The following is a 55,479-nucleotide window of genomic DNA, read 5'->3' as shown; positions in this document are numbered from 1 at the left end:
TTTGGCTGGCGTGATACATAATGAGACACCCGTCATCATCAATAATAAAATCTTTCTCATGGCAGCAAAGTTAGCACGCTCTTCTTATGGTCTGTCCATTGCCGACTGTTTTCTCTCCAAATATAACTATTTAATCAATTTTGAATATGATTATTTGCGAAAAATCATATTCAAAACATTAAAAATACCACTTTATAATCACTTATAAAGAAATGTTTTAGTCATCAGATAAGAAATCACTCTATATTTGCTGAGTATAATTTTATAACATCGTTCAGAATATGAAAAAAGAACAATTTGAGTTCAACGAACTGCCTTATCCGACATTGGCCCGCTTTGGACTTACCCAAGAAATGATTGAAGATTTGCCCCTGTGTATCCTGAAAGAAATCGGGAAAGGCGGCTACTCGCCGGTACTGCCCATGCGTGTCACTAACGAGAATGGCGAAGTAATCGAGAGTCGCAGTCGGTTTGCCTTTATCCGTATGGATAGCGGCGAGGTGGATGTGGTTTTTTATCCCACACTGAAGTCGTCACCACTGGAATGCTACAACGAGGAGCAGCAAAAACAGTTGCTTGACGGCAAATCCATCATTGCAGACGTGGCTATGGCGGACGGACGACGCAGTAAAGCTTTCGTGCAAATCGACGAGGAAACAAAACAGGTGATGTATGTTCCGACACCCATCATCGCCCGTAACCTGAAAGTGCTGGCAGAGGTAATGTACTTAGGTACAGTAGAAGTAAACGGAATGCAGCATGGTGAGCCTCTGACGGTGGCAGTGGATGGCGAACCTGTCACGGTAGGCATCGACCTTCACAACAAGACGGGCATCCGTTTCTGCGCAGGTGACGCGCAGAAATGGAAAGAGCAACCCAAGCGTGAATGGGATAAGTACACCTTCGGTTGCTACGGTTGCTGGGTGATGGATGATGACGGCAATCTCGACTACGTTCCAGAGGAGGAATACACCGAAGAACTGTGGAACGAACAGAAGAAAAGCGGTGAGCGTAACCGAATGGCAGGTATTCACAAATAAAACCTATTTAATATAAGCGTATGGCACAACAGATATATTATCCCGAAGAGATTCTCGTCGAGAAGATGCAGAGCGGCGAATACGGCTGGCTCGATTACATCAACCATTTTTCTGCCGAGTGGCAGGAGGAGTACGCCCATTACTGTGAGGCAAAAGGACTCACGGTCTGCGAAGATTCTGCCGCCGGGTTTGTCCGTTTCAAAGACGAACAATTGGAAGCGGCTATGAAATACGGCAACGCATAACAAGTAACCATCATAACATCAGACTATGACGATACGAACAAATACTAATCCTCGGCAGATGGACTTGCAACCCGAAATGCGCAATCTACTGATGCGTAACGGACTTCAAGCCCATGTCGCATTTGACGGAGGCGGCTACCGGCTGATTGTGCAAGGGCATGATTCACCGTTATTGGTCTATCCTATAACAGAACGACAGATGTTGGCTCTGACGGACTGGGGAACGAATACGGCCAACAAGAAAGCCTACAACATACTCACGAGTATCATAGGAAAAGATTTCTATATGCCGAAAAATTTCGTCCATGCCCGCAATGCCAACGGTCGCGTGGCGATGGGGCTACATGGCTACCGCATCGGTATCGGTGAGTACGGACACATGGGGCGACTGGGTATGCCCCCTCCATTCCTTGGTTGGACACCACGCGAACAGTGGGGTTTCCACCTACGCAGAGTTGGTGGGCAGCTTTTCTTTCCGGGGCCATCCATCGTACCCGAACGCCCAGACGGGCGCATGAAGCCCGGCGAACTGCAATCGGGTGGCTACGGCTTTTACTACAAAGGCGGTCAACAGGAGCAACCCATTGTACAGCAAGATGTATTGAAGAACTTGCAGGAGGTCATTACACCGCTTGTCAGCCGTCCGCGCAGCAAGGAACCGGCACAAGCATACAAGGAGTTGATTGCTTCACCAGTCTATTTTTCCAACGAGAAATGGTCGGAGTGCCTTACTTCGCACGGTCTTATCGTGGATATGGAACGGAGGACACTGACCGTACAATCGGAAAGTGTCAATGCCGATATGGTCTATGACCTGACGGAAGAAGAAGTGAAAAAACTGGCTACCGCATCCATCGAGGAACAACCTGTGGAGAAACGGCTGGATCTGCTGAACGGCATTATCGGAGCGGACTTTGCCGATAAAGTAACGATGGAACAGCTCAACAGCGAACAACGCATCAGTATCGGCCTGCATCCCGAAGTGCGGCATGAACTGGAAGAACGGCAGCGGCAGGAACAAGAATTATTCATGCAGCAAGAAACTCCGATGCGGCAGGAATACATACAGGGCAGTATCGGTGCAGCCGTGGACGGTCGTGACCTGCAACTACTCAACGAAAGCAAAGGCTGGTATCGTGAGGAGAAACATGGCCGGGAAGTAGAGGTCAGTGACATTGCCGTGCAACCGGCACAGACGGAGGGTAAATACAAGATGTCCGCTGTTATTGACGGACAGGTCATCAGCCACGAAATCAGCCAGAAAGACTACGACAAGTTTCTTGCTGTGGATGATTACCACCGGATGAAACTTTTTTCGAAGATTTTCAACGAGGTGGATATGAAGACACGTCCTGAAGCGAACAAGGGGCTTGGCGTGAAGATATTCGCTGCCCTTACCGCCGGTGCTGTGGTGGCATCGGAAGTCGCACATGGCTTCCATCACCACCACTCTCCGGAGTTCTATGGCGAACGTTTCAGCGGACCGCCACATCCATACTTCAAGCCCGGTGTAGATACACCGAGAGATGTGGCCATCCGTAATTTCGAGGCACAGATGAATCAAGATATTAATGAAATGAGAAGAGGGAGGTAAACCTATGAGAGACGGAGACCTTACATACGATGACTTTCTGCAACGACTAAACATCCAGGACGTATTGATTGACGCAGGGTATCACCTGAACCGTCGTGACGGTCTGCGCTATCCCTCGTATGTTCGTTTGGACAGCGACGGCAGACGTATCCGTGGTGACAAATTTATTGTGACACAACAAGGAAAATGCTGTTTCCACGCACAACAACAGAAAGTTTATAACATCATTTCCTTCATCAAGGAGCATCCGCACTTTTTCACGGAGTACCATGCGGGTATGTCTCCGGACAGACTGGTGAATCTTGTCTGTAACAGATTACTGAACATTCCTGTCACTGAACGGAAAACCCGAATAGTGAACCCTAAACGAGATGTAAAGCCATTTGACATAGCGGATTACGACATTCATAAGTTCAATCCGCAGAATCGGGAAACGCAGAAAAAATTTTATCCTTATTTTAAAAGCCGAGGTATCGACCTTTATACACAATATGCCTTCCATCGGCATTTTTATCTGGCTACGAAACATCGGGAGGACGGTGCGACCTACACGAACCTGTCCTTTCCACTAACCCTGCCCAAAGGCGACGGAGCGATTGTGGGACTTGAAGAACGAGGACGTGCCCGTATGGACGGGAGCGGCAGCTACAAAGGCAAAGCCGCAGGGAGCAATTCAAGCGAGGGACTGTGGATTGCCAGCCCTGCCCGCACTTCTCTCATCTCCGCCAAACATATCTATTGGTTCGAAAGTGCTTATGATGCGATGGCATATTACCAACTTCATCAGGCACAGAACAAGGATCTGCGAAAGGCGGTATTCATCTCTACCGGAGGGGCACCGAGCCAGCAGCAATTCATAGGAGCGATAAAAGCAACTCCCCATGCCTCACATCATCTTTGCTTCGATCATGACCGTGCCGGACAAGTCTATGCTATCCACTTTGCTCTCACTCATGCAGGCTGGAACTTCTCCACCTGTCTGTCACAAACCGGCAGACTGATTGTACAGAACAACAGCGAAGACTATTCACAGTATGAAATAGAACTTGAACCATTCAATTTTGAAAAGATTACAGCCATTCTGGGTATAAATGATGCAAAACAAAATTTGAAGAATGGGGAGCGTGACGACATGGGAATTGGTGACGGCTATCTACAGGAAATGAGAATGGTTTGTATGGATGAGTACGACATGGCTCGTGACGAAGGTTCTGCCAGTGAGGAAGAATTAGAGAAAATGAGAAGCAATCTGGAAGCCATCGAAAAAGCGATTGATGCTTCCATTTCCGGTCCGGAAGCTACAGGATGCATCTTGTATGAATCTGCCGCAGAGGGTTATAAGGATTGGAACGACCAGCTACTCGGCAAACGGATAAAACCAGAGAAGGACAACCTTGACGATTGGGAGATCAGCGGTAAAGCCACGCTGAATCATGCCTTGTCCGATTTGCCCGAAGTCAATCCGGAACATATCCGAAACGGATTATACGACGAAGCAGACCATGAGGCTGTGCGAAAGCGTCTTGAACGTGCGGACAGAGTAATATTCTCCTTTGAAACCAATGACCAAGGAATGTCAGATAAGGGTTTTCAGGAAATGTACAAGATACGGGAAGAACTTGCCCGGTTGGAAGTGGATATAACCAATTCTCTTTCCGGAATGAGAGAAGACTTTCATTCCCGTTTTCACCGATAATCCATAAAACCTATGCAGAGAACTTGTCACAAAACCATTGTCATCCATCCACATACCGGGCAATTTGTCATCAACGAGCTGCCCACTCTCGTGCTGTGCGGCACTGTATGGGTGTACGGAGGCATGGAAGGGCTGCCATTGACAGCTATTGCCACAGTAATTGCCTTGATACTCTCGTTACTGTTACTCTACCGTTATCTCTACCTGCGGCGAATCCGTTATTGCATCGGCACGGAACAACTTGTCAGTGAATACGGTATTATCCGTCGCAAAGTGGATTATATGGAGCTATATCGTATCGTGGATTTTCAAGAGCACCAAAGCCTGCTGCAACAATTTTGTGGGCTGAAAACCGTACGTATCCTTTCAATGGACAGAAACACGCCCCGTCTTGACCTGATCGGTATCTTCCATAGGGACGACCTCGTGTCAATTATCCGTGAACGGGTAGAAACTAACAAACGAAAAAAGGGAATATATGAAATCACGAATCATTAGTCTGGGGCTGGTTGCCTCGCTGGTATGCCTGCTTCCACAGGTGGCAGAAGCCCAAATTGCGGCTTCCAATCCGTTGGAATGGACTGCATTGGCCGAAGGTAACGAACTGATAAACGGGCAGATTGAAAAACAAATAAAGGGACAGACACAAACAGCCTTGCTCCAAAACAGCATCGCTACCGAGTTCAACCAAATCCACAAGTGGGAGAAGCAGTACAACAGTTACCTCAAGACAGCAAGCGGTTACGCTTCATCACTGAAAGCCTGTACGCATCTCTACAATGACGGTGTGCGGATTTTCCTCACGCTGGGGAAATTAGGCAAGGCCATCCAAAACAATCCGCAGGGCATTGTGGCCAGTATGAACATGAACAACCTCTATATAGAAACAGCAACGGAACTTGTCTCTGTTTTTACATTGCTGAATGACGCTGTGGCCAAAGGTAGCAACGAAAACATGCTTACGGGGGCAGAACGCAGCAAGACGCTATGGGCGTTGAACGACCAACTATCGGATTTTAGCCGGAAGTTACATCTGCTCTATTTGAGCATACGGTACTATACTTTCAATGATGTGTGGAACAACGTAACGGCAGGAATGCTTGACCGTGACAACGGTGAGGCAGCTCGTATGGCTCTGTCCCATTGGCACAGGGCGGCAGCTCTCGTCCGATAAAATATATCAGTTATGAAATGGACAATTTGGATAAGTATATTACTGCTGTGTCTTACCGGTATCGGTGAGGTACAAGCGCAGAATGACCCTGTACTGGCCGGAATGATTGCAGTATATACCGAAAAGGCAGAGAAGGAGCTGAAGAATCAGGAAAAGGTCATGCTGATGCAGACCACCGGACATATTTGGACAAAAGAAGAAGTGCAGGCGACAACAGACCTGCAACGAGAGTTTAATAACTATCTAAACTCTTTCCGGTCAATAGTCTGCTATGCGGCGCAAACTTATGGGTTCTATTATGAGGTATCGAGGCTGACAGACAATATGGGCGACTTCACCAAACAATTGAAGCGAAGTCCAGCCAATACGCTTGCCGTAGCCCTATCCACACAGCGCAACAAGATTTATAGGGAACTGATGATGAACAGCGTGGAAATAGTGAACGATATACGCACAGCGTGCCTTTCGGAGAACAAGATGACGGAAAAAGAGCGTATGGAAATTGTCTTTGGCATCCGTCCAAAGCTCAAAACTATGAACACAAAGCTGCAACGACTGACCAAAGCGGTAAAGTACACGACAATGGGCGACATTTGGCGGGAAATCGACGAGGGTGCACGTCCCGAAGCTGATAAACGTAGTATCGTGGACGCAGCCAAGCGACGTTGGCGACAGATTGGAAAGAATGTAAGACCTTAAAAATGTAATGATATGGGAATTTGGGATTCAATATTAAAATATGGCGGCAAAGCAGCAAAAGCTACCGGAAGAAGTATGGGACATGCTGCACTGCATCCTTCACAAACCTTACGGGGCACAGGACAAGCCGTCAAGACCGCAGCCATCGGCGGTGCAGTCGGTTATGTGGGTTGGGAGAAACTAACCACAGATAAGAGCGTGGTACATATCGTAAGCGATGCGGTCATAGGGAAATCGGCTACGGATACCCTTGCAGATGCAGCGGACGGTGTGCGAGAACTGACAAGCAAAGCCGGAGAAGCAGTCGGTTCCGTCAGCGGTACGGTAGCCGGCATAGACTCAAAACTGGGTGGAGTATCGAATTTTCTACGGCAAGTCTCCAATGGCGGAGTTTCCGATATGTTCGGTAACATTTTCCGTAATCTCGGACAGGGTAACGTGTCGGGATTGAGTATAGCGGGACTGGTCGCAGCAGCATTTCTTATATTCGGACGCTTCGGCTGGCTGGGCAAGATTGCCGGTGCATTTCTCGGCATGATGCTTATCGGTAACAATGCCGGTATTTTCCGCACACCTGATACGAGAAGCATACAACGAATACAGACACCCGCTCTTCCCGTTGAAGAACAGACGAATAGCGGGGGGATGAAAAGATAAGAATAAGAATCAAATATAATCACATAATGAAATATACAGAAGAAATGATCCTGCAATCCGAAAGTGGATACTGTATGCCTTTTGAAGAACGGAAGGGCAAGGATGTGAAACTATCGCTCGGCTATGGCGAACAAACCGATCCGACAACGGGCAAAACATATTTTCATCATGGCATCGACTTCGATGTACGGTGTTACACACTGGCGGCTGTCGCCAGCGGTATCGTGTCAGGTATAGGCAATGACCCTATACTCGGCATCTGCCAAACTATACGCTATGGGGAGTATGAAGTGACCTATGGGCATTTGTCAAATGTCTTCGCCCAGTTCGGACAGCGTGTCAAGGCCGGACAGACTGTAGCTTTAAGCGGTGACAAGCTGCATATCGGGATACGCTTCAAGGGTGAGGAACTGAATCCGCTGGAATTTCTAACCATGCTGTATGGGAATATCCAAGCATTGTGTCATGCTGATGGAGGCGAAGCGGCAACATCTCCCAACATGGAGATGGCACTGACCACCGATTACGAGCAGGACAGACAGGAAATAGAGGAATTGATGCTACGTTTCCTGCCCTACTACATGGAAGACTTACAGCGTGGTGCATACCGACTTCCTCCACATACGGAGCAGTCACTCCGCCATGTCTTTACAATGGGAGCAGTCAAAGAATATTTCTATGAAAATATGCCAAGTATATCCAACCCACTCGGACTGGGACATAAAGCAATGCCGCTTGCTTGTAAGGTGCAGAACCTACTCATTGCGGACTTCCTGCATTACCTTGCCCTACGGCATGGCGTGTACTTATCGACGATGGGCGATGATGTAAAAAAAAACTCTACGACGAAGCCCTGACCCATAGTGGTATCATTGACCCACTGGCAGAATTAGACATAGACATCCAGAGCTTTGACATACCGAGAGCAGTCACGGTATATCCTGACCGGGCCGGTGTGCGCTGGTGGACGAAAGCATGGTTCAATAACCGGGAAGAGGGCGAAGCATCGGTGGAGATTGAGCGAGAACAAGCGATACGCTTCATTCACGACAACATCGAGAAGGATGTATGGCTGGAAGAGTTTTATCCCAAACAGATGGAAATTTACCACAACGCCATCGAGCAGACAAAAGAGCAATTATTAATGAATAGAATAGGATAAACATATAATACACTATGGACGGAATCAAGCATAGCGGACGGTTTGCAGAAATGGAACGCCTCGTGAACGACTATTTCAACTGCCATATCGCACCCATCATGTCAAAAACGCGGACTGACCTCATACGGAATCAGGGAGAGGAAATGAAAGAATATTCCACCTCTTTAGGTGGTATTCTCAGTATGATGGCATCTTCGGCACAACCAATGAGCGACCCCTATCAAGCACTCAAGGTCACAGGCGAATGGAACTCCAAAACAACAGAGGACTATATCGAGATGTGCAAGACGGAGATTACCGGTTCCGAGGAAATGCAGCAAGACCTTGCGTATATGGCCGGGCAGTGGCGGGATACCGTCGTGCAGGAAATCGGAAGGGCACGTTACAATGAGTTGTCAGAACAGCTCGGTTGTGACCTCGCCTATGCCTATATGGACCACCGAATAGAGGAACTGATGATTGACCGGTTGGTGAAAGAACGTATGCCCAAGTCTTCCGCTGACTACATCATCCGAAAGGCTGCCGAATCGAGTCTGCTGGGATTATCGCAGACGTTAAGCCGTTCACCGCTGACCGATGAAATAGAGGCACGAGGCGAAGCAGCTTACCGCCCGAACAGATGGGAAAAAGGTACGGGATGGATGTTGGGCACAGCCGCAGATACCCTGATGATGGGTGGTACTGGTTCATGGACGACACTGGCAAAGTTTACCGGTGCAGATGTGGCTATTGCAGCCATCACCAATCGTTTTGAAGGCAAGAAGCCTGATACCCTTTCAGTAGAACAGTGCATCAGTAAAGGAGTGTTCGGCAGAGACAGAAACGTATTCGACGATTTTCGCAAAGAGGCAGCCCAAATACAAATCAAAGAGAACACGGCGATTGGTACAGACAACAAGCAACTGAAAAAGAAAATCCCTGTCATGGACTTTGGCTTCATGGAATGGACACAAAACCAGAATAGCGGTTTATTGTGGCCGAATGTACAGAGCAAGGAAGAACAGAAATATGAGGAACGGTACAAGGATGTGCCGATTGTTGTTGCTCCCGGACAGGAAGAAGCCTACTTGCAGTCTTTGGAACAATGTGACAAAGCGAAAATGGTCAGGACAGAACAGGATGAAATTATGAAAGAAGAGAAGTATGAAACTGTTGTTCCTGCCAATGATGCGGAACAACATGTACAAACGATACAAAGTGCGCAAGTAGCACAGGGAAACGGTTGGGGCGGACTGCTTGGTATGCTGGGACTGGATGGCATAGGTAATATCACAGGCAATCTCGGTTATGTAATGGCCATGCTCCCTGATGTTCTACTGGGAATATTCACAGGCAAGACAGAATCATTGCATTTGGAAGACAATATGTTACCGATAGCGAGCATTGTGGCGGGTATGTTTGTGCGTAACCCGTTGCTGAAAATGCTCCTGATAGGCCTGGGAGGTATGAACTTGTTGAATAAGGCAGGACACGAAGCCTTGAAAGAACGAACAGAGGGAAAACTGAACGTAACAAATGAGAACAATGTGCAGTACCGACGCTATACAAATGAAACTCTGAACCCACGTATAGTAAACCCTGTATTGCAAGATAGTACGTTGATTGCCACGATAGACCGAGTACCGTGTACCATCCAGTTGTCACCGATTGTAGCAGAAGCCTACCGTACCGGGGCATTGCCTTTGAACACGCTGGCAAATGCTGTCCTTGCCAAGAACGACCAGCTTCGCCAGGCTGCCGCACGGAATTATGAGGACGGAAAACTGGAAACCATCGTGCGCCCACGGGGTATTCAATAATCCTATAATCAAATAAACGATGAAAGAAAAATCGCAAATCGAAAAGAAAGCCGAGGAAAAACAAATCACCTTGCTTTCTACGGCTTTGAGTGAAGCCTCGAATGCCGGTGGACACTGGCTCAACGCATCAGGAAAGGGATACCCGCGCTTCTATCCAAAGGGTGTTTCTGTCAGCGCATTCAATGCACTATTCATGACGCTGCATTCTGATAAAAATGGATGCAAAACCAACCAGTTCACGCTATTCAGCGATGCCAAGGCACAAGGAGCCTCGGTGCGTGAGAATGAGCAAGGCGTTCCATTTTTGTTTTATAATTGGAACAAGTACGTTCACCGCAATAATCCAGAACAGGTTATCAGTCGTGATGACTACATGAAACTGTATGAAGAGGAACAAAAATTATATAAAGGTGTACATAACCGTGAAATTCGCACTTTGTTCAACATTGACCAGACGACACTACCCTACGTGGATAAGGAGCGATACGAAACGACGTTGCGGCGGTATGGAAGTGCAGTGGAAAGAGGATATACGGAAGCTGACAACCGACGGTTGCATATTCAATTCAACGACTTCCTACTGAGGATGCGAGACAACCTTGTGCCTGTTCGTTTGGATGGAAGCGGTGTACCCCACTACGAAACAGATAAGGATGCGGTCTATATGCCGCGACAAAGAGAGTTCAGACATTATCACGACTATATACAGGAAGCCTTGCGGCAAATCGTGAGTGCTACCGGACACCAACAACGATTAGCGCGTGAAGGTATGGTGATGAAGAACGGTGTGGCTCCTTCGGAGGATGCTGTCAGACAGGAACGGTTGGTAGTGGAACTGGCTTCAGGGATTAAAATGTTGGAACTGGGGTTGCCAGCACGGTTGTCTGAAGAAAGTCTGAAGACAGTGGAATACTGGTGCCGGGAGCTAAAAGAGAACCCGAACTTGATGGACGCTCTCGAAAGTGACGTAAACAATGCCATCGAAGTAATCAATAAAGCGGAACGGGGCGAGAAAATCGAATACGCCACCATGCGCAACCGGCGAGACACTTCAACCATGCAGGAGCAAATGCCCAAACATTATTTTGTGTCGAACGAGATTCGGCAGCATCCGGATAAAGAAACGAAAAAAATTGTGCTTGTTATTGACCCACAGGCAAAAACCGCAGATGTAATTCTTCCAGCAGGGGCTTCTACAGAGGCAGATAACGAGATACCGGGAATGAACAAGGGACGTATCATGCGAGCGTTGCAGAAAGATGGAATCGAGCAGGTACGCTTCTACAATACGGATGGTGCATTAGGTTATCGACCCGATGACAGTTATTTTGCCGAGAAGATAATTATGCTGGCCCGGCTGAAGAATTGGGCAATGGAGAAGCTCTCCACACTGGACGTGGCGTCAGCGGTCAAACAGGCGAATGAGATCGGATTTGACCACGTAGAGATGATTCAAGATGATAAGAAACGATGGGCACTTTATATCAAACCCGAAAATAAGAGCGGATATAGCATCTATCCTGATAAAGAAGATATAAACCGCTTCTTTTCAACACTCAAGCAAGCAATGGATAACATCGGTAAGGTTCGGATGGAACTGGCGCACAAGTATTATGCGCTGGCCGAGGTCAAACCTGACCTGAAGGTGGATTTGTTCAGCAGCGAAATGCCGGAAATAGACTTGAACCGTATCCAGCGTGTTTCGGTTTTCAAAACCAAACAAGACGGCATACAATGCGTCGCAACTATTGATGGGCAGAAACAGCCTGCCCGAAGTGTCACTCCGCAACAGTGGCAGCGGATGTGGATAGCGGAAGAGCGTGACAGCTACAAACGTCATTTGGCAGCTACCTTATTCGCAGACGTACTACAAAAAGGACAATCGCAGGAGGCACACACCGGAGAGAAACAACAGAAAGAAGCAGAGTTGTGGCCGATAGAAACGGTAGCGCAGGAACGGACGGAATCAGACAACAAGGGTATTTCACCGGAACGGCAGTTGTGGGACAAACTTAAAGCGAATCATCCCGATGCCTTGCAACTGCTTCGCACGAAAGATGGTTATCGGCTCTATAACGAAGATGCGGTACAGGGTGCAAAGATATTGGGCATAACCCTAAAAGAGTATCCGGAAGGGGACATTACGGCTTCAACGGAATTTTCAACGGAGCAGCTCGACAACTATCTGTCTAAGCTCGTCCGTGCCGGGGCACGGGTTGCTATAAGTGACATGGAGGAACAAGAAACACACAGAGGTTTTCATAGATAAGGAGTAAGGAAATGAGCAAGAACCAACAATACGCAATGAAATATGCAGAGTATGCTATGGAGCAGATGCGCCGGTACGGAATCCCCGCATCCGTGACGTTGGCACAAGGCATACTGGAAAGTTCCAACGGGCAAAGCCGTTTGGCGCAAAACGAGAACAATCATTTTGGCATCAAGGCTACGCCTGCATGGATTGCCGAAGGAGGAAGGTATGGTATATATACTGACGATAAGCCGAATGAGAAGTTTTGCAGTTATGACAGTGTGGGTGATTCATACGAACACCACTCCCGTTTTTTAAAAGAAAACAGCCGCTATGCCCAATGTTTTGCACTTTCGCCCGACGATTACAAGGGTTGGACACAAAATATCGAACAGGCCGGTTATGCCACAGGCGGAGAATATGCCGAGAGTCTGCAACGGATTATAGAGCAAAATGGCTTACAGCAGTATGACAAACTGGTGATGCAGGAAATGGAGACACAGGGTAAGCGGTTCGGTACGGAACATAATCCTCTCCGAACGTCTGAAAATTCAGAGTATGGTGCGAAGTACTCATTCCCGGTAGAGCGTGAAGAGTTTCTTTTTGTTACCTCGCCTTTCGGTATGCGGCAAGATCCGATGGACAACACGAAACAACAGATGCACAAGGGAATTGATATCCGTTGCAATGGCGATGCGGTACTGGCTACTGAGAACAACGGGAAGGTGGTGGCTGTGAATCAGAATAAGAACACGCCCGGTGGAAAATCGCTGACTGTGGAATATACCAGAACGGATGGCAGCAAGGTACAATGTACTTATATGCACCTTAAGGAGGTTACTGTAAAGGTCGGTGATGTAGTACAAGCCGGTGGGAAGCTCGGCACATCGGGCAACACAGGTACACGTACAACGGGCGAACATCTACATTTCGGCGTGACAAACTTCTATGCAGACGGAACAAAGCGTGACATCGACCCTGCGGCTTATCTGACTGAAATCGCACAGAAAGGTAATATCAAATTGGAAGTGTTGCACAACGGGAACAGCCTGCTCACCCGATATAAAGGAACAGAAGAGAATGCCGCCGGCAAAAACCTTTCGCCCGACGGATGGATGAAGAAGTTGCTTTCGTCAGAGGATAGCGGTGTGGGAATGTCAGGATGCAATGACCCTATAGTAGAGATGGCGATGACAGCCTTTAGTTCCCTTATGCTATTGGCCGTACAAATCGACAACAAGAACGAGGAGGAGCAAAAGACTGCCATATCCAAACAAATGGATAGTGGACGCATCAATCTGAAATCATTATTACCGGGCATGAAAAACTGCGAACTGGCAATCAGTGAAAATGGAAAGGCTATTCTGCGAGTGAACAATGGAGAACTGCGCATGTCACGTGAGTTGACTACTGCGGAGTTAAGCCGTCTGTCGGCAACACTGAATAACAATACTCTCACAGAAGAAGCCAAAAGGATACGTGTAACCGGTATGCTGAATACGGTTATCCTCTCGGAAGCGGCTTCACAGAATTTTGAACAAGGGATGTCCCAACAGCAGGGACAGACAGAGAACCTAAAAAGATAGAAGCGTGGCGATATGGTAAAATGCGTGATGATACAGCTATGCAGATGTCTGTTCGGACTGTCCTACCTTGCCTTGTATGTCCTGCTCTGCTACCAACTCTTCGGCTGGGTAGCAACGCTCATTATCGTGAGCGTTCAACTGTTCCTTGCCGGATGGCTGATCTGGGCAATGATACGAGCACCCGATTAAGAGCAATGATTTAGCAGTTCAACAACAAATCATGGCAACACAGTTGTCGGGTGATTATGTATCACATTAAAAGACAATAGAAATGATAAAATGTAATGTTACGGTATGTGGCGTTATCGGACGTGATGCGTCGATACGCACCAATAAGGAAGGGAAAACGTTCCTGGTTTTTCCTCTTCGAGTAATGATCCCTGACACTGACGGGAAGACTATGCCTATTGAGGTGGATGTCAGCAAAGATACTGCCGGAAAGGAGGTTTCCAAATATCGAAATGGTTCCCGCATCGAGGTTTCGGGGACAATGTATCTCAAACACCGTGGTGACAAACTTTATTTCAATCTTTTTATTAACGAAATTCGTACAGCTACGGCAGATGCGAAAGATACGGTCAAGGGCGAATTAGTATTTCGAGGTAAGGTCGGGCAGCATATCGAGGAAAAAAGGGATAAGAAAGACCAGCCTTACACAATGTTTTCGGCATTCAGTACGGAGAAAGTAGAGGATGGCTTTGAATACCAATGGGTACGTTTTTTCTGTTTTGGCAAAGAACGCGAAGCATGGTTACAGCCGGGCGTGCGAGTGGATGCCAAAGGTGAAATATCCCTTTCGGCATATAACGGAAAGCTGAATGTTTCATGCAAGGTGGAAGAACTTGTACAGTATGTAGCAGATTCGTCTAATTCCAATCAGTAAAGGATATGGCCGGATATAAAAAACAGCACACGGACGGGCCGAACAGCGAAGATAAAGCATTAGACCTCTTCGCTGAAATGATGATTGAGAAAATCGAGAGTATCCGTAAGGATTGGAGAAAGCCATGGTTCACAGAAGAAGCGTTACAATGGCCCTGCAATCTTTCCGGACGCGAGTATAATGGCATGAATGCCATTATGTTGCTTATACATTGTGAAAAGGAAGGTTACAAGATTCCGCGCTTCTGCACTTTTGAGTGTGTACAACGGCTCAACAAATCCGATAAGGACAATCAGGAGAAACCTCGTGTTTCTGTACTTCGTGGAGAGAAATCATTCCCAATCATGCTGACTACATTCACCTGCATACACAAGGATTCTGGTGAGAAGATTAAGTATGATGACTACAAAAAACTATCTGATAACGAGAAGAAGGAATACAATGTTTATCCTAAGATGCAGGTATTCCGAGTCTTTAACGTGGCACAGACCAACTTGCAGGAGGCAAGACCGGAGCTGTGGCAAAAACTCGAAAAGGAGTATTCGCTACCGAAGATTGAGAACGGAGAGTATTTCAGCTTCGCTCCCGTCGATGCGCTGATAAAGGACAATCTGTGGATTTGTCCGATCAAACCACAGCATCAGGATAACGCTTACTACTCTATATCGAGAAATGAAATCGTTGTGCCGGAAAAGGAACAGTTCAAATCTGGAGAGGCGTTCTATGGAACACTATTCCATGAGATGACACACTCGACCGGTGCGGAAGGAGTTCTCGACCGTATCAAGCCGACAACTTTCGGCTCGGCAGAGTATGCGCGCGAAGAATTGGTAGCCGAGTTAGGCAGCGCATTGGTTGCCCAACGTTACGGCATGACGAAACATATAAAAGAGGACAGTTGTGCCTACCTCAAAGGATGGCTCGACGAATTGAAGGAATCGCCACAATTCATCAAGACAACTCTGTTGGATGTGAAAAGAGCGGCTTCTCTGATTACCCAAAAGGTGGATAAGATTGCACTGGAATTGGAGCAGAACATTGATGAAGAGCAAACAGTAGCACCGAAAGAAAAAGTGTATTATTCTTCCGTGGCCTATCTTCAGCTTACCGATGACACGATGCGGTTGGACGCATTCAAGGATAAGGGGGACTACGAAGGACTGCTGACTCTCGCCAAGGAGTATTATGACGGTAACGGCATTAACGAAGAATATACTTATTCTTCTCCCATACAGAACCGAGGAGACAATCTTTTGATTGAGGACAAGGATTTTGCTGTGGTGTACAATGGGAGTGTCGGGGGAACTTATGAAGTGATGCTGAAATTCACGGAAAAGGAAGTACGCGACCATATCAGGCGTTATGGTATCGAACATGCTGGAGATACATTAAAAGGGGTAGCCAAGGAGATGGCTGCGGAACAATTCGCTATCATGACACAACAAAAGATTCCTGCATTTGAAATGCCGAATGGTGATGTGCTGTATGTCAGCTATAATAAAGAATCCGACATGATAGATATCGGGCCGGTTACTAATGCGGGACTTGTCGCACAACATCGTTTCCCATACGACCATAATGCTTCGTTGGATGCCAACCTGCAAACCGTGAACGAAAAGCTGAATAATATGGAGGAATACCGGGAAGAGCTACAAGAAGCAGAGTACAGCGGCGGAATGCGCCGATAAAACGGAAAAAGATGCGGAGCTGTTTGCTCCGTACCTTTTCTTGAATTTATTTTATTACTCTAACAAATTATCTATCATAGACTGTAAATTTGTTATATCGCAATACTGATTATGTCCCCCTCTGTAATCTTTCGCGTGTTGGGCTGTCCGGATTAAGAAAGAATCGAGTTCTATTTTTACACCGCTACCCATTCGGGACAAACCGGAAGAGTGACTGATGTAAACGAATTTACCGTTACGTTCTATGAAACAAGAGGTATTATAATGCCCCTTTAAGTTGAATGTTACTTTTGCGCCAACGGCTGTTGCGTACTTGGAAATCTCACGTACTAAGGCCGTTTGGAAACTGCGGTATTTTTTTGAAACATAGACTCCTGCATCTGCAAGGATTGCGTTCTGCCATTTGGTATAAAAATTCTGTGCCATATTTTTAATATTAATTCTGTAAATAATTCTCCCAATTCTTTTTGTCAATAGTTAATTTGTTCATTTCCCAATCGTATTCCACTTCCGGCATATCAGAATAAGGGAAATACACAGTGTAGCCTATCTGTCCATAAGAACAATGTAGCGGTATAACGCAAATCTCCTGACCACAATAAGGCTGTGGCGTACAATATTTCTTCCAATCAAAACGACCTGCTGCTATATTGCAGCAAAGTAATTTTAGAGTTACTATACCTTTCCAACTCTGAAAATCTTTTTTATAACCTTTTTTCATACTACTAATGTGCTATATTATAATAAACTTCGGGTTCACTTGACACGTTGTAAATCCAGCTTCCGCAACGTACCAATAGAGCATTCTTGCCATAATAGAGTTTCTTCATTCCGGTTATACTTCCTGTTATGTGAAAGTTAGGGAAACGACTGATGTCTATTTTCTGTGCATCGCATCTGTAGAGTGTTTTAGTTCTCATTGCATTTATTTTTTTAAGTTGTTTTTTATTTCCCTCTTCTTGAAGCCTTCCGACTTTACCCAAGAGGTTGTTTCATGTGCATTTTCAACGGTGGATGCAAGAACTATGAGCAAGTAACCGGAATGAAATTTTATGAATACCGGAATCTGTGATTGCGGAAGGTTACGTCAAATTTCATTTCAGGTAGCAACAGCGGTACTTGAACATCGTTTGCCACCGTACCTTTGCGCACGAAACAAACAATGGTGCATGTCGGGACTGTGAGAATGTAATACAATTAGAACAGGTAATATAGAATCGGTAAAAGAGGCTGTGAATTGGTAACAGAGGTTCGGCAGAACATGGTCTATAAAAGTAACCGGACTGTTATATAGGAAGATGATAACCACCCGCTTGAGTTGCGGGTGGCTTTAAAAAAATTATATGGAGTATCAGAAGTGATAGTCGATGACTCCTCCGATATAGAGTATCGTTCCCGGTTCAAGCGTACAGACAAACTCCATAAATGCAAAAGATTTTTCGGCAAATGACTGGTATCCCTCTCCGTCCAAATAGAAATGATACGCAATATCCAATGGATTTTCCAATGCCTTTTCAAGTTGATAAACAGGGCCTACAAACTCCAACATATTTTCCGTCGTAATAGCTTCAGCTTTCTTACGGATGTTAGTCACAAAGTTCTCTTTCCATTGTTCCACACCACCAATGTAGCGTATGGTGTCATCACCTACAAGTTCGAACATATCTTTTGGTAGAGCAGTATTGACCAAATAACGAATATCCTCCTTACGTTCTTCGTCATCTATCTCCGCACAATAGTCATAGAAACTGCCATCTCCTTGATGGAGAGTGTCTTCATTCAGATAGTTTTCTTTTTCTATCCACATTTTAGAAATCTGAAAAATTCGGCTGTGCATAATTTTGAAATTTAAATGATTAAACTTTATTCCCTTTACTTGAAGCTCTTTCGGCTTCTTGTCAGGAATGATTTTTATGCGAAATTGACAGCAAGGAAAGGATGGATAAGGCAAGTAAACAGTGAATGGAATGAAGTGGAATACCCAAATCTTCGATATGCGGAAGGCTGCCACAAGTATCCGGGAACTGTTAGCGCAGCGTTACTTGACGACCATTCTAAAGCTGTATCTTTGCATACAAAATCTCTCAGATAAGAACTGCCGATATGCGATATAAAGAATATCTATAAAAGACTGGAGAAGCACTCTGAGACTGTATAAAAGGACTGAAGGCGACAAAGTCTCCAATCTGCATGAAATCAGAGAAGCTTATCGGATAATGATAGTTCGCTGCACGCTGTCAGCATACCGTCATTTCGTTTTCTGCATCGGATTAGTCTTAGCCTGCGGCATATTCATAGATGTTACAGAAAGAATTGTCGTTTTCATCTTTCCGTTGTTCGGCAATAGCAAGAATTTCTGTTATTGATTCGACAGACTGACCGCTTATCACCTCAAACCACTTGAATACTTCTGTCTGGTTGACAAAATATTCCTTGTACCATTTGTCGTCTGGAGTACATAGGTCTGCAATGTACTTTTCGGGAAAGTATTTACTCTCTTGGTCATTTGTCCAGTACTCCGCCAGACCCGACTCTTCCGATTGATAGAAATAACATAGTGTTGGGAATTTCTCACATACCAGTTCAAGTGTTTCATCACACGGAAACCAAGCCGTTTCCGTTGTGAATTTCAAGAATGTCAGGCCAATAAATGTGTTATACTGTTTAGAAACGGAGTACGACGAGTAAAAAAGGAATAGGACCGGTTGTGGGAGTTCGGTGGAGCATGGCTATAAGAGTAATCGGGCTGAATATACAATACAAGGAAATGCTATCCACCCGCTTTGGCTACAGGTGGATATGTTATTGTCATTCCGCACCTCTCATGATGGTGAGTTGGTCGGGACGGTTAGGAAACCAATAAGAATCACTGTCAATATATACACATCTGCCACTATTACAGAGATTCCCAAAAGCTAAGACCTCACAAGGTCCAAATATCACTCCATAATCGTTTGTAAACGCCACCATATCTCCCACACTCAAGTCGTTTTCCGTATCCATCACCTTGGAAAGGTGGTCGTAAAACTCAATACCTTCAGCTTCACGTTCTGTTTTCCAACGCAAAAAGTCTTCTTTATGACTTCTACCGGTATGTATCGGTGATAATTCAGAAGGAAAAACCTCCGCTTCCGAAGTATCAGATGCAATCAAAATAACGCTATCCTCTTCAATGTTTTCCGGAATAGAAGCCACTTGGTAAACCCCATTAGACAGACCACTATCTGGGTCATGCCAATAAAGAAGATTACCCAACTTGATAAAATCGTATTTTCCCATATTCTTTGATTTATTATTTCCCTTTGCTTGAAGCTCTTTCGGCTTCTTGCCGGGGATTGATTTTTATGCAGGATTAACAGTGGAATAAGGGCGATAAGACAAGTAAACAGTAAATGGAATGGAACGGAATACCCAACCTTCGAATGTAAGAGCAGAAGCAGGCTTGTCCTTTTATACCTTGCAATGAGAAGGGGACTGAAAGTCAATCTTTGATTTGAGGAAGGCTGCCGTAAAATATCCAGGAACCGTTAGCATAGCGGTGCTTGACAATCGTCCGGACACTGTACCTTTGCATATAAAATCTCTTCGGCCAGATTTGCCGATGGTGCGATAAGGGAATACTCAGAATGGAAAAACATAAAAAGGGGTATCATATTATAGGCGAAATATATAACAGAGCTAATATAAGTCCTAAAAAAATATTTTTGCTATCTTTGCCAGCGTATTATATAATATTAAGAACATAACAATGGAAAAAACATTTACACAAATCTGTGAATTGTTCGATCAATTCTCAAAAGATGCCAACCTCCAGATGGAGAAAGGCAACAAAGCTGCCGGAACTCGTGCCCGCAAAGTATCACTTGAACTTGAAAAACTTCTCAAACAGTTCAGAAAAGAGTCACTTGAAGCATCGAAATAATTTTCATTCTGGTTCTGACAGTAGGAAAATGGCGAACTTCACGTGTACCATATCGAAAAAGCCTCTTCGCTTCACAGCGGAGAGGCTTCATTGATTATGACAAAGTTAAACATCAATTATGCGAAATTTCTATTTCGCTTTTGGAAAAAACAACTCCACTTTCGTATGTCTGTTGGCTTCCACGGGCGTATAGTCGGCAATTCCACCTTTGCTAACTCTGATAATCCGCTTGGCTGGTATTCCACGTTGTTCCAGTTCTGCGGTAATAAAACCTGCTCTCGATATACTCAAAGAATCATTGATACTTGATGTTCCTGTAGAACTGTCAGCAGCACCAGTTACCCTCACGGATAAACTGTATTTCTTAGCTACACGAGCCAGTTCGTCAAGATTAAGCCTCTGTGAGGTATCCGTCAGATGTGTCGTATTGAGAGCAAAAAAGAAATAGATGGGTGTACCGATGCACTCTCCATCAGCGTATGAAAGAACCGTGGAATCCATAGCGAGGGTGTCCTGATGGGCGGACTGCACATTTCGGGAAGCCGTGTAATTATATGATGGCTTTCCATTCTCTGTCTGAAGAATAGTCGTGTCAAGAGGTGACGACCCGTCCCAATAGCTATGCTTCAATCTTGCACGAAGCGAGTTCAAACCGCTATAATTATTTATAGGATATCTGCATCCGGTTATATCGTCGTTGTCAAAGATATGGCTATATGTATCGAGTAGTCCTTCGATTTCCAGAATTTTCTTTAATTCCACGAGTGTTCGCTTATCTTGATTGTGACGTCCCACATAACGCCTGTTCTCCTCCGAAAGGAAGTTGCCATAATCGACAAGCAGTTCGTTCCGATGGATGTATGGTGCCGTATCCACCGCGCGCTTCCAGCCGACCTTACCGAGATGAAAGGTGAATCCGGCAGTCAGCGAAAGCATGTGATCGCCCAGACGGTTTGGATAGCCATATCCGTCGAAATCCTGGAATGTAGTTGTGTTAGAGAGTTCCAGCATAGCACTAACCCGTTTGGAAATACGGTATTGTGTTAGTATGCCGTAAGAAAGCGCAAAGGGATTGTTCCCGTTGGTGGCGTTATGTAGCAGACCGACACCCATAAAGGGTGCAAGCCTCCAACGTACCTGTTCCTGTCGGGCATATCTGCGTCCAAGGAGATTCCACAGGAGATCTGCATGGATATAATGGTAGTCCTGCGTAGATAATTGTGCATCCTTAAACTGCAAGCCACTATAATTTACCCTTGCGCCGACCAAAGGAGTAAACCATTTGCCGACGGCGAGGCTGTACGAAGGTTTCACTCGTCCAAAAAGGTCTTCACAACCGAGAGGTGTACCAAGAAAAACTGTCGCACCTCCGGATATGCTAACAAACCAGTTGCCGGTTCGAGATGCCGGAAGTAGCACCCCGTTGAGATAGACGGGCTGCATCGGTTGAAGCAATTCCGCTACTTCATAATGAATAGTGTGTCGTACAGTGTCCTTCTGTACGGGTTGTACACTTGCTTGTGCCTGCAACGTGCAGAGCAAAGCGAAGATGAAAATAATTTGTTTCGTCATATTCCAATGATTTCATTAGTTATACTTTTAATCTGGTGTAAGGCGTATGCCATTTACCGTTTAGATTTCTTGCCGATAGTCGAGCGCATCATGCGGCTCGCCATCCTCATACAGCGAAGTGCCCATGCTCGATTGTCCTCGTCCTCGTCGCGTCCCCATTTGAGGTCACTCCCTCCGCCTCCACCACCATGTGATTCGGCAAATGTAGTGGCATCATCTACCATTCCGAGAAATAGCATTGTCGCACAGTGCATGATTTCCGTACCCCGCTCGGCGATAGACTGTACCAGTGAACCGTCAAAGAGCTGCCGTTCTGAAACATTCATTTGTGCCGATGCGTTACGATACTCGCTGATTACACTCTCCAGTAGGACGTCTTTAAACAAGCTATCCACTTTGGAGTGTACATCACGGGAATATTGATAGGCCTCCTCTTTGAGTTCTTCGGTACGTTCTTCAATGGCTCCCATATCCTTTTTCAGTTCGATGAGTTGCCGGTCAGCCGTCTGCAACTTTTCCTGCTTGTCTGCCAGTTGCCTGATGATTCCTTGCAGCTCTTTTTCCAACATTTGTATTTGGATTGCCAATTCTGCCGCATTGCCTTTGTTTTCTTTTAAATTGTACTCGGCTGCCGATAACAAGGTTTCTTTTTCAGTTTTCTGCTTTTCAAGATTGCTAACCATTGTCGTAAGCCCTTTGACTCTGCGTTCTGCCAACCGGATGTCTGATTGAAGTTCACCCAATACCTGTTGATGGAGTTTGATATTATCCTCGATTGTTGTACACTCTTCAGACAACATTCGGCGGTATTCCTCAGTCGTTCTGTGCCGTGCACCCGTTTCGGATATGCTTGTTCCTCTTGACATTCCCCACTTTGTATTGACTTCTGCGAAAAAGTCCGTATGAAGTTGTTTCATTCTTGCACTATATTCAAACTTATCCTTACCGGCGAAGATTTCCTTGTACGCAAAGCGACTATCCTTGATTGGCAGAAGCGTACAGTGGATATGCGGGTTCAATTCATCCAGATGTACAATGAATGCAGCGATGTTCTGCTCACCATATCTGCCACAAACGAATGAATAAACATCCTTGGCCCAGCGTTCAATGTCACGCTTCCGTTCGATGCGGGTATTGTCCGCACCTTTTTCAAAGTCCACCTGTTGCGTACCGAAAGCAAGTTCCTGCATTCGCTGCCGTGAACCGCCGAAGATGATATTTACCACCGTGCGGTATTTTGGTTCGAGCAGCCCCTCATTAGGATCTTTGATTCCACGGTGACTTAATATGTCCGCCATCCGTTTGGGAATGCTACGGCTTGTGTCGATGGGATGTATTTTACCTCCGGGCGCAATCTCGAAGTTCAGCCGTTTACGCGTAGGATCATAATTTCCCTTACTCATAGCGTACTTCTCTGCCTTTTCACTACGGTCACGCAGATGTTCATTACTTTGGGCGGTGGTAATCCCTTTCGACACCTGCACGTCGAGTACCTGTTTTTGATTTGCCATACGTTTTTCATATTGTTTCGGACAATCTACCGTGTCCCAGCTTGCTGCTTGTTCGGACACCCTTCCCACCAACGTCAGGCAGGTGGGGTATTAGGCTCCCCCTTCCCTTTGTTCGTGGCAGGCGGGCAAGCCCGGATGCCTTCTATAACTGGCAGGGGGGCTTCACTGGATACAAAAGTGGATTGTTGCGGTTATACATTCTGTTTTCAACCTCCAATCTGATACGTTGCCTCCTGTGCCTTTGCCGCAAATGCCAGAAAAGGCTTAAAAAGCGTTTTAAGGAACTCCCTGTCATCTTCATCATAATCGGAATTTTCATCCCTATCTACATCAAGAATAAGCCCGGCAATACCTTTCGAAGTTGCAATAAGTCCTGTCCAGTCCCCATACAATTCCAATCGGAAGTAGTCCATAAACTCTGTACTGTCATCGAATCTCGACTTACGCAGTGCCCGTTGTATAGCGGCAAATGTAATGCACTCCAAAGCTACCATACGAATCTTGACAGCTCGTTCATCATCATCCGCTGCCGGATTGATGCGAGTGATACTGTCCGGAGATGGGCAGCTATCGCATATGCCAGCTTCATCCATTGCCCGACGAACAAGTTGCTCACACTTGATTCCGATCTCGTCAAGGGACACTTTGCCGATTATCCAATCGGACAATGCCTCACGTAGCTGTTCTGCAAGGTTCAACTTCTTCTGTCCATTGCAAGACTCCGTGGATTGGCTGGTTTGCACAGTCATGGTAATGATGACGCTTTTGGAAAGCCGGATGCGATTCAACAAGCCGAACTCTTCCATTACATCCAAAAAAGAACGGACAGTAGCCCTATGCCAATGCCATTCCGATGAAAGGTCAGAAACAGTCACGTGGCACTGGTTGGGTTGAAGTTCGTAGCCTTTGTTCCTTAAAAAAGGGGAAACAAAACCTGCCAAAGATTTATCCAATAAATCACAGAAGGCTTCTGTCTTTGTTTTTCGTTCACCGACTTTCTCCTTGAGGTAGTCAAATACTTCTCTGTCTGCCAATATAGGGACAGCTATTTTCTGCTTGGTTTTCATTTTCATTTCATTTTTTAATTATTACTATTGTGCGGATATATCAGTGTTGCCGCTATCCGCATCTTGCGGCAATATCGCGTGATGATGGTCATAATAACTTTCGGCTAATAGTCTGGGGAATTTCATCCATTCAGAGATTATGCCTATGTCCTGAAATTCGGTCATAACCCGAACAGAGGGATAGAACAGGGCAGCCAAAAGAAGATAGGCGGCAGTTACCGCCGTTGTGTACAAGTGTGGAACAAAACTGATGGCCAAAGCCACCAATGAGAGTATGACAAACATACATGGTCGGTCACATAAACCTCTTAACAATCTGTCCGCTCTCCTAAATGAATATATAGTGGCACAGATAGCAGTTGAAAGAAAAACACCGAACTCGCCAACATGTCCGCTGATGTAAACATAGTGGAAGAGCAATAGCAGAATCAATACGACCTGTACATATAGTTTACGAGCCTTTACACTGTGTATCATAGCATCGTAGAACCTTACCATAAAAGAACGGTGGCTTTTGTACAATGCTAATGGCAATACGAAAAGCGTTATACAGAAGATAAGTTGTAGTATATTCCAAATCATAAATAATAGGGTTTCTCGCGTATTTGAATGGGGGATATCATCAACTCTAATTGGACAATATTGTGGGTGGCCAATAGGATGATAACTTCGGCGTCCCTCGGTGAAAGGTATATCGCTGCTTTCTTAATACGTTGCTTGAACGTATGCTCCTGCTTACGGTAGGCTGCCAATGCCTTATCCAGTTTATGTTCCGGAATTGTCCATGTCATGCCTTTGGCGTATGAGCCTTTGTCTTTGCAAGCCCGCAGTACCAACGTGCGGGAAACAATGTAATTGATATATCCGTTTCTTGACAAAGCATACTCCTTATAGAAATTGTCATCAACAACCTCTATCCATGTCCGGTATTCCCTAATCCAATAAACCATTTGTCGGTATAGTGTGTCCCGCATAACATGACCATTAAAGGAAATCCATCAAGAGATCGTCTTTGTTCTTCTTATACTTGAATGTGCCACTTTTGGAATGAAGATCCAAATCAAGGCACAGCTCGCCGTACATCTGCTCAAGAGAATCATAGATGGTGACAAGAATGCTATTTACCTTACCGTCTGCATCTGTCTTGCAATTCATCTTGAACATCTGTCCAAATGCCGGGTTGGAGTATGCACAGGTGCTATGCCTGAATTTGTCAGCGTGCGTGGGGATGTGGTGGTAGAGAGTTATAAGCTCCATATCGTCCTCAAACAGATCCATCACTTCCTCCAAATCGTAAGGGTCGCGTAGCGGGAAGGTCAGTAGGGCGTAGTCACCGTAGAATTGTGCTTCCTCCATTGTCGTCACATCGAGTAGTTGCGGTAGTTGCAGAGGGACAAATGTCATAAAGTCATTGAAAAAATGTCGTAACATATTCATTTTTTATATTGTTAGAGCGTCTGTATGAAAATATCCATAAGCATTCCTGGCAGTTCAGTCAGTTGACCACTTTCCGATTGCAGGATTCGGCTCAAGGTTTTGAACGCCACAGGTGTCTGTGCCGCCATCCTGTCAAGTTGTTTCCGTTCTTTATCGGAAAGCAATGTCATAGAGAATCCGTCCAGTGAAGTATAAGGGTGGATAAGCATCCATATATAAGCATGTGCTTGCGAAGAAGTCTTGATTTTTTTGTTCCGAACATCTTCTATACAAATCTGCATATTTTGTATTTGGCGACGATTGGTGCGCATTGTCAAATAAAGCATAGCCTCCCGATAGGTAATCTCCTTTCTCTCAGCGGCAAAGAATATCTGCGAACAACACTGTTCAGTACCACGTGTGATGTCAGCCATACTCTCACCTTCGAAATCGTGCAAGTGAGAGAGGAACGCACGGAATATAGCATCTTCTTTAGTGATATAAGTAATCAGTTCATTGCGGCTATGTATGCCGTTACGGATAGTTCGGGTCAGTAACATACGGTAAGCCGCAAGGATTTCCTCTTTGTTACCCTTATGAAGCGGAAGATTATCCAGTGAGTTGAAAAACGGGCGGATTTCTCCAGCGGCATGATGCAGTTCCTCATCATTGTTATAAGGTGAGAACTCTCCTTTGAGAGCCAAAAGTTCCTGATAAGTACGCGTCTTTGAGAGGGCTAAGCGTGAGAACTCAGTGCGGATAGAATCATGCAGTCTGATACACTCTTCACGCTGATTGGAATGGGGGTGGCTGAGCGTATCATTCCGGAGATACCTAAAAACAGAGTCTTTTACTGTTTGCCATTGTAGGATATGCTTGGTCAATACTTGAAATGAGGAATCTTTCTGACGTCGTATATTGTACAAGTACTCCCTGTATATTCCGGCAGGATCGTTCGTAGCTTCAGACAATGATTTGCCATTTCTATCGCTGCATGATATCAGGCCCAATATGGCCAATGAAACGATACATCTTCCAGTCAAAAATGATGGAGTCTTGTAGTATGATTTTAAAATTTTCATATTTAACAATTCATATTTAACGATGCAAATCTATATATTATTTTTATTGTAAAAGCCCTTTTATATCGCATTTAGTATAATTTTTGGTATCATATTAATAATATGATTATCAATGAAAACAAGTGCAAGAAAAAAGCTAAAAAAAGGATTTAGCGAGATTTTTGCCACGATATGATTTTAGATTAAAATGAAAGTGCTATATTTGCACTTGTTATCAAAACAGTGTATATTAAAATGGCAAAAGTTGGCTATATATTCAAGGAAAATAATGACAGTTTTGATGCTGAGAGAGAATGGATGCAGCGATATGGTTGTGTACAAATCGTAGAGGAAACAGTTGAACATGAAACATTGAGACCTATGTGGAAACAGCTTATGGCGAATCTTCAAAGGGGCGATGAAATAGTCATATCCAAATTCAGCAATGCTGCACGCGGTTTAAGAGAACTGGCCGCGTTCATCGAACTATGCCGTATCAAAATTGTACGTGTCATATCCATTCATGACAGAGTTGATACTCGCGGTGAATTATTCCCCGGTACGACAGCAGCCGATGTGTTGTGGATAATAGGGGCATTTCCGGAAGAAATTGCCGCGCTACGAAAATATTCCGCTCATGTCGAGAAGTTACGCCAGAATATCAAAGCCCCGGCTGTGCCGAAGGTATTACCTAAAGCTGAACGAGATAAGACAATCGTGGATATGTATATCAACGGGCATTCTTTCGATGACATTTGGGCTGCAAGCGGTTTTAGCAGCAAAAGTTCTATTTGGCGCATACTCAATAAATATGGCGTAAAACTTGATCGTGGCCAAACCAGCGGTCCGCGTGTCAAACAGAACCCGAAAGAGGACGGAACAAATGAAGGTGACTCCTGATAGAATTTTCAGATAATCAGGATCGTATATTTGTTTTTCGGTTATTATTTTGTATTTTTATTATTGTTAAAACTATAAAAGTAAGACTTATGGGAGATATTATAATTGTATTGCTGGTATTCTGGGTTGTCGGCAAGCTCTTGAAGGGCGTGTTTGGCGGTTTCAGTAAAAGCAGCTTCAAAGATGATAAGTAGGCCAGCCAAGGGATGGGTAAATACGGTCAAAAAAGACTGGTTCAAGAGGCGTGAAATTGTAAAAAGGAAGTGGAATGGAATAAATATAAACGGAGCTTCCGGCAACAGGAGTCCAGGATATATCGGTTGAGATATACCCTGAATACATGTCGGATATTGTCTGTCCGGAGATGTTTAGGCTTTCCACCTATACCCCTCGTTTGTCAGTTCCAAGTATTCCTCTAATCCCGGTTTTACGAAAAAGACAATTTCAAAGGCATCGTTACTTCCGCTATCGGGGAATGTCATGTCGGTTTCTCCATTTCGGATAGTCCCTTTGCCCACGTTGGAACCAAGGTCTTCATCCGCATAGGCATATTGAAACTCGACGTCCGGAAATATTTCGGAGAGTGTTTGGATAAGCAGCGGCACACCTTCCCAAGCCGTATCAAACCAAAGCACGTTCGGTTCTTCAAAATTCTGATTAAAGGCATTCCATTTTGTACCCCAGTTAGCGATAGACCATTCATACCAAGTAGGATAACCGTATTTTCCCCAGTTTTTCAGATATGTCATTCCAAGTTGTAATGCTTCTTCCCTGACTTTTTCCTCCTGAATTTCCATCCATTGAATGACTTTCAGGTCGTCCTGTGAATTGAACGGTTTACGTTGCTGTGCTATGATATACTGCATACCAAATTCCCCAGAAGTGGACGCTTCTATCAGTAAGTCCTTTGGCATAGGGATAATGTTGTTGAAGTCAATATAGCAAGGCGTACTGTCTTCATCTGTTTTTCCTTTTAAGAAATCCATCACATTTTGTACTGTTTCTCTGTCTGCGTTTATTTCTAAACGGTTTGTTACATAATTAGGCATGATTTTAATGTTTAAAGAATTGGTTAGTATTAACTTTTATTTCCCATATTGTCGGTTCTTTACTGATTGAACCGTTTTGGGATTTATGGATGCGGTAAACGGATGTCGATACAGCTTCATACGGCAACTTTTCTTGCCAAATTACTCTTGCGCAGGAAGGAAGAATTTTGTAAGAAATACACTTCAAGTAGCAGGATCAAGCGCGATAGCCGACCTTTGCATCTGATAAAACCAAACCGGTGATAGGATGAAGAATAGATGGGAGATAAAATGAAAAATAATTAATATAAAAGAAGAATGCTATTCCTTTTGCAGAAATATAAAAAAGGAATAGAATGATATAATTATAAAAGAGGGATTATTATTACCCTCTCAATTATAAGAGGGTATGTTCTCAAACTCCGACCCTTATTTGTAATACTGTAATACCGCAACACCTCCGTTAAAGGTCATTACGGTATTTTTTTTGAATTATTCTTGTGTTACTCCCATAGCATTGCTGTATTCTTTGATTTGCTCCATTGTCAGCCATTCGGGTTTTTCGTTTTCTCGGAAGCTGTCGTGAATTTTCGTCATGTATTCAATTTGTGTCTTTTCAGAACCAGCCCACAAACGACGAGAACTTTTGTTTCCAAAGCCAAGATAATATTCACAGTCGGCTTGCAAACGACCCAATAACATATATCTGAATTTTAAATCGTGCTGTAATACTTCTTCTATTGTCATACTCGTTTTCGTTTTTAATTAAGTTTTTTATTTTCCCTTTTTTCAAGTCTTTCGACTTTGCCGGAAGGGTTGTTTTTCATGTGCGTCCCAAACGACGAAGCAGGAACGCAGTGCAAGGAATCGGAAATGAAATTTTATGAATACCGAAATCTATGATTTAGGAAGATTACGTCAAATTTCATTTCGGATAGCGTAGCGATACTTGGATAGCGTTCGTTCGCCGTAATTTTGCACACGAAAACAAGACCGGGCGAAAGTCTGGATAACGACAGGAAACATCAACATTCATTACATAAGGGCTGTAAAAGAGAAGCAGGCAGTTACGCTGCTATAAAAGGGAAACAAGGAAATTAAAAAAGTGGGCACGGAGCAATCTGTAAAAAAGGGGGGATGCCACCTGTCTTCGGGCAAAAGAAGATACCATACCGATAGGATTTAACCGATACGGTATCTCTTTGGTAGTCATCAGTACCATACTTTCAGAAAACCATTTAAAAACATTCGATATTCGCCTCTTGGAAAATCTGCGGGGCGTGCTGATAAAGCAAAGGAAGATTCAATACCGCCATTGGATATTCCACAAATCCGCTTCTACGCTTGTAACCTGAATAGGTCGCTAAATTATTTGTCTCCAGAAACTCCATTGCATCCGGATAATGATTCACATCAATAAATGTACGGTCTGGCAAATCGAGTGCATCCATGCTCTCCAAATTGACGGATAGCACGATATACTCTGTTTCATCTTCCACACTTTGCAAAGTAAGTGCTAACCAGCCATTGCCATAAAATTGAGGCATGAGATAAAAGCGTTCTCCACGAAACTCGTATTCTTTCCGCGTTAGGGAGCTGTCCGGATCTACCAAGCGAAAATCATCCTCTCCAGAAACAAATTCTGTTGATGGGTCACTGACATCCACATACGTTCCATTTACATTGTGACACAAATACTCTGCATTTTCTGAACGAACAATCACAAATTGAATTTCCATACTTTTAAAATTTAGCTATTAAACATCATGTTCTTTTTTTCCCTTTTTTCGGAAGCTTTTAGGCTTCTCCAGTCGGGATTTGATTTTTACGTGCATTCAAGATTGCCTTTAAGGAAAAGCAGGCAAGGAATTTGGACAGAATTTTTACAGTTGCGGTATGGAGCGTATACGACATTTGAGCGATTGAAAATCGGGAAAGCTACTGAAAAATTGTGTTCAAATAGCGTAGCGGTACTTGAATGTTTTTCCGTGGCAATACCTTTGCACAGGAAAAAACAAGTCCTGACTGGTAGCAGCCTGAAACGAAATAATTTCGTTTTATACAAGGGTAAAACGGAGTGATAAAAAAGGGAATGACCACAAAGAGCAGCCGACAAAAGCCGGCTTTCTTTTGTTCCTGTGGGAGGAGCTGGGACATTTAATCCGTTACATCATAATAATAGCTTAGCTCGTCATCTTCCAGATACTCCATTGCATATTGACTGGCTTGTGCCCAAAGGGTATTATACAATGTCGCAATTTCCGGCCTTGTTTCATAATACTGCCATATCTTATGGTTAAGCACTAAAACCAGTTCCGTGAGATACTTGTAGTTCTCTTTCCACTCCTTAAAAGCACGGTTGAAAGTGTCCTGTATCGCCGAAAGACCAAATCGGTCAGCAATGGAAAAATCATTCCAAAAGGTTGTTTGCAATTCATAACCGTTCTCTAACATAAATTCTCTGAATGTCATAATGCCTCAAATTTTAAGATTAATATTTTATTTATTTCCCTTCGATACTTCCTGTACCGAAAGGTTGATTATTTTTCTGCCCACGGGATTGGCGGCCAGAACGGGCAAGGAGGATGCGGAAAATACACTCTTCGATATTTCGGAGAGGAAGATTTTACAGCAGCAAGTGTCAGCGGTCCTTGACAGGACGGACAGCCGGCAATCGAATTTTGCAGGGAAATAACCAGGCTTGCGGGATAGAAATATAGGGGGTAGCTGGATGGGGCTATAAAGGAGGGCCGGAGTCTAAAAAAGGAAACTGGCACAAGCGGCCACCTACAACAGTTGGGCGGGAACATTCATAAATGTGTAAAAAGGAATAGTTTCCCACCACATTTTATGCAGAATATATACGGCATAAAACACAAGTGCCGTAACAGCCTCTTGAGAAAGCGTTACGGCATTTGTTTAAGTACAGGTTACAGGCTATTTTACCTGAACGAGGTTGTCCTGTAGAGTTTTCCAGCCATACACTGCGGCCACATAGGGGTGGAGGGAACGTGTAACTTGGCGAAAACCATTCTCGTCAATTTCATAGTTGTAGATTTTTGCGGCAATCTGTTCTGCGTCGTCACGATTTTCAGCGACACGGTACAAAACATAATTCGTGCCATCATGGTGCGACATACGGCCTCGTATATCGTAGCCGTCACCGTACCACTCTGCATCATACTGGGTAGATTGTAATATCCCGGCAATGTTGTCACCCAAAATTTGATAGCCTTGTTTGCGTCCGTTCCACAATCCTAAATCTCCAAATGCAATAATGACTCCATTGACATCCTTGTTTAGGTTCTGCCGCTCATCCCCCAATTCATTATACACTTCGTCCGACCACTCTTCATCGCTGACCTTGTAGGCATCATCGTCCAGTTCTTCTCGCTTGAAATTTTGATAATACTCTCTTGCTGTTTCATCCAATAGAGCATCACTTGACCAAATTATTTGTTTCATACATTCTAATTTTTTATTTTCCCTTCCCTTCAGAGGCTTTTACCTCGTCCGGTGGGATTTGATTTTACGTGCAAACCACAAGGCGGAAGAAGGGAACAATGCAAGGAGGAAGCGGAATCCGAAGGATTTCATTTGAACGGCATTGACTGCAAATGAAACGCGCCTTGCAGGTTCACGTCCGACTTAACTTCGCACTGTAAAATTAATGGACGGCGGACGTAACCTCACTTTTGGGAAGAAATATGGTTATAAGAGGGACTGGAAAGCTGCTCAGAGGTATGGAATTGAGAGAGTCTTCTTTTTTCTATTGAAAATCGTAATCTGCCTGTTCATCAAGTGGAGCTAAGTATAACAGTATTACCGGGTGAAGATTTCATTTGGAGCTTGGCATCGCAACAGTCACTTATAAAAGTATGATGCGTATTAATCCGGTCATGAGCAAAACAAAAGCGACCAAAAGATCGCTTTGTTCATGATAAGGCAAGAATTATTTTTTGCCTTTTTTCACGGGCTTTACCGGCTTTTCAGGAACATCCTCCTTTTCGATAGGAGGATAAAACTTGACAGCCACCATAACAACACGATTGTGCTTCACACCGACCTTGTCGGTCCACTCTTCAGGCTTAAAGTAGCCTTCAATGGTGAGCATCGTACCTTTGGTCAGTTGGTCGAATGACCCAGTATTCTCGTTTTTACGCCAAGCCTCAATATTCATAAAGGCTGAAATGCGGTTGGTTTCCTCGGCATTCCTTTCCTGACGGCTTACGGCCAATGGGAAACGTGCGACACTGCTGTTGGTGAACTCTCGGATTTCAGCGTCTTTACCTAAGAATCCGGTTACTGTGAAATTGTTTTCAATCTTTTTCATGTTGAATTGCTTTTAGAAGTTATTAAATCAATTTTTACACTGCCTAAAAAGTAGATGTCGTTTAAGGGATGCACCAAGGATAGCGCGTCAATACGCTTTATTTTTAGCCACAGGTAAAATCGAAGGCTCGATAAAGGAAGATTGAAGCGGCTACGCCATTGGTCAAGACAACCATGTCGTTCCCGTCGGCATACTATCTTTGCAGAGGAAAAATGATGATTGCTTCGATAAAAAGCGATTATGGAAAATGGGAAACAAGTAAACCGGTAATGATAAGGAAAAAGAGCAAATCCAAATGTCGGCACAAAGGCGAGACATCCGTCCGAAAGTCAGTGAAGAATAGCAAAGCCAAAGCGAGACATGCCTGGCTTGAATTGAGACTGTAACAAACAGAATACCATCCAATCAGAAAAAAGGCCACTGCATAAGGAATGTGTCAGCCAAGAGTGGACAGAAGCGTAGGTAGCCCATCCTTGGAGGATAGTGATATCCGCATCGAAAAAAAATGGAACTGGAAGGAAAAACGGCAGGAAGAACCAGACTTTTCACAAAGTGGTTTCCAATTCGCTTTGTGCGAATGGCTGGTTTCTACAAAAGGGAGTGGCGCAGCCAAAAGAAAAAGTTATAAAAGGAAAATGGAAGTAAGGCTGAAATGGGTGATTCCATTCCAGCCAGTCGATGATATTTGTCCAAGGTGTCATTGAAATTCAACCATCATAATACGATGCTCGAATATTTTGGTTTTGTCGCTGGGACGTCGCTGGCAAACCCAAAGGTGTCGTGCACCGTAACCGTATGTGAAATATTCATCAAGTGGAGTTTTTTTCTCCAACTGTCTCATGCTTTCACGCAATTCCGCCTCATTGCCAGAAAAAAGAATCGTGTTAATGATTCGGAAATAAAGTTCAGTTACCTCGTCACAATAGGGGCAAAAGCTGTGTTCAATTGTTACTTTCATGCTTCTTTTGATTTTTATTGTACTTCGATTATATCTTCAATTCGACCATATAGGACAGAACGTAGTGCGGTTTTGTCAATGGCATAATATTCGGCAATATGTCCATGTTGTTTCACGAAATACCGTTTGAGAACATCGGAGAAGTCAAAACGGTAGCCCATTAAAGCGATACCTCTTTTGAAATGGCAGCACTCTTTCACATTGCGGGTGAGCCAGTTCTTTTCTTCCCGACTCAACTTGTCGCCATTATCAAGACGTTCCCGTAATTTGTAAACCTTGCTATCTTTCAGTTTTTCCAATTCGGGCACATCCCATTGGACGAATTTCATTGCTATCTGTGTCATGGTTTCTATGTTGTAAAATTGTAAAAATTACTTCATCACAGTATTTAATACTCTCTCTTTGCCACAGATGAAACGAACAGTGATTTTGTTGTCGAAATCACCGACAATCGTTCCATCCGTGTGTCTCTTATAGAATAAGCAAAGTGTAGGATAGACCATAATTTTACTTTATCTTCTTCTACTCATTCAGTTACTAATTTGACCTTCCATTCTCCCTGAGAGAATATTCTAAAGCTCACGTACTCGTCTTCAAATTCATAGGTTAGAATCTTGATATAGACTTTATCTTTGTCCTCCAACGATTCTACCAATTTTTTGATTTCTTCTTCTGGATACACCCAACGAGAGGAAAATTCTGCATCTACACTATCACCATATCGATTGGTAAATTCGCTGAAAGTGTCATCCAAGAAAGCCTCTATTTTGTCGAGGTCTGTTTTATTTTCCGTTCTTGCGTGGAAAATGTTGGTTGCATAATTTGCCATAAATACCAAGTTTTAAGTTTGTTACTTTCCCTCCTGTAGCATTTCACTTACTTTCGGGCTTGATTGAAATTATGTCGCTTCAACAGGTGGCATGGCTATGTATGCAGGGTTTCACTACAAAATACTACCTCTGCGAAGCGGAGCGTGGAGATTTTGTAGTGAACCTTCAGGTTACAACCTTGCATACAATAAAGACATGGCAAATACCTTTGCGACACAATTCCCATCGGGCAGACCGAAAGTTGATATGCGAGCATGTGGGAGTTTGCTCGGTACGGATGTGTGTAAAAGGTGGCTATGAAGTAAAAGAGTATCGCAGCGAAAAGAGAAAAGAGGCAAGAGCTTATCTTCTCTTTTGGCTGTATGGGTAGAATGGGAAAATCACAAAAAGTAACATGAAAATCCAGTTTGGTTTAGTTTGTTAGCCTTATATATGCTAAACTAAATTAAACTAAATATAGGCAGGCATTTTTGGCTGCCTGTACAAAAAAGATTATCTTTGCTACAAGCAATACAACTTCAAGAGATAATAATTTGTATTCTCTTTATGAGCTGCAAATAATTTGTTAGTTAAAGTTAGGAGCAAATTCTTCGAATGATGAGAGCAGATAAAATTGCTCGGAATGCACTCTGAAAGCAAACAAACGAAAAGAAAGAAACAGAGTGCAAATAGAAAAATGAGAAATCACTTTAATTCCTATTTTTGTTCCTTATTTGTTTCTCCACTAAAATCACCTTTCTTATAACATATTGATTATAAAATATTTAAGTGTATATTTTTAAGATGATTAAGAATATTATCAATTAACCGATACAAAAATAGAAAAGGGCTGAATGACGGATAGTATACAAATCCTCGGACTATATACCCATGTTACAGATTCTAGGAAAAGGCAGACAGAGCTGGCTTTGCATATACAGCAGAAGCTGAATCATATTCCACGAGTCAGGAGGAGTACTTTGTCCACATTCCCGCCAAGATTCGCACGAAATTTTGTAGCTTTGCAGACAATTTTGAAAAAATGACAATGAAAAATAAACTCATCCAAATTTCTGCATGGATTGCAGCCCACATCACCCTTGTGGTGGTGCTAGTGACGGCCGTGGCTCTCTTCCTTCCCTCCTCATTCAACTGGATAGATACATCGGCCATCACACCGATGCTGGGCGTGGTGATGTTCGGCATGGGACTGACGCTTCGTCCGTCCGACTTCCGACCAGTCTTGCAACATCCGAAAGACATCCTCGTCGGCGAACTGGCACAGTTTCTTATCATGCCCTCGCTGGCGTGGCTGCTCTGCAAATTATTGTCGCTGCCAGAAGAACTCGCCTTAGGAGTGATTCTCGTGGGATGTTGTCCGGGAGGTACAGCCAGCAATGTTATCTGCTACCTGGCCAAAGGCGATGTAGCCCTGAGCGTGGCCATGACCGGAGTCTCTACACTGCTAGCTCCCATCGTAACACCTGCACTCGTATGGCTGCTTGCCGGAGAATCGGTGGAAGTAGACGTGGCAGGCATGTTTTTAAGTATCGTACAGGTGGTAATAGTACCCATCGTACTGGGAGTAGCCGCCAATCATTACTTCCAGCGCACCACCCGACGGATAGTACCGCTGCTACCGATGATTTCCACCTTGTCCATTGCGTTCATCATCGGCATTATCGTAGCGCACAACGCAGCCAGCATCCTAGCTTGCAGCCTGATAGTGGCCGTAGCAGTGATTCTGCACAATGTACTCGGACTGGCCCTGGGCTATGGTCTCTCCTCTCTTGTCGGAAGCGAGCCGTCCAAACGGTCGGCCATCGCCATCGAGGTGGGCATGCAAAATTCAGGTCTGGCCACTTCACTTGCCGCCACTCATTTTGCCTTGTTTCCCATGGCGGCCGTACCTGGAGCCATGTTCTCGGTATGGCACAACTTCTCGGGCAGCATTGCGGCACAGATTTTCAGAAGACAGGCAGATAAAGAATAAGGAATCAATGCCTGCACATGCGGCATGAGAATGACGGCATAAAAAAGCCTGCGGTTCAAAGACGCATCTGAACCGCAGGCTCTTTATGTTTCAGTAACTGATGTTACTGTGCTTTTCCTAACAGCACTTCTTCTCCCTGCACAAAGGTAATGTCACGAGGAATGCCTGCTCCGTTAATCCGGTCAAGGTCGGCCTGAAGTGCCGGAGTGATTCCACCGTTCTTTTCTCTGTATTTCTTCGCAAATTCCACATTGCCGTCGCCCTGTGTCTGAAGAATCAACGTGGCCCAACCGTTCATGGCTTCCTTGGCCTTTGCAAAATCAATCACATACTGACCTTTGTCATCGCGTGAAAATGCCCCTGCTTTCTCCATGTAGTTGAAGCACATCATATTGGCTTTTCCGTGTGAAGAAGCTGCTCCAAAACGGACTGAACGCAGAATGCCTGCAATGTAAGTAGCCATCGCATCTTCAGTTGTAATGTTCGTGATTTCGCCCATCTCAATCAGCTTGGTCACCATGAACAGGCCCAGAATGTCAGCCTTGGCTTCTTCCCAGGAAGTCTTCTCTGTGCCCATCACTGCATCTACGCTTTCATTGGTACGGATAGTCTGCTTCACACCCAGTCCGTGTGCCACTTCATGGAAAGTCACGTTCCAGAAAAACGCATCAAAGTTGAGGTATTTCTGCTGTTCGGGCGTAACGACAAGCTGTCCGATAGGCAACAGAATCTTGTCGAACTTAGCCTTCATGGAGTTACGCAATTGCAGACGGCGTGTACCTTTCAGCGCATGTACCCGCTCGTCGTTCGGCAGGTTGATGGCAATGGTCTTGCTTCCCGCGTTACAGTCGCCGGCATAGTACACTGCATCATACACATTCAGGTCGGACGAGGTACCCGGCACAAAGGTTTTATATTCCGGCGGACAGGGCAACTCTTTCTGAAGGGCCGGAAGCATGGCTACGAACTTGGCCAGTTCCTTGCTGCGGGCTTCATCCTTCAGCAGGATAAACGACTCGTACGAAGCCTTGGTTTCACGGAACTTATCATCGTAAGTTTCAATAGGTCCTGTCACGAAGTCAATCTTGCTGTCCTTCATGTCCATCCATGCCAGGTCACTGGCCAGATAATCATCAGTCTTGAATGCTTCGATACGCTTTTCAAGGTAGGTTTTCAGGCCCGGGTCCTCTGCCAGTGCCACCGCTTTCTCCAGCAAAGCACAGATACGTTCTATTTCCGGGGCATAGGCTTCATGATACCATACGCTCTTTGGAGAACCGTCTTCGTTGCGGCGGATAACCGTGTACCATGAGTCCTTGTTTTCATCTTCAAAGGCATTAAACTCGGCTTCGGTAATATCCAGCGGGTAATAGTTGCATACATCCGGTTTTTCGCCATAACCAGCCAGGAAAGGCTTGTTATTGTCCAGACGGTTCCATGCGCCATAGTGAATCATGGCAAACTCTTTCGCATAGCTGTCGGTAATGGTATCGAGCTTGCTTTTATCACCGAATGTCTGCTTCCAAAAAAGGTCGTCGGTAATTTTCCCCACCTGGAAAAATATTCTCACCAACTCTTTTTCCTTGTCGCTCAAGTTGTTCACAAGATCAGACTTAAGTTCAACAGATGCATACTCCTCTACCTTTGCTTTCATCGGCGATTCCTTCTGCTGGCTGCTGCACGAGCACAGGCTGGAAGCCATCGTGGCAACTCCCAACAAGGCTGCCGAAAAATTAATCATTCTTTTTCCCATACTTCATTGATTGTTTTGTTTGCGAAGATACGAAAAGTCCCTCATATTTCAGGCATTCAGGAAATCACATTAAAGAGTTCCCCGCAAATCAATCTTTCTGGTACAATTCTTCCAGATATTTCTTCGCTTCTAGAATCACCGCATCGTCCATGCGTGATGAATTTACGATAATTTCCAGCGCCTCTGCCTCATAACCGTTTCGGATGATACTGCGTGTAGACGACAAACAGGTCCTTTTTGCATTCTCTGCTTTACCTTTCTTATACTCAGGATACACCTTCTCTACCTCTTCTACGGTAATATCCAGATTTTGCTTGACCAAAGGATAAAGCTTTATAAAAGTGGCCTTGCCAACAGAACTCAGCCTGTTATCCAATGCATACGCTTTATCCTCATCATATTGATCTTTCACTTTCTTACTGCGCTTCTTTAAAGTTATCTTTGGCTTGTCTTTAAAAATTGTCTTCCTCCATTTCTTGATTTGATATTCCGATACCGCCCAGTGAATCTTGCCTACCGTGTCCGTCACTTTTTCCTGCTCAGGAATCTGCATCAGTGTCTGCAGCTCGGCATATTCCTTAGGAAATCCCGCTTTCACATAATCCTGCACTATATTGATAAGCTCTTGCTCTTCACCCAGGTTTTTCCCATCATAAGCCACATAGTCTTGCTTAGGTATCACAAAAGAATTAAGAGGGTGTACCAAGCGAAGAAAATGCGCTACAAGTACAGCGTATTCATTCTCCGTAAATGAACGGTCGACACGCCGGATGTGTGCCGGGTCCAATTCCTACTCCGCTCTTTTAGGATTAGGAAATACCTTAGTTAACCGTTGTTTCCCGGCAAAATTATAACCCACAGGAAGAATATGCGCCAAATACCACCCCGAATCATTCAAGTTAATATGGCTATAGTTATTGCACTTATAATAAGCAAGTTTTCGTTCTTCTTTGTCTATTTTAAAGCCGCACACTACATTTTTCTGATTGAGATGCTCCACTAAATCGGATGCAGTATAACACTTATCATAAAGTTTCAAAGCAGTAAAAGGCATGGCAAATGTATTGTCACAGAAAAAGGTTTTCAACCCATCCTGATATTCAGACAGGAATCCCCTGCGCAGCAAGAAATATTGCTTTCCTGGCGCATCTGCATAAAGACGGATAGCAAACACGGCATCCGGACGTTTCACATACTCAAGTAGTGCCTTGTGTATAGCCTGAATGGTTGCTTTATGCTGAAACTGCCACTTGATTATCTGATTGAAGAAATCAGTGGCATTCTCTGCAAGCCCTTTTTTAGGAAAACTTACCACACCTTTTTTCTTGATGTCGAAAATCATATCGTTTATCGCTGAAGAATACGGAATGTGCTGATTTTTCATACCGGTATTATTTGTTATTCAAGTATTTCTTTTAGTGTGGCAATATTACAAATAAACCGTAACACCTCCACTATTTGCCTTTAATAATTTTCAAGAGATATTCTATACGCATAATTTTCACTCCACACACGAGGAAAGCTGCACAGAAATCCATAACTTTGAAGAAAGTTTATCAGAAAAAATCAACCCAAACAAGATAACATGAAAAAAGTAATTGTGATTTCAACCAGTCTGCGTGCTGGTTCCAACAGCGACATGCTGGCCGACAAATTCATAGAAGGTGCCCTCCAGGCAGGCCACGAAGTAGAAAAAAATCTCACTCATCGGAAAAGATATACGTTTCTGTCGCGGATGTTTAGCTTGCCAGAAATTGGGCAAGTGTGTGATTAATGACGATGTAGACGCTATCATGCAGAAAGTACTGCATGCAGATGTCATCGTATGGGCTACCCCGATTTATTATTTCGAGATGAGCGGACAGATGAAAGTACTCATCGACCGTATGAATGCAATGTACACCCTGGATTACCAGTTCCGCGACGTCTATATGCTGACCGTGGCAGCCGAAGAAGAGCCGGAGGTTCCTCAACGTGCCGAAGCGGGTCTCACGGGCTGGATTGACTGCTTCCCGAAGAGCCGCCTGGCCGGTACGCTTTTCTGCGGCGGAGTAGCTGACTCACGCGCCATCAACGGACACAGCAAGCTGAATGAAGCTTACGAGATGGGGTTCCATTGCTGATAAGATTTCAGAAAAAAACTACGCCTGACAAAGTGATTCATGCGACATCACTACCTCCAGAAAAATTTAATAACTCTTGTTCCGGAGCTCCAGCGTCACGTCCATATAGCTACGCTTGCCTTCAATGTAGTCGGCATACAAAGTTTCCGCATCCTTACCTTTTAGGATGCGGCACTTGCCGCACGACTCGCAATCGTGCAGGCACTTCCAGGCATCGATCACATACGCCCTGCGAGCTTCCCAGGTGGATTGTTCAATTGGAGGAGGTGTCATAGATTCTGTTTTGCTTCATACAATAATACGCAAATATATCAGTTTTGTTCATTATCTTACAAGGAAAAATCACCGTAACCATGAAACAAGAACTCCTACACTCCTGTCCCGAACTTATTGACTACATCAATGAAACGGGTTTCCTTCCCTTGCTAAGCATGGGCATCGCCGGATGGTCGGCCGAAGAAGTCACGGACGAAGACTGCCAGTATACCCGTTTGCCCGACGGCGGATGGGAATGGCCGCTTTGGGAATGGAAAGGTGCCATCCTGCAAGAAAGCGGTTGCGCATACGGCAAGTTCTTCAAGGACAAAGCCGCATTCATCAGTCGCGAGTGGTGGCCCGACTTCTGCAATTACCGGCGGAGTCTGTTTCCTTATCCGGAGGCGGGAAGCATTGAAGAAACCATCCTCGACATACTAAGATGCGAAGGCAGCCTGATTACACGGGAACTGCGTGCGGCATGCGGATTTACCGGACCAAGGATGCGGAGCCGCTTCGATGCCTATCTCACCCGACTGGAAATGGGTGGCTACATTGTGACGGAGGATTTTATCTACCCCCTCGACCGCCACGGAAGGGAATATGGCTGGGGCTGGTCACTGCTCACCACGCCCGAACGTCTCTTTGGACGGAAGGCCTGCCATCCCGACCGCAGTCCGCAGGAATCACGCGAACGGATGCTCACCCAGTTCCAGAAGATACTGCCGCATGAATCCGAAAAGACGTATGCAGCCCTGCTGAAATAAGTCTACAGGAACATCGTCAGCAACGGAATGCTCAGTACGGAAAGCAAGGTAGTGAGGAAGGTTCCTTCTGCCATGATGATCTCCCCTTTCTGATACTGGATACAGAACAGGGTGCCGTACGAAGCTACGGGCATGGCCGCCAGCACCACATTGATATTGGCAATGGTTTCTTCCACCCGGCAAAGGCGTGAGAGATACAAAATAAGGAGTGGAACCAGCATCAGACGCAAGACCGACATCAGGTAGATGGCCGTATTGCCAAACATCCGGCGAATGGGTACACGGGCAATGGACGAGCCGATGATGAGCAGCGCAGCAGGCACGGTGACATTTCCCAACAGGACAAACGGGGTACTGATGACACGGGGAGGTACCCATCCGGTCACGACAATCAGAATGGAGAGGTACGACGCAATCATGGCCGGACAGTAGAGAGTACGCCAGTCAAAACGCATCTTTCCCTGACCGCCTGAAATAAACAGGGTACCGAACACAAAAATCAACAACGTGCTGGGGAAATTAAGAATGCTGGCATAGAACACCGCACTGGCTCCAAAAATGGAAGCCACAATGGGATAGCCGATGAAACCCACATTGCCGAATGCCAACATGAAACTGTAAATACCGCGGTCGGACAGTTTGACGGGCAAATAGCGCGGAAGCAGAAAGGCTAACCCGATAAGCACCACGTAGGTAGCAAAACCTACCACGAGCAAAGGCAGAATCAGCGTCTTGTCGGGAAGCGTGTCGCCCATCACCGACGAAAGTATCAGACTGGGACACGTCACGTTGATAACCAGTCCCGAAAGTTTGCGGTCGAAATCCGCATCCATCATTTTCTTCTTACTCAGATAATAGCCGATGATTACCAGAATAAACAGGATAATCATCTGTGTAACGATTGCATCCATTGTTTCTTCTTACCTTAAAAAAAGTCGTGCAAAGATACAGATTTTTCTTTACTATTTCATGTTCATCATTAATCGGCTTTTCGTACATTTGCACCGCATTTTAAACGTATTGAACACACACCGGGCTATTTCTTTCGGGAGGTAGCCTTGTTTATATAGAACCACTTAAAAACGAAAGCAATGGAAACTTTTTATGACGTAGTAACAGGCAATCAGCTTATATTGGTGGACTTCTTCGCCACCTGGTGTCAACCTTGTAAAATGATGCACCCGATTCTGAAACAGGTGAAAGACGTGCTGGGCGACCGCATCCGTATCATCAAGATTGATGTGGACACACACAGCGTATTGTCTCAGAAATACCAGATTCAGTCCGTCCCTACCCTCATGCTGTTCCGCAACGGGGAAGTACTCTGGAGAACCAGCGGCGTGATGCAGAAGGCTGAGCTGCTCAGTACGATTGATCCGTTTCTGAGATAATAATCCACACGAAAAACAACATCGCACGAAGTACAATCAAAAATGACAAAAAAAGAAAAAATCATATCTTTTGCCTGGCAACACTTACTGCTCTTCATTGCCTTGTACATCATGACACTGGGAATTGCCGCCTGCGTAAAGAGCATGCTGGGAGCAAGCGTCATCAGTGTATTGCCCTATGTATTTCATGATGCGGGAACCGGCGGACTGACACCGTCACTGACCATCGGGCAATACACCTTCATCATGAATGCCCTGCTGGTAGTGGGACAAGTGGGAGTACTCCGCCGGCAGTTTGACCCGGTCCAACTGTTCCAGTTGCTCGTGGGTTTTGTATTCGGCATGTTAATCGACCTGAACCTCTACCTTCTTTCATGGCTGCAACCCGAAGCTATATGGGAGAAAGCCATGGCCCAACTGGCCGGATGCACCATCCTGGCAGCAGGCATTGCACTGGAGGTAAGATGCGGCAGCGTGACCATGCCTGGAGAAGGCTTTCCCGTCGCCATCAGCAAGGTGACGGGCATAGAATTTCCGAAAGTCAAGATTGTGGTAGACGTTTCACTGGTGCTTCTCGGCATCGTCTTCTGCTACATCTTCTTCGGAAAATGGCAATGGCATATCATCGGAGTAGGTACGCTGTTTGCCATGTATTATGTAGGATGGGCCGTACGTATTGCCAGCCACCATCTGAAATGGTTCGACCGTCTGCTTAAGTACCGTCCGGGATTCCGGAGATACATCTACGGACTGGCAAGATATATTTACAGAAAGTAGGCACACGGGAAGAATCTCCTCCGTCACAAGCGCAGGTTTGTCATTTAATAATTAATTTTGCACCCCGATTACACAATTACATCTACCCGCACATGAAAAAACTAAGCAAAAATGCCATTATCGGCTATCCGGCAGGAATTATCACCGGTATTACTTACGGATTAAATCCCTTATTTGCGGTTCCGCTGATGAAGAACGGTGCCGCCACTGAGTCCATACTTTTCTTCCGCTACGCTTTCGCAGTGCTGCTCTTAGGCCTGTTCCTGCTGCTCCGCAAACAGAGTTTCCGGGTTTCAGGAAAGCAAATCGGCGTATTGTTCGTCCTCGGACTACTTTACACCTCCAGCAGCATCTTTCTTTTCGATGCATACGAATACATCGCTTCCGGACTGGCTACTACGCTGGTATTCCTTTACCCCGTCCTCGTGGCCATTATCATGGTGTTCCTGAAAGTCGTTCCCTCATGGCCGGTATGGCTTGCCATTGCCGCCACCTTCGGAGGTGTGCTCATCATGACACAGAGTGACGGTTCACAAACCATCAACCCCATCGGTGTGCTGCTCTCCATCGCCTCGGCACTGGTGTATGCACTCTTCATCGTCATCATCAACCGGAGCAAGGCCATTGCCGGCATATCCAACTCCCTGCTCACCTTCTATGCCCTCATGGTAGGAGCGATTGTCTTTATCGGAAAAATCCTCAGTTCCGACACTGCAATTACGGCTGGAATCACTACCGAAGCAGACTGGCTTAACCTTGTGGGACTTGCCCTGCTGCCAACCATCGTTTCTACGGCCACCCTCGCCATTGCCTCCCGTAACATCGGAGCCACCAAGGCTTCTGTACTCGGCGTATTCGAACCCATCACCGCCATCATTGTCGGCACACTGATGTTTGGCGAACCGCTGACCACCAACATCATTGTCGGCATTTCCATTGCCATGGTAGCCGTCACGTTCATGATTACCGTGACCAAGCGATAACGTATATAGAGCAAGTAAAGACATGAGAGACTTTGCCGCAATAGATTTTGAAACCGCCAACAACCAGCGCTCATCCGTATGCTCGGTAGGCGTGGTCGTGGTGCGCAACGGCGAGATAGCCGATACCTTTTATTCCCTCATCAATCCGGAACCGAATTATTACACATACTGGTGCTCACAGGTACACGGACTCACCCGTGAAGATACCGAAGACGCACCGGTATTTCCTGCCGTTTGGGCACAGATTGAGCCGTTAATAGAGGGACTGCCGCTCGTGGCACACAACCGTCCTTTCGATGAAAGCTGCCTGAAAGCCGTCTTCCGCGTCTATCAGATGGACTATCCCGACTATGAGTTTTATGACACTCTATGCGTGGCACGCAGAGTATTTCCGGAGCTCCCCAACCACCAATTGCACACCGTGGCCGCAGCCTGCGGATACCGTCTGGAAAACCATCATAACGCACTGGCCGATGCTGAAGCCTGCGCGTGGATAGCCAGAGAAATTATGTAATCTAGTTTCCCATGATTACACGTTCAATCCAATAAGCAAGGACCCATACTATATCTCCAGCAATTAATGCAATAAGCCGTTGTTTAAATTTCAGGTCATATTTTTCTTCTCTCAACTGTCTCAACTTCGGGAAAAAATTATGAGGTAAATAACATCTCCTGCACAAATAAAATGGTGCAAATACAAATAAAATCAGTAATTCCCACCATTGATAACTTATATTCCTGTTCTTTTCGTTTCGTTTATCTATCCGGGCCTGCTCCGCACGTGCAGCAGCATCCAACCTTTTCATAAAAGCCTCTTCTTCCTCCTTCACAATGTCGGCTATTAACTCGTCATTTATTCCTCGCTTATATAACTCTTTCTTTGCCAGTCTGACTTCCTCTTCAGAATACTCTTCAGTTACATTATTGGCCATCATCAAGAGCTCATCTGTTGAATAATCCCTCACGTTCATTATCCCTATAAATGATTATAATAATTTAAACCAAACAGTTTTACAGCTTCTCAATATACAATATTAATCCATCCTTGTTTACCATAAATCCATATCTCTAAACCACATATTACAATTGGAACCAACAAAAAGAAAATAGCACTGATAATCTTTATTTTCTTAGGATAACGATAATGTTTCATCAGAGCTGATTTTCTTTTCTTCCTGTATCGAACCCATGAAAATAGAAATGGAAAAAGGAAATTAAATCCTATATAATACAATGGGAAATTATCAGCTCTACCTATTTCTTGTATATGTAGCAGAAGAAAATATACAGGAATAACAAAAATGAATGTGTAATACCAAAAAAGTAATATACTGCCACACATCCGAGAATTGCTTTTTTCCCATATTTCGCCTATATAATACAAATAATCAAATAAATAATACGTGTATGCCTCCGGATATGGAATATTTTCCTTTTCCTCGTTTTCCAAAACGAAATCACGGACATGTCCATCTCTCCATACAAAACTGAAACTATGATTTAAGTCATATGTGGAAAAAGTAATCTTCACTCCATTAGTTCCAGCTCCAAACACATCGACAGACTCCGGGTAAAAGCACTCTTTCCAATAAATAAAAACTTCCTTATTTTTTATATAACGAACATGTTTAGGTATAATTCTGCTTATCTGACTGCGTATTTCTTCCCAGTTGTTGAGTACCTCTCTCAGGCAGAATATCTGTGGCTGAAATGGAGCATCTGAATCTCCATTTATACACAAAAAAGTTTCTTCCCGATATACTGAAAATTTCATGGACGTGAACCAATAATAGCTTTCATTTTTCCAGCAATTCCAAACTTTAGAATAAAAGATACCCAGTTCTTTCGCATCATACGTTTTACGTTTGCCAAACAGATTATTGGCTAGTCGTTTTATAAATTCCATGTTCATTTTTTATAATAAGGAAAATGATTCATAATGATTTGCAGGGAACGGAGCTTTATGTTGTGTTATCCGTGCTATCCTTCAGCTCCTGCCATCAATAATGTCTCCACAATCTCATTATAGCCTCGTTCACCTGCATAATACAATGCTGTCTGCTGAAAATTATCCACAAGGTTTACGTCTGCTCCATGTGCCACAAGCAGTGCAACAAACTCATTGTTGCCTTCCCTGGAAGCAAGAATAAGCGGCGTTTCCCCATTCTTGTTTTTAACATTAACCAGTGCTTGTGCCGCTATCAGGCTATTGCCTATAAATTTATTTCCAAACCCAGCTGCAAAGTGCAAGGGGGTATTTCCATTTAAAAGGGCTTTATTTACTTCTGCCCCAGCATCAATCAACAGATTAACGATGGTCAGGTTTCCTTTCATGCAGGCGATGAGCAAAGGAGTTTCCCCAGCATCATTCGTTACATCTATCATGTCGGGAGATGTAGAGAGCAACAAACAGACTATTTCCGATTGACCATTGAAAACCGCCTGATGGAGAGGTGTATTACCTTGGATATCGCTTGTTCCATCCACTATCAGGCGTATCACAACTTCTTTCAGCCCGTGGGCAGTAGCGTAATCTATCGCCTTATGACCAGAATTATCAGTGATTTCTGTGTCTGCCCCTTGTTCTATCAGAAACAAGGCCGCATCGGTACGCTTGTTATCAAGGAGACGAATCAATGGAGTTCGTCCCTCATTATCCGTAGCATCCAGATCCGCTCCATATTGTATCAGCTTTCCAATTATCTCTTTATTCCCGTTCCTTGCAACTGCATGTAAGGGTGTTTCCGAACAGTTGTTAGCGATGGAAACATCCGCATCGCTATCGAGCAGAAGATTCACAATGTCTCTGAATCCTTTCAGACAAGCATGATATAACGGAGTATTACCCTCTACATCCCGTTTGTCCACATCAATACCACCTTTTTTAAGGAATATCTGTACAATGCCTTTCTGACCGTTACGGCAGGCATTCAGGAAAGTCATATTGTTATCCATACAAATCTCAACTATATTTCAATAAAAATTTTACAAGAGTTTCGTCATTTTTTTTCGCTGCGATGTCCAAAGCCGTCAAGCCTTCATTATTCACAGCACTCACATCTGGAGTACCGAACTCCATGACCAATTCGGTCGCCTCCTTTGAACCTCTCATCGAGCTTCCCGCTATATAATGCAACAAAGTATTACCCCATTTGTCCTTGACATTGATGTCTGCCCCAGCTTCAAGCAGCACCTCAAGCGTCTCCGCATCTTGTTCCGTACAAGCTCGCCCGTCGTATGGATATGACCTTGCGAAACCTGAAAAACGCGGTATGTTTCCATCCCAGTAACGTCCTCCATAAAGATTCATCGCAGGGGTCTGTCCCTGCATGTTGTGTGCATTCACATCTGCCCCGTTTTCTACGAGATAACGAACAGCCCATATTCCCGTGTCATATTTTGCCCCGCGACAAGCCACGGATAAGGCAGTGTTTCCTTCCTTGTCGGCCGGACTTTCCAAATCCCACCCACACACTGTCAGGCATTGGAGAAAATGCAGGCATGGCTCCTTATACTCACAGCCATGCCCTCTGTTACTCATCCATACTGCAAAGGCTGTACGTTCCTCCGAATCCCTAAAATTCGGATCAGCTCCTCTTCTCAGCAATAACTCTGCTGCTGAAAAATTCTCCCATGTCAAAGCGCATCCCAACGGGGATTTTCCCTTGAAATCAGTCATATCATTATCCTCGCACACAACTTGAGTATCCGCACCGGAACGTAGCAGAGCATCCAAAGCCTCTTCGTCCCTATACCACAATGCCTGAAACAGGTCTAATCCACCGGCAATGGCCGCAAGCTCGTCTGTTTCGGGGTCTTGTCCTGACAACAATGCCCCGATTTTCCGGGCGCCTCTTTCTGCCGCTATGAGAAAGGGTGTTTTCCCGCAATTGTTCTTTTCCTCCGAATCTATCTGCCCGCTTTCCAAAATAATCCTTGTAGTATGGCAACACTGCTTGTCCAATACCAGAAGGCTTTCCAGTTCTTCATAAGTTTCCTGCTTGTCCTTGTCCGAGTACCATCTTTCAGCAAAGTCAGCTATCCGTTTTTTTCTGGACTTAATATTGTTTGCAATGTATCCTGCGGAGTCGCAAATAGCGTGCAGCACATTGTCACCATTCCAGTCGGTAGAATCAATACGGTTTCCCGACATCAGAAGGACATCGGCCATCAAAAAATGACGATTGCGTACTGCTTCTATCAAAGCGGTTGTATTTTTACCCGAGCGCGTTACCTTCGCCCCTTCGTAAAGCAATAGTCCGGAAATATCGGCATACAGGGTATCATTCGGACAGGAGTTCCGCTTCGCCATGACACACAGCGGTGTATCACCGTCATCGTTTCTCGCATTCGTATCCACACCTCTTTCCAACAAGATACCTACAGCTGTAATGTCTGCAAAATAGCAGGCTGTGTGCAAAGGAGTATTGTTCTTATGCATTTCATCCCGACTATCAAGCGGTACATTCCGGTAAGCATCGTACAAATCTGAATTTTCGGTATCGGGTGCATGCAGACTGAATATTTCTTCACAAGTCATTGTTGCCATTTTTTAAGTCTATCAATTTTTCTATGCATTTGTACTTTCCTCCCAGACGAGCGGAAATAGCTTTCACTTCACTATATAAATGCAGCCGGAAAGCCGTTTCCGCTTTCAACCGAAGCAATTGTTTGTATGCCCCGAACACTGGAATACCTTGCGGAATGGGATAAAAAGGGAAATCTTCATCATAATCGTAGCGGAGAAAAGCTTCGGGCAACTGCGTTTCGTATGCAATATCCATTCCATGCAGGAGTCGTTCCGCCTCACAAAGCAATCTGTAACATTCGTCATACCATTTTACCATAAAGCAACATAATGCCTTGTTGTACATTGCTTCGAAGTGCTCCTCATGGATACGGTCAAAGCATGAATAAGCGTCCGAATACGCTTTGCCAAGCAGAAGCAGTACTCCGGCAGAAAACAATCGTTTCACTTCCTTGTCAGTTGTTTGCTGGTCATTGACAAATCGTGCCATAAGAATAGCCTTTATTGCTATATCACAATTGTTACCATTGAAGTCTTACCCACGGACTTTTCTCATCGGAAAGTAATTTATCGGCGTTATCCTTCATTACTGAATTATAGGATTTCTTTCCTCCCCACATTGAGCGCCCTATGATATAGCTCATTGCCAAGTCATGCCATGAAGCGAGCTCCCGATGTGCCAGGTCGTACGCTCTGTCAATATACTGCCAAGCCTCTTCTTCTGTGATATAACACATCTCGCAACAGGCACGTGCAAGGAAGCATACCCTACCAGCATCCCATCCTACAACGCCATAACGTTTCAGGTCTTCTTTTGAGGATATCACTTTATTTTCAAGCAATTCATCATAAGTCTCTTCCAGATTCTGAAGCTGAGATACAGCCTTATCATAATCTTCCTGCGACTCCATATATTGCTGAAACACCTCATCCTGTTGCTTGGGGTCGGAAAGAAGAAAAGCCTGCCACACATAAGGGAAATAATATCTGAATCCTTTTTCCAGCAAATAATCCATTTTTTCCCTGGCATCCTGACTGTTTTTGATTCCCCACCATTCACCAAGTATCTGTGGAAGTTCATAGTCTATACCGGTCTTTATAGAATTCTGGTATACTCCTTGCTGTGAAGCATACAACGCACCGACAGCAAGCTTCTTATATTGCTCATCGGCAAGAGAGGATGCCGGATTAATATTTACAACCTTAAACGCACTTCTGATTTTCCGTACCATCATGTATGCCCCTTTACCTTTCCGGTACAGCCACGTACAGCCTACAAAAACGGCAATACCCGACATTATATAAAATTCGTAACTCATTTTTTCCGCTCTTTTAAATAATCAATCACTCCATGAAAGCTGTAACCAAGGTGAATCTTCATTCTTCAGCAATTCCGCAACAATCTCGTATGCAGTCTGACAATCGTCTGTATCACCGTGCCATACACCACGACCCAAAACGAAACTCATGCCATATTCTTCCCACGAAGAGAAATTTGCAGAAGCTGTTTCATCCGCTACACACATGATGTTCCACATATCTTCTTCTGTAATATAACCACACTGGAAAGCCCAACGCCCGAGGTTGACAATACGTACCAAATCCCAGGCAATGGCTGTATGAGGTACAGAATTCATATCACAGATACTGTTTTCCAACATGTAGTCCGTTATCAACGACACATCTTCTACCTTATCTTCATCAATACCTTCGGTTTCCTGCCCGTTTCTCATGGCAGCAAGAACCCTATCCGCTTCAGCATGATGTCCTTCACGAAGCAGCCAGTCAACAATTTCAAAGGCAGACTCTCTGTCAGTTACCTCCCACCAGCTTCTTATCTGTTCCTTCAATGAATCCACATACTCCTGGTGTCCTATGGTATCTGTATATTCATCATTATAGACCAGTATCGGTGCCCCAAGAGCCAACAAACGAAGCTGTTCACTGTTTAAGGTACCATCCTTACTTCTTTTAATCTCCCAGCTATCATTATCATCAAAGAAATCATCAGCGTTGAAATCCAGGTTCATCAAAGATTGTGTTATATCCGCAGCATCATTCATGTTTTTCATACCAGTATTACATACTGTATCCGCATCCACATCTCCTAATGTCCCCATCGTAGCCTGTTGGGTTTGTATATCGACAAGATTCGGAACAGCAGCCTGCATCTGAGCCATAATCTGTGCCTGCATGTCCTGCATGTTCATACCTGGTATGTTTCCTAACATTAATTGCGCCTGTTCCATGGCTGACTTGATAGCCGCTTCCTGTGCGGCTCTTGCTATTTCTTCCGGAGTCTGTTTTCCATACGTTTTTCCGTTTTCCATAATACTTTGATTTATAATTAGCCTTCTTGTCTATCAAAAAAATCCTATCTCTCCGTTTTCATCAATCTTAAATGAAGCGGTATAGTAATTGGTCCATATATGTTTTCCACGTACTTCAGGTGCCTCATCTTTCTTGATAAAATTCAAGTCGAAGTAAGAAACCATAGTGGTATATTCTTTTTTGAAAGATTCATTCTCAGCAAGCAAATGCTCACGACCGACTTTTACCGGATAAATGTAGAACCTATACTTCCCGACTGATTTAAGATCATATTGGGTACTATCTTCCTGTGTCATAAACAAGTCATATCCCTCTTTGACCATTTTTTTCAGCAAACCGGCATTTATATCGTCAAGATTCAGTGCCGTTGACTTTTCATACGAATATTTCCATTTTTCATTCTTATCCGGTTCACCTGCAACAAATTCTCCGTCTTTTAACTCTATAATAAGTTTATAATCATTATTTTCTTTATCAATGTAGCCAACAGTGATACTTGAAAGCATATTTTCCAACTTATGCTCACCGTTATCTTCCTCCCATTGTAATTCATAGATTTTGTTTTCATTCATATCGACATTGGTTTTTACGAGCTCCTTTATTTTCGAAATACTCTCTTCTGAGCCCATTCCTAAAGGTTCACTTCCATTACAGCCAACAAGTACCGATGCAACCATTGAAACTACCAGTGTTACCTTGAAAAATTGTCTAATCATAATATTAAGTTTTTAAATTGGTTATTTTATCCTAAAATCGCACGAAATTCTTCAAACTCATCGTATGAGTCAAAATATTTGATTTCAAAAATCACATACTTATCAGGAAGACTGACCTTACACTGATTCTCATCTTCATCATCTTTAATATATTCTATATCTGAAATGAGGAATGAACGATATTCCACCTTGCCTTTTTCAATGGATGGATATGTCACTCTGTTACCTTCTACCTTGATTGTTCCTCCTTGTGCAATCAACGCTTTGGCCTTCCGCATACTCTGCAAAGTAAACCACAGAAGCAATATCCCTCCTATTACAAGAATTGTTGACAATACTGTAGGCGACAATATATGAACACGCCTGATACGAAGTCCGAAAGGATATATCAATGGAACGACAACCATACCTATGCCAAATGCCAGACTGGACCACTGATTCGTAAAAACACTGTTTGGAGTGTAATTGAACGTTTTGTTTATGCTCTCAAATTTTTCCTTTTCCATAATATTACCGATTGGTCATTTTTGCAAATATAAAAAATAAAAAAGCAAAATATGACCAACCGGTAATATTTTGCTTTTTTTAATTGAAAAGGATTATTTTATGTCATTGCTTCAACGCATCATACAAACACATAAAACTTGAATAGAGCAAATCGGTATCAAGTCCGTTAAACAAAGACATCTCATAAGACATACCCATGAAAACATGATGATAAAGCAGTATCACATTCTCCACATCTATATCTTTTCTCAATTCCCCATTCTTAACAGCAGCATGTATAGCCACACGCCAATGCTCCTTATCATTTTCAATCATTTCCTGTAGCTTGCCTGCCCCATCCGGATAATACAATCTTACTTGCTGCAAAAGATGCAAATATCCGGCATTAGGAGATTTACCTGGCATAATATCTTTACTTAAATTGCCTAAATTGACAATCTTAGCCATCGCATTCTTCACACCCTGAACATACTTCTGAATAAAATCCCTGAAAGTGCCATCATGTATCTCATATTTGTTTTTAGGGTCCTGCACCTTAAAAAGGAACTTATCAGCTACGGCTATAAACAAATCAAGTTTGGTAGGGTAATAATTAAATATACCTGTTTTAGTAAGCCCTACCTTTTTAGTTATCATTTGCAGACTTACACGCTCATAATTCATTGCCATAAACAACTGAAAAGCACTCTCCAATATTTCGTCCCTATTTGTTTTCATATTTATATATTATAATCCATCTTTCTCCCAAAGATACATGATTAATTTGATTTAATCACATATCGCACATATAATCATATATCTATATTTTGAATTTATAATTATGTTGTAATCAGTTATAGCCTGGTAATCAATAGTGTTAAGTTGTTATCTCGGCCTTGTTAGTTGCTTACTATATATTTACTTAATGATTTCAATGTCTTGAATAGATATATAACCAATAGGAGCATTAAAAATGGAATTTATTCTGCACCAGCCATTTGTTAATTCACTTATGACAACAGGCATTCCAAATTGGACTGCTATGCCATCCTCACCTTTGGTAGTTTTTTCTCCATCAGGTAAAGAATAAATGTAAGAACTACATAGTATGGCACTATCTCCAATTTGTGGTATAAAAGTCGTCCTTTTAGCATTTGAGGAGCTCTGTAATATTATATTATATTGAGCTTCTATGCTTTTCGTAGACAGGAATAAGTATGCTTCAAAACAATCGTTACATTCATTCTCTTCAGGAAAATGCTCTATGTGAAAACCCGAAGCGTCAGCATACAACTTTCCGTGAGTTTCATCGCCTTTATTATATATTCCATATACCAATCGCCCATTAGAATTATAATATGCAATACTATGCAATGCTCCCCCGTCAGCCCATCGCTTAAATACTTTTCTTATTTTGTTATCGCTATCAAAATACATCGTGAACAATATATTGGCATTCTTGATTTGACCATCATCTAAGATTTTGTATGAATGGATTTGATTAAACTCCATATATTCATCCTCTATCACTTTCCCTAAACTATCCAAAGGAACAAGGTATGCAATCCACAAAGGCATTTCGTTTATTGCATCAATCTCCTCTTGAATAGTTTCCTTATAGCTTTGTCCGAAAGTATGTTGCTTCATCCATTGCAAAAGCAAATCTTCTACTTCTTTTGCACCTGTTTCCTTTGCTAAAGCAAGAGGGGTGTTGCCGTTACTGTCTTTTATATTAAGATCTGCGTGATATTCTAAAAGCAATTTCACCAGTTCTATGTTATTATTGGCAATGGCTTCCATAATCGGATATACTTTATATGTATCGTATGGACTCTGGTAACCATTTACGCTAATGCCATGCTCCAGCAATATACGGGCTAACCTCACGTTAGACAATTTACAGGCGTATGTCAAGAGCGTCAGCCCGTATTCGTCACTATATAATCTATTATTAATATCCTTATATCTGGCAAGAGCATATTTCAGCACATCTTCTTTGTCAAAGTAAATTGCCGTATAAAATATATCAAACTCATAAAAATCGTTACCCATTGCCATAGGTTCATCTTCTCCTGCAAGCAGCCGTTTTATGGTTGCCATATCATTGTTACGGCATGCAACACCCAACGGATAAAGTTGATAAGTTACATCCCTTATAGTATCTTGCTGTAATGGATTTGCTTTCACGCTATCTAAGCAACAAAAAAACATTACAAGAAAAAGTAATGTCCAATTTATTATCTTCATATTTAGTTTTTTAAGTTGCACGTTAATGTGCATATTCCGGCGGATACCCGTTCAGCATTTCCGGTGATATCCGTTCAG

General features: G+C 44.1%; 66 protein-coding genes and 1 pseudogene (1 of these 67 only partly in view). 28 read left to right on the top strand and 39 right to left on the bottom strand.

Features of this window, described 5'->3' with window-relative positions; genetic code table 11:
* On the bottom strand, window positions 1–60 hold the start of the coding sequence (locus tag DXD04_RS10950; RefSeq protein WP_004323419.1) for a M23 family metallopeptidase. It extends 600 nt beyond the left edge of the window; only the first 60 of its 660 coding nucleotides appear in the window; its start codon is at window positions 58–60; the stop codon falls past the left edge of the window.
* Between the two features lie 221 nt (window positions 61–281).
* Here DXD04_RS10950 and DXD04_RS10945 point away from each other — a divergent pair, with 221 nt between their 5' ends.
* The 15 genes from DXD04_RS10945 to DXD04_RS10870 all read left to right on the top strand — a co-directional run bounded on the left by DXD04_RS10945 (window position 282) and on the right by DXD04_RS10870 (window position 16,474).
* Entirely contained in the window at window positions 282–1,040 is a 759-nt protein-coding gene (locus tag DXD04_RS10945; RefSeq protein WP_117673219.1) for a DUF4099 domain-containing protein, read from the top strand.
* 20 nt (window positions 1,041–1,060) lie between these two features.
* Window positions 1,061–1,285 carry a hypothetical protein gene (locus DXD04_RS10940; RefSeq protein ID WP_004323421.1) on the top strand — a complete coding sequence of 75 codons (225 nt, stop codon included), beginning with the start codon at window positions 1,061–1,063 and terminating at the stop codon, window positions 1,283–1,285.
* Window positions 1,286–1,310: 25 nt separating this feature from the next.
* Window positions 1,311–2,879: a hypothetical protein gene (locus DXD04_RS10935; protein WP_008659504.1), complete on the top strand. Its 1,569-nt coding sequence runs from the start codon at window positions 1,311–1,313 to the stop codon at window positions 2,877–2,879.
* Window positions 2,880–2,883: 4 nt separating this feature from the next.
* Window positions 2,884–4,575 (top strand): toprim domain-containing protein, encoded by a 1,692-nt coding sequence (locus DXD04_RS10930; RefSeq protein ID WP_032577769.1) that lies wholly within the window; start codon window positions 2,884–2,886, stop codon window positions 4,573–4,575.
* Window positions 4,576–4,587: 12 nt separating this feature from the next.
* Window positions 4,588–5,073, top strand: coding sequence for a PH domain-containing protein (locus tag DXD04_RS10925; RefSeq protein WP_004313632.1), 486 nt, complete (start codon window positions 4,588–4,590; stop codon window positions 5,071–5,073).
* Window positions 5,054–5,749: a hypothetical protein gene (locus tag DXD04_RS10920; RefSeq protein ID WP_004308684.1), complete on the top strand. Its 696-nt coding sequence runs from the start codon at window positions 5,054–5,056 to the stop codon at window positions 5,747–5,749. The genes DXD04_RS10925 and DXD04_RS10920 overlap by 20 nt, the downstream gene beginning before the upstream one ends.
* Window positions 5,750–5,761: 12 nt before the next feature.
* Window positions 5,762–6,448 carry a hypothetical protein gene (locus DXD04_RS10915; protein ID WP_004308685.1) on the top strand — a complete coding sequence of 229 codons (687 nt, stop codon included), beginning with the start codon at window positions 5,762–5,764 and terminating at the stop codon, window positions 6,446–6,448.
* Between the two features lie 12 nt (window positions 6,449–6,460).
* Window positions 6,461–7,105 (top strand): hypothetical protein, encoded by a 645-nt coding sequence (locus DXD04_RS10910; RefSeq protein ID WP_117673216.1) that lies wholly within the window; start codon window positions 6,461–6,463, stop codon window positions 7,103–7,105.
* Between the two features lie 26 nt (window positions 7,106–7,131).
* Complete coding sequence (locus tag DXD04_RS10905) at window positions 7,132–7,962, top strand: M23 family metallopeptidase (RefSeq protein ID WP_004313633.1); 831 nt, start codon at window positions 7,132–7,134, stop codon at window positions 7,960–7,962.
* Between the two features lie 23 nt (window positions 7,963–7,985).
* A complete protein-coding gene (locus tag DXD04_RS10900) occupies window positions 7,986–8,267 on the top strand; it encodes a hypothetical protein (protein WP_009017568.1) in 282 nt (93 codons plus the stop codon).
* A gap of 14 nt (window positions 8,268–8,281) precedes the next feature.
* Window positions 8,282–10,066 (top strand): hypothetical protein, encoded by a 1,785-nt coding sequence (locus DXD04_RS10895; protein ID WP_117673214.1) that lies wholly within the window; start codon window positions 8,282–8,284, stop codon window positions 10,064–10,066.
* Between the two features lie 19 nt (window positions 10,067–10,085).
* Complete coding sequence (locus DXD04_RS10890; RefSeq protein WP_004308690.1) at window positions 10,086–12,335, top strand: MutS N-terminal domain-containing protein; 2,250 nt, start codon at window positions 10,086–10,088, stop codon at window positions 12,333–12,335.
* 11 nt (window positions 12,336–12,346) lie between these two features.
* Window positions 12,347–13,903: a glucosaminidase domain-containing protein gene (locus DXD04_RS10885; RefSeq protein ID WP_004308692.1), complete on the top strand. Its 1,557-nt coding sequence runs from the start codon at window positions 12,347–12,349 to the stop codon at window positions 13,901–13,903.
* A gap of 271 nt (window positions 13,904–14,174) precedes the next feature.
* On the top strand, window positions 14,175–14,786 hold the full coding sequence (locus DXD04_RS10875) for a hypothetical protein (protein ID WP_004308698.1): 612 nt from the start codon (window positions 14,175–14,177) through the stop codon (window positions 14,784–14,786).
* Between the two features lie 5 nt (window positions 14,787–14,791).
* Window positions 14,792–16,474 carry a zincin-like metallopeptidase domain-containing protein gene (locus tag DXD04_RS10870; RefSeq protein WP_004308700.1) on the top strand — a complete coding sequence of 561 codons (1,683 nt, stop codon included), beginning with the start codon at window positions 14,792–14,794 and terminating at the stop codon, window positions 16,472–16,474.
* Between the two features lie 54 nt (window positions 16,475–16,528).
* Here DXD04_RS10870 and DXD04_RS10865 read toward each other — a convergent pair whose 3' ends face one another.
* The 4 genes from DXD04_RS10865 to DXD04_RS10850 form a co-directional block, all read right to left on the bottom strand.
* On the bottom strand, window positions 16,529–16,900 hold the full coding sequence (locus DXD04_RS10865; protein ID WP_004308703.1) for a hypothetical protein: 372 nt from the start codon (window positions 16,898–16,900) through the stop codon (window positions 16,529–16,531).
* Between the two features lie 10 nt (window positions 16,901–16,910).
* Window positions 16,911–17,195, bottom strand: coding sequence for a hypothetical protein (locus DXD04_RS10860; protein ID WP_117673212.1), 285 nt, complete (start codon window positions 17,193–17,195; stop codon window positions 16,911–16,913).
* 4 nt (window positions 17,196–17,199) lie between these two features.
* On the bottom strand, window positions 17,200–17,394 hold the full coding sequence (locus DXD04_RS10855; protein WP_004313635.1) for a hypothetical protein: 195 nt from the start codon (window positions 17,392–17,394) through the stop codon (window positions 17,200–17,202).
* A gap of 431 nt (window positions 17,395–17,825) precedes the next feature.
* On the bottom strand, window positions 17,826–18,311 hold the full coding sequence (locus DXD04_RS10850) for a hypothetical protein (RefSeq protein WP_004323429.1): 486 nt from the start codon (window positions 18,309–18,311) through the stop codon (window positions 17,826–17,828).
* Window positions 18,312–18,326: 15 nt separating this feature from the next.
* Here DXD04_RS10850 and DXD04_RS16940 point away from each other — a divergent pair, with 15 nt between their 5' ends.
* Window positions 18,327–18,566, top strand: coding sequence for a hypothetical protein (locus DXD04_RS16940; RefSeq protein WP_008659509.1), 240 nt, complete (start codon window positions 18,327–18,329; stop codon window positions 18,564–18,566).
* A 184-nt stretch (window positions 18,567–18,750) separates the two neighbouring features.
* On the opposite strand, the gene DXD04_RS10835 is transcribed toward DXD04_RS16940, so the two are convergent.
* Together DXD04_RS10835 and DXD04_RS10830 are read right to left on the bottom strand one after the other, a co-directional pair.
* Window positions 18,751–19,107: a hypothetical protein gene (locus DXD04_RS10835; protein WP_004308712.1), complete on the bottom strand. Its 357-nt coding sequence runs from the start codon at window positions 19,105–19,107 to the stop codon at window positions 18,751–18,753.
* A 175-nt stretch (window positions 19,108–19,282) separates the two neighbouring features.
* A complete protein-coding gene (locus DXD04_RS10830; RefSeq protein WP_004308716.1) occupies window positions 19,283–19,753 on the bottom strand; it encodes a hypothetical protein in 471 nt (156 codons plus the stop codon).
* Window positions 19,754–20,222: 469 nt separating this feature from the next.
* Here DXD04_RS10830 and DXD04_RS10820 point away from each other — a divergent pair, with 469 nt between their 5' ends.
* Window positions 20,223–20,396, top strand: coding sequence for a histone H1 (locus tag DXD04_RS10820; protein WP_004308720.1), 174 nt, complete (start codon window positions 20,223–20,225; stop codon window positions 20,394–20,396).
* Window positions 20,397–20,525: 129 nt separating this feature from the next.
* On the opposite strand, the gene DXD04_RS10815 is transcribed toward DXD04_RS10820, so the two are convergent.
* The 7 genes from DXD04_RS10815 to DXD04_RS10785 form a co-directional block, all read right to left on the bottom strand.
* A complete protein-coding gene (locus tag DXD04_RS10815; RefSeq protein ID WP_004308721.1) occupies window positions 20,526–21,968 on the bottom strand; it encodes an OmpA family protein in 1,443 nt (480 codons plus the stop codon).
* Window positions 21,969–22,021: 53 nt separating this feature from the next.
* Window positions 22,022–23,479 carry a MobV family relaxase gene (gene mobV, locus DXD04_RS10810; protein ID WP_004323434.1) on the bottom strand — a complete coding sequence of 486 codons (1,458 nt, stop codon included), beginning with the start codon at window positions 23,477–23,479 and terminating at the stop codon, window positions 22,022–22,024.
* Window positions 23,480–23,685: 206 nt separating this feature from the next.
* Window positions 23,686–24,546, bottom strand: coding sequence for a hypothetical protein (locus DXD04_RS10805; RefSeq protein WP_004323435.1), 861 nt, complete (start codon window positions 24,544–24,546; stop codon window positions 23,686–23,688).
* A gap of 24 nt (window positions 24,547–24,570) precedes the next feature.
* Window positions 24,571–25,128: a hypothetical protein gene (locus DXD04_RS10800; protein WP_004323436.1), complete on the bottom strand. Its 558-nt coding sequence runs from the start codon at window positions 25,126–25,128 to the stop codon at window positions 24,571–24,573.
* Complete coding sequence (locus DXD04_RS10795; RefSeq protein ID WP_004323437.1) at window positions 25,125–25,520, bottom strand: hypothetical protein; 396 nt, start codon at window positions 25,518–25,520, stop codon at window positions 25,125–25,127. Before DXD04_RS10795 ends, DXD04_RS10800 begins: the two co-directional genes overlap by 4 nt.
* Window positions 25,521–25,530: 10 nt before the next feature.
* Complete coding sequence (locus DXD04_RS10790) at window positions 25,531–25,977, bottom strand: hypothetical protein (RefSeq protein WP_004323438.1); 447 nt, start codon at window positions 25,975–25,977, stop codon at window positions 25,531–25,533.
* A 17-nt stretch (window positions 25,978–25,994) separates the two neighbouring features.
* On the bottom strand, window positions 25,995–27,044 hold the full coding sequence (locus DXD04_RS10785; protein ID WP_004323439.1) for a hypothetical protein: 1,050 nt from the start codon (window positions 27,042–27,044) through the stop codon (window positions 25,995–25,997).
* 234 nt (window positions 27,045–27,278) lie between these two features.
* Here DXD04_RS10785 and DXD04_RS10780 point away from each other — a divergent pair, with 234 nt between their 5' ends.
* Window positions 27,279–27,923, top strand: a complete 645-nt coding sequence (locus DXD04_RS10780; protein WP_004323440.1) for a recombinase family protein — start codon at window positions 27,279–27,281, stop codon at window positions 27,921–27,923.
* Between the two features lie 368 nt (window positions 27,924–28,291).
* Here DXD04_RS10780 and DXD04_RS10770 read toward each other — a convergent pair whose 3' ends face one another.
* The 6 genes from DXD04_RS10770 to DXD04_RS10730 form a co-directional block, all read right to left on the bottom strand.
* The gene (locus DXD04_RS10770; protein ID WP_004323442.1) at window positions 28,292–28,972 is read right to left on the bottom strand and encodes a DUF1281 family ferredoxin-like fold protein; all 681 of its coding nucleotides are present in this window, start codon (window positions 28,970–28,972) and stop codon (window positions 28,292–28,294) included.
* A gap of 471 nt (window positions 28,973–29,443) precedes the next feature.
* Window positions 29,444–29,698 carry an LPD11 domain-containing protein gene (locus DXD04_RS10760; RefSeq protein WP_004323443.1) on the bottom strand — a complete coding sequence of 85 codons (255 nt, stop codon included), beginning with the start codon at window positions 29,696–29,698 and terminating at the stop codon, window positions 29,444–29,446.
* Window positions 29,699–30,189: 491 nt separating this feature from the next.
* On the bottom strand, window positions 30,190–30,690 hold the full coding sequence (locus DXD04_RS10755; RefSeq protein ID WP_004323445.1) for a DUF4313 domain-containing protein: 501 nt from the start codon (window positions 30,688–30,690) through the stop codon (window positions 30,190–30,192).
* Between the two features lie 418 nt (window positions 30,691–31,108).
* Entirely contained in the window at window positions 31,109–31,423 is a 315-nt protein-coding gene (locus DXD04_RS10745) for a hypothetical protein (RefSeq protein ID WP_004323447.1), read from the bottom strand.
* Window positions 31,424–31,888: 465 nt separating this feature from the next.
* Complete coding sequence (locus DXD04_RS10735) at window positions 31,889–32,416, bottom strand: hypothetical protein (protein ID WP_004323448.1); 528 nt, start codon at window positions 32,414–32,416, stop codon at window positions 31,889–31,891.
* A 487-nt stretch (window positions 32,417–32,903) separates the two neighbouring features.
* Entirely contained in the window at window positions 32,904–33,284 is a 381-nt protein-coding gene (locus DXD04_RS10730; RefSeq protein WP_004308735.1) for a single-stranded DNA-binding protein, read from the bottom strand.
* Between the two features lie 431 nt (window positions 33,285–33,715).
* Here DXD04_RS10730 and DXD04_RS10720 point away from each other — a divergent pair, with 431 nt between their 5' ends.
* Entirely contained in the window at window positions 33,716–33,988 is a 273-nt protein-coding gene (locus DXD04_RS10720) for a hypothetical protein (RefSeq protein WP_004323449.1), read from the top strand.
* On the opposite strand, the gene DXD04_RS10715 is transcribed toward DXD04_RS10720, so the two are convergent.
* The 3 genes from DXD04_RS10715 to DXD04_RS10705 all read right to left on the bottom strand — a co-directional run bounded on the left by DXD04_RS10715 (window position 33,982) and on the right by DXD04_RS10705 (window position 35,071).
* Window positions 33,982–34,242 carry a hypothetical protein gene (locus tag DXD04_RS10715; protein WP_004308737.1) on the bottom strand — a complete coding sequence of 87 codons (261 nt, stop codon included), beginning with the start codon at window positions 34,240–34,242 and terminating at the stop codon, window positions 33,982–33,984. The genes DXD04_RS10720 and DXD04_RS10715 overlap by 7 nt on opposite strands.
* A 14-nt stretch (window positions 34,243–34,256) precedes the next feature.
* Window positions 34,257–34,586 carry a hypothetical protein gene (locus DXD04_RS10710; protein WP_004323450.1) on the bottom strand — a complete coding sequence of 110 codons (330 nt, stop codon included), beginning with the start codon at window positions 34,584–34,586 and terminating at the stop codon, window positions 34,257–34,259.
* A 182-nt stretch (window positions 34,587–34,768) separates the two neighbouring features.
* Window positions 34,769–35,071 carry a hypothetical protein gene (locus DXD04_RS10705; RefSeq protein WP_004323452.1) on the bottom strand — a complete coding sequence of 101 codons (303 nt, stop codon included), beginning with the start codon at window positions 35,069–35,071 and terminating at the stop codon, window positions 34,769–34,771.
* Between the two features lie 71 nt (window positions 35,072–35,142).
* Here DXD04_RS10705 and DXD04_RS10700 point away from each other — a divergent pair, with 71 nt between their 5' ends.
* Both DXD04_RS10700 and DXD04_RS10695 read left to right on the top strand, forming a co-directional pair.
* On the top strand, window positions 35,143–35,442 hold the full coding sequence (locus DXD04_RS10700; protein WP_008777440.1) for a hypothetical protein: 300 nt from the start codon (window positions 35,143–35,145) through the stop codon (window positions 35,440–35,442).
* A 657-nt stretch (window positions 35,443–36,099) separates the two neighbouring features.
* The gene (locus DXD04_RS10695) at window positions 36,100–37,044 is read left to right on the top strand and encodes a bile acid:sodium symporter family protein (protein WP_117673210.1); all 945 of its coding nucleotides are present in this window, start codon (window positions 36,100–36,102) and stop codon (window positions 37,042–37,044) included.
* A gap of 103 nt (window positions 37,045–37,147) precedes the next feature.
* On the opposite strand, the gene DXD04_RS10690 is transcribed toward DXD04_RS10695, so the two are convergent.
* The 3 genes from DXD04_RS10690 to DXD04_RS10680 all read right to left on the bottom strand — a co-directional run bounded on the left by DXD04_RS10690 (window position 37,148) and on the right by DXD04_RS10680 (window position 40,181).
* Window positions 37,148–38,797 (bottom strand): dipeptidyl-peptidase 3 family protein, encoded by a 1,650-nt coding sequence (locus DXD04_RS10690; protein WP_117673208.1) that lies wholly within the window; start codon window positions 38,795–38,797, stop codon window positions 37,148–37,150.
* Window positions 38,798–38,885: 88 nt separating this feature from the next.
* On the bottom strand, window positions 38,886–39,584 hold the full coding sequence (locus DXD04_RS10685) for a hypothetical protein (RefSeq protein ID WP_117673206.1): 699 nt from the start codon (window positions 39,582–39,584) through the stop codon (window positions 38,886–38,888).
* A 3-nt stretch (window positions 39,585–39,587) separates the two neighbouring features.
* Entirely contained in the window at window positions 39,588–40,181 is a 594-nt protein-coding gene (locus DXD04_RS10680; protein ID WP_117673204.1) for a hypothetical protein, read from the bottom strand.
* 201 nt (window positions 40,182–40,382) lie between these two features.
* On the opposite strand from DXD04_RS10680, the gene DXD04_RS16935 reads away from it, so the two are divergent.
* Both DXD04_RS16935 and DXD04_RS10675 read left to right on the top strand, forming a co-directional pair.
* The gene (locus DXD04_RS16935) at window positions 40,383–40,571 is read left to right on the top strand and encodes an NAD(P)H-dependent oxidoreductase (RefSeq protein WP_229035408.1); all 189 of its coding nucleotides are present in this window, start codon (window positions 40,383–40,385) and stop codon (window positions 40,569–40,571) included.
* On the top strand, window positions 40,564–40,920 hold the full coding sequence (locus DXD04_RS10675) for a flavodoxin family protein (RefSeq protein ID WP_259296111.1): 357 nt from the start codon (window positions 40,564–40,566) through the stop codon (window positions 40,918–40,920). The genes DXD04_RS16935 and DXD04_RS10675 overlap by 8 nt, the downstream gene beginning before the upstream one ends.
* A gap of 66 nt (window positions 40,921–40,986) precedes the next feature.
* On the opposite strand, the gene DXD04_RS10670 is transcribed toward DXD04_RS10675, so the two are convergent.
* The gene (locus DXD04_RS10670) at window positions 40,987–41,193 is read right to left on the bottom strand and encodes a hypothetical protein (RefSeq protein WP_117673202.1); all 207 of its coding nucleotides are present in this window, start codon (window positions 41,191–41,193) and stop codon (window positions 40,987–40,989) included.
* 80 nt (window positions 41,194–41,273) lie between these two features.
* Here DXD04_RS10670 and DXD04_RS10665 point away from each other — a divergent pair, with 80 nt between their 5' ends.
* A complete protein-coding gene (locus tag DXD04_RS10665; RefSeq protein ID WP_117673237.1) occupies window positions 41,274–41,942 on the top strand; it encodes an AlkZ-related protein in 669 nt (222 codons plus the stop codon).
* Window positions 41,943–41,944: 2 nt separating this feature from the next.
* On the opposite strand, the gene DXD04_RS10660 is transcribed toward DXD04_RS10665, so the two are convergent.
* Window positions 41,945–42,853 carry an AEC family transporter gene (locus tag DXD04_RS10660; protein ID WP_117673200.1) on the bottom strand — a complete coding sequence of 303 codons (909 nt, stop codon included), beginning with the start codon at window positions 42,851–42,853 and terminating at the stop codon, window positions 41,945–41,947.
* A gap of 180 nt (window positions 42,854–43,033) precedes the next feature.
* Between DXD04_RS10660 and trxA the strand changes: the two genes are divergently transcribed.
* From trxA to DXD04_RS10640, 4 genes are all read left to right on the top strand, one after another.
* Entirely contained in the window at window positions 43,034–43,333 is a 300-nt protein-coding gene (gene trxA / locus DXD04_RS10655; RefSeq protein WP_117673198.1) for a thioredoxin, read from the top strand.
* Window positions 43,334–43,375: 42 nt separating this feature from the next.
* The gene (locus tag DXD04_RS10650; RefSeq protein WP_117673196.1) at window positions 43,376–44,110 is read left to right on the top strand and encodes a YczE/YyaS/YitT family protein; all 735 of its coding nucleotides are present in this window, start codon (window positions 43,376–43,378) and stop codon (window positions 44,108–44,110) included.
* A 92-nt stretch (window positions 44,111–44,202) separates the two neighbouring features.
* Window positions 44,203–45,093, top strand: coding sequence for a DMT family transporter (locus tag DXD04_RS10645; RefSeq protein ID WP_117673194.1), 891 nt, complete (start codon window positions 44,203–44,205; stop codon window positions 45,091–45,093).
* 22 nt (window positions 45,094–45,115) lie between these two features.
* Window positions 45,116–45,607, top strand: a complete 492-nt coding sequence (locus DXD04_RS10640) for a 3'-5' exonuclease (RefSeq protein WP_117673192.1) — start codon at window positions 45,116–45,118, stop codon at window positions 45,605–45,607.
* Window position 45,608: 1 nt separating this feature from the next.
* On the opposite strand, the gene DXD04_RS10635 is transcribed toward DXD04_RS10640, so the two are convergent.
* The 11 genes and pseudogenes from DXD04_RS10635 to DXD04_RS17055 all read right to left on the bottom strand — a co-directional run.
* Window positions 45,609–46,064 carry a transcription initiation factor IID gene (locus tag DXD04_RS10635; RefSeq protein ID WP_117673190.1) on the bottom strand — a complete coding sequence of 152 codons (456 nt, stop codon included), beginning with the start codon at window positions 46,062–46,064 and terminating at the stop codon, window positions 45,609–45,611.
* Between the two features lie 50 nt (window positions 46,065–46,114).
* Window positions 46,115–46,999, bottom strand: coding sequence for a hypothetical protein (locus DXD04_RS10630; protein ID WP_147330760.1), 885 nt, complete (start codon window positions 46,997–46,999; stop codon window positions 46,115–46,117).
* 74 nt (window positions 47,000–47,073) lie between these two features.
* Window positions 47,074–48,048, bottom strand: a complete 975-nt coding sequence (locus tag DXD04_RS10625; protein WP_117673186.1) for an ankyrin repeat domain-containing protein — start codon at window positions 48,046–48,048, stop codon at window positions 47,074–47,076.
* A 7-nt stretch (window positions 48,049–48,055) separates the two neighbouring features.
* Complete coding sequence (locus DXD04_RS10620) at window positions 48,056–49,642, bottom strand: ankyrin repeat domain-containing protein (protein ID WP_229035410.1); 1,587 nt, start codon at window positions 49,640–49,642, stop codon at window positions 48,056–48,058.
* On the bottom strand, window positions 49,623–50,111 hold the full coding sequence (locus DXD04_RS10615) for a hypothetical protein (RefSeq protein WP_117673182.1): 489 nt from the start codon (window positions 50,109–50,111) through the stop codon (window positions 49,623–49,625). Before DXD04_RS10615 ends, DXD04_RS10620 begins: the two co-directional genes overlap by 20 nt.
* 31 nt (window positions 50,112–50,142) lie before the next feature.
* On the bottom strand, window positions 50,143–50,940 hold the full coding sequence (locus DXD04_RS10610; protein WP_117673180.1) for a DUF1266 domain-containing protein: 798 nt from the start codon (window positions 50,938–50,940) through the stop codon (window positions 50,143–50,145).
* 21 nt (window positions 50,941–50,961) lie between these two features.
* Window positions 50,962–51,951, bottom strand: coding sequence for a DUF1266 domain-containing protein (locus DXD04_RS10605; RefSeq protein ID WP_117673178.1), 990 nt, complete (start codon window positions 51,949–51,951; stop codon window positions 50,962–50,964).
* A gap of 33 nt (window positions 51,952–51,984) precedes the next feature.
* The gene (locus DXD04_RS10600) at window positions 51,985–52,668 is read right to left on the bottom strand and encodes a hypothetical protein (RefSeq protein ID WP_147330759.1); all 684 of its coding nucleotides are present in this window, start codon (window positions 52,666–52,668) and stop codon (window positions 51,985–51,987) included.
* Window positions 52,669–52,694: 26 nt separating this feature from the next.
* Window positions 52,695–53,174, bottom strand: a complete 480-nt coding sequence (locus DXD04_RS10595; RefSeq protein WP_117673174.1) for a hypothetical protein — start codon at window positions 53,172–53,174, stop codon at window positions 52,695–52,697.
* A 103-nt stretch (window positions 53,175–53,277) separates the two neighbouring features.
* Window positions 53,278–53,892 (bottom strand): TetR/AcrR family transcriptional regulator, encoded by a 615-nt coding sequence (locus DXD04_RS10590; protein ID WP_117673172.1) that lies wholly within the window; start codon window positions 53,890–53,892, stop codon window positions 53,278–53,280.
* Between the two features lie 900 nt (window positions 53,893–54,792).
* A pseudogene (locus DXD04_RS17055) lies at window positions 54,793–55,401 on the bottom strand (ankyrin repeat domain-containing protein); the annotation flags it as partial.
* Between the last annotated feature and the right edge of the window lie 78 nt (window positions 55,402–55,479).

It is taken from the genome of Phocaeicola plebeius (assembly GCF_003437535.1).
Lineage (GTDB): Bacteria > Bacteroidota > Bacteroidia > Bacteroidales > Bacteroidaceae > Phocaeicola > Phocaeicola plebeius_A.
This window is presented reverse-complemented; position numbering and strand designations above follow the sequence as displayed.

What these genes read in the sequence shown, in the direction of transcription:
- DXD04_RS10945 (WP_117673219.1), top strand. Translation starts at nt 282, where the DNA reads ATGAAAAAAGAACAATTTGAGTTCAACGAACTGCCTTATCCGACATTG.
- DXD04_RS10940 (WP_004323421.1), top strand. Translation starts at nt 1,061, where the DNA reads ATGGCACAACAGATATATTATCCCGAAGAGATTCTCGTCGAGAAGATG.
- DXD04_RS10935 (WP_008659504.1), top strand. Translation starts at nt 1,311, where the DNA reads ATGACGATACGAACAAATACTAATCCTCGGCAGATGGACTTGCAACCC.
- DXD04_RS10930 (WP_032577769.1), top strand. Translation starts at nt 2,884, where the DNA reads ATGAGAGACGGAGACCTTACATACGATGACTTTCTGCAACGACTAAAC.
- DXD04_RS10925 (WP_004313632.1), top strand. Translation starts at nt 4,588, where the DNA reads ATGCAGAGAACTTGTCACAAAACCATTGTCATCCATCCACATACCGGG.
- DXD04_RS10920 (WP_004308684.1), top strand. Translation starts at nt 5,054, where the DNA reads ATGAAATCACGAATCATTAGTCTGGGGCTGGTTGCCTCGCTGGTATGC.
- DXD04_RS10915 (WP_004308685.1), top strand. Translation starts at nt 5,762, where the DNA reads ATGAAATGGACAATTTGGATAAGTATATTACTGCTGTGTCTTACCGGT.
- DXD04_RS10910 (WP_117673216.1), top strand. Translation starts at nt 6,461, where the DNA reads ATGGGAATTTGGGATTCAATATTAAAATATGGCGGCAAAGCAGCAAAA.
- DXD04_RS10905 (WP_004313633.1), top strand. Translation starts at nt 7,132, where the DNA reads ATGAAATATACAGAAGAAATGATCCTGCAATCCGAAAGTGGATACTGT.
- DXD04_RS10895 (WP_117673214.1), top strand. Translation starts at nt 8,282, where the DNA reads ATGGACGGAATCAAGCATAGCGGACGGTTTGCAGAAATGGAACGCCTC.
- DXD04_RS10890 (WP_004308690.1), top strand. Translation starts at nt 10,086, where the DNA reads ATGAAAGAAAAATCGCAAATCGAAAAGAAAGCCGAGGAAAAACAAATC.
- DXD04_RS10885 (WP_004308692.1), top strand. Translation starts at nt 12,347, where the DNA reads ATGAGCAAGAACCAACAATACGCAATGAAATATGCAGAGTATGCTATG.
- DXD04_RS10875 (WP_004308698.1), top strand. Translation starts at nt 14,175, where the DNA reads ATGATAAAATGTAATGTTACGGTATGTGGCGTTATCGGACGTGATGCG.
- DXD04_RS10870 (WP_004308700.1), top strand. Translation starts at nt 14,792, where the DNA reads ATGGCCGGATATAAAAAACAGCACACGGACGGGCCGAACAGCGAAGAT.
- DXD04_RS10865 (WP_004308703.1), bottom strand. Translation starts at nt 16,900, where the DNA reads ATGGCACAGAATTTTTATACCAAATGGCAGAACGCAATCCTTGCAGAT.
- DXD04_RS10860 (WP_117673212.1), bottom strand. Translation starts at nt 17,195, where the DNA reads ATGAAAAAAGGTTATAAAAAAGATTTTCAGAGTTGGAAAGGTATAGTA.
- DXD04_RS10855 (WP_004313635.1), bottom strand. Translation starts at nt 17,394, where the DNA reads ATGAGAACTAAAACACTCTACAGATGCGATGCACAGAAAATAGACATC.
- DXD04_RS10850 (WP_004323429.1), bottom strand. Translation starts at nt 18,311, where the DNA reads ATGCACAGCCGAATTTTTCAGATTTCTAAAATGTGGATAGAAAAAGAA.
- DXD04_RS16940 (WP_008659509.1), top strand. Translation starts at nt 18,327, where the DNA reads ATGATTAAACTTTATTCCCTTTACTTGAAGCTCTTTCGGCTTCTTGTC.
- DXD04_RS10830 (WP_004308716.1), bottom strand. Translation starts at nt 19,753, where the DNA reads ATGGGAAAATACGATTTTATCAAGTTGGGTAATCTTCTTTATTGGCAT.
- DXD04_RS10820 (WP_004308720.1), top strand. Translation starts at nt 20,223, where the DNA reads ATGGAAAAAACATTTACACAAATCTGTGAATTGTTCGATCAATTCTCA.
- DXD04_RS10815 (WP_004308721.1), bottom strand. Translation starts at nt 21,968, where the DNA reads ATGACGAAACAAATTATTTTCATCTTCGCTTTGCTCTGCACGTTGCAG.
- mobV (WP_004323434.1), bottom strand. Translation starts at nt 23,479, where the DNA reads ATGGCAAATCAAAAACAGGTACTCGACGTGCAGGTGTCGAAAGGGATT.
- DXD04_RS10805 (WP_004323435.1), bottom strand. Translation starts at nt 24,546, where the DNA reads ATGAAAACCAAGCAGAAAATAGCTGTCCCTATATTGGCAGACAGAGAA.
- DXD04_RS10800 (WP_004323436.1), bottom strand. Translation starts at nt 25,128, where the DNA reads ATGATTTGGAATATACTACAACTTATCTTCTGTATAACGCTTTTCGTA.
- DXD04_RS10795 (WP_004323437.1), bottom strand. Translation starts at nt 25,520, where the DNA reads ATGCGGGACACACTATACCGACAAATGGTTTATTGGATTAGGGAATAC.
- DXD04_RS10790 (WP_004323438.1), bottom strand. Translation starts at nt 25,977, where the DNA reads ATGTTACGACATTTTTTCAATGACTTTATGACATTTGTCCCTCTGCAA.
- DXD04_RS10785 (WP_004323439.1), bottom strand. Translation starts at nt 27,044, where the DNA reads ATGAAAATTTTAAAATCATACTACAAGACTCCATCATTTTTGACTGGA.
- DXD04_RS10780 (WP_004323440.1), top strand. Translation starts at nt 27,279, where the DNA reads ATGGCAAAAGTTGGCTATATATTCAAGGAAAATAATGACAGTTTTGAT.
- DXD04_RS10770 (WP_004323442.1), bottom strand. Translation starts at nt 28,972, where the DNA reads ATGCCTAATTATGTAACAAACCGTTTAGAAATAAACGCAGACAGAGAA.
- DXD04_RS10760 (WP_004323443.1), bottom strand. Translation starts at nt 29,698, where the DNA reads ATGACAATAGAAGAAGTATTACAGCACGATTTAAAATTCAGATATATG.
- DXD04_RS10755 (WP_004323445.1), bottom strand. Translation starts at nt 30,690, where the DNA reads ATGGAAATTCAATTTGTGATTGTTCGTTCAGAAAATGCAGAGTATTTG.
- DXD04_RS10745 (WP_004323447.1), bottom strand. Translation starts at nt 31,423, where the DNA reads ATGACATTCAGAGAATTTATGTTAGAGAACGGTTATGAATTGCAAACA.
- DXD04_RS10735 (WP_004323448.1), bottom strand. Translation starts at nt 32,416, where the DNA reads ATGAAACAAATAATTTGGTCAAGTGATGCTCTATTGGATGAAACAGCA.
- DXD04_RS10730 (WP_004308735.1), bottom strand. Translation starts at nt 33,284, where the DNA reads ATGAAAAAGATTGAAAACAATTTCACAGTAACCGGATTCTTAGGTAAA.
- DXD04_RS10720 (WP_004323449.1), top strand. Translation starts at nt 33,716, where the DNA reads ATGTGTCAGCCAAGAGTGGACAGAAGCGTAGGTAGCCCATCCTTGGAG.
- DXD04_RS10715 (WP_004308737.1), bottom strand. Translation starts at nt 34,242, where the DNA reads ATGAAAGTAACAATTGAACACAGCTTTTGCCCCTATTGTGACGAGGTA.
- DXD04_RS10710 (WP_004323450.1), bottom strand. Translation starts at nt 34,586, where the DNA reads ATGACACAGATAGCAATGAAATTCGTCCAATGGGATGTGCCCGAATTG.
- DXD04_RS10705 (WP_004323452.1), bottom strand. Translation starts at nt 35,071, where the DNA reads ATGGCAAATTATGCAACCAACATTTTCCACGCAAGAACGGAAAATAAA.
- DXD04_RS10700 (WP_008777440.1), top strand. Translation starts at nt 35,143, where the DNA reads ATGTCGCTTCAACAGGTGGCATGGCTATGTATGCAGGGTTTCACTACA.
- DXD04_RS10695 (WP_117673210.1), top strand. Translation starts at nt 36,100, where the DNA reads ATGAAAAATAAACTCATCCAAATTTCTGCATGGATTGCAGCCCACATC.
- DXD04_RS10690 (WP_117673208.1), bottom strand. Translation starts at nt 38,797, where the DNA reads ATGGGAAAAAGAATGATTAATTTTTCGGCAGCCTTGTTGGGAGTTGCC.
- DXD04_RS10680 (WP_117673204.1), bottom strand. Translation starts at nt 40,181, where the DNA reads ATGAAAAATCAGCACATTCCGTATTCTTCAGCGATAAACGATATGATT.
- DXD04_RS16935 (WP_229035408.1), top strand. Translation starts at nt 40,383, where the DNA reads ATGAAAAAAGTAATTGTGATTTCAACCAGTCTGCGTGCTGGTTCCAAC.
- DXD04_RS10670 (WP_117673202.1), bottom strand. Translation starts at nt 41,193, where the DNA reads ATGACACCTCCTCCAATTGAACAATCCACCTGGGAAGCTCGCAGGGCG.
- DXD04_RS10665 (WP_117673237.1), top strand. Translation starts at nt 41,274, where the DNA reads ATGAAACAAGAACTCCTACACTCCTGTCCCGAACTTATTGACTACATC.
- DXD04_RS10660 (WP_117673200.1), bottom strand. Translation starts at nt 42,853, where the DNA reads ATGGATGCAATCGTTACACAGATGATTATCCTGTTTATTCTGGTAATC.
- trxA (WP_117673198.1), top strand. Translation starts at nt 43,034, where the DNA reads ATGGAAACTTTTTATGACGTAGTAACAGGCAATCAGCTTATATTGGTG.
- DXD04_RS10650 (WP_117673196.1), top strand. Translation starts at nt 43,376, where the DNA reads ATGACAAAAAAAGAAAAAATCATATCTTTTGCCTGGCAACACTTACTG.
- DXD04_RS10645 (WP_117673194.1), top strand. Translation starts at nt 44,203, where the DNA reads ATGAAAAAACTAAGCAAAAATGCCATTATCGGCTATCCGGCAGGAATT.
- DXD04_RS10640 (WP_117673192.1), top strand. Translation starts at nt 45,116, where the DNA reads ATGAGAGACTTTGCCGCAATAGATTTTGAAACCGCCAACAACCAGCGC.
- DXD04_RS10635 (WP_117673190.1), bottom strand. Translation starts at nt 46,064, where the DNA reads ATGAACGTGAGGGATTATTCAACAGATGAGCTCTTGATGATGGCCAAT.
- DXD04_RS10630 (WP_147330760.1), bottom strand. Translation starts at nt 46,999, where the DNA reads ATGGAATTTATAAAACGACTAGCCAATAATCTGTTTGGCAAACGTAAA.
- DXD04_RS10625 (WP_117673186.1), bottom strand. Translation starts at nt 48,048, where the DNA reads ATGGATAACAATATGACTTTCCTGAATGCCTGCCGTAACGGTCAGAAA.
- DXD04_RS10620 (WP_229035410.1), bottom strand. Translation starts at nt 49,642, where the DNA reads ATGGCAACAATGACTTGTGAAGAAATATTCAGTCTGCATGCACCCGAT.
- DXD04_RS10615 (WP_117673182.1), bottom strand. Translation starts at nt 50,111, where the DNA reads ATGGCACGATTTGTCAATGACCAGCAAACAACTGACAAGGAAGTGAAA.
- DXD04_RS10610 (WP_117673180.1), bottom strand. Translation starts at nt 50,940, where the DNA reads ATGAGTTACGAATTTTATATAATGTCGGGTATTGCCGTTTTTGTAGGC.
- DXD04_RS10605 (WP_117673178.1), bottom strand. Translation starts at nt 51,951, where the DNA reads ATGGAAAACGGAAAAACGTATGGAAAACAGACTCCGGAAGAAATAGCA.
- DXD04_RS10600 (WP_147330759.1), bottom strand. Translation starts at nt 52,668, where the DNA reads ATGATTAGACAATTTTTCAAGGTAACACTGGTAGTTTCAATGGTTGCA.
- DXD04_RS10595 (WP_117673174.1), bottom strand. Translation starts at nt 53,174, where the DNA reads ATGGAAAAGGAAAAATTTGAGAGCATAAACAAAACGTTCAATTACACT.
- DXD04_RS10590 (WP_117673172.1), bottom strand. Translation starts at nt 53,892, where the DNA reads ATGAAAACAAATAGGGACGAAATATTGGAGAGTGCTTTTCAGTTGTTT.